35 protein-coding genes and 4 pseudogenes are annotated in these 57,671 nt (G+C 35.8%); 14 read left to right on the forward strand and 25 right to left on the reverse strand.

Translation table 11 applies throughout. The annotated features are described in order from the left end of the window. The first annotated feature begins 641 nt into the window (after positions 1–641). Together ACFIJ0_RS07945 and ACFIJ0_RS07950 are read left to right on the forward strand one after the other, a co-directional pair. A complete protein-coding gene (locus ACFIJ0_RS07945) occupies positions 642–1,856 on the forward strand; it encodes an NADP-dependent isocitrate dehydrogenase (protein WP_375623994.1) in 1,215 nt (404 codons plus the stop codon). A 119-nt stretch (positions 1,857–1,975) separates the two neighbouring features. Beyond that, positions 1,976–3,403, forward strand: coding sequence for an MFS transporter (locus tag ACFIJ0_RS07950; RefSeq protein WP_375644301.1), 1,428 nt, complete (start codon positions 1,976–1,978; stop codon positions 3,401–3,403). 42 nt (positions 3,404–3,445) lie between these two features. Here the strand turns inward: ACFIJ0_RS07950 and ACFIJ0_RS07955 are convergent, their stop codons facing one another. The 7 genes and pseudogenes from ACFIJ0_RS07955 to ssb form a co-directional block, all read right to left on the reverse strand. After that, a complete protein-coding gene (locus ACFIJ0_RS07955) occupies positions 3,446–4,645 on the reverse strand; it encodes an MFS transporter (RefSeq protein WP_375623998.1) in 1,200 nt (399 codons plus the stop codon). A 1,288-nt stretch (positions 4,646–5,933) separates the two neighbouring features. Beyond that, the gene (tgt, locus tag ACFIJ0_RS07960) at positions 5,934–7,052 is read right to left on the reverse strand and encodes a tRNA guanosine(34) transglycosylase Tgt (protein WP_375624000.1); all 1,119 of its coding nucleotides are present in this window, start codon (positions 7,050–7,052) and stop codon (positions 5,934–5,936) included. 1,203 nt (positions 7,053–8,255) lie between these two features. After that, complete coding sequence (locus ACFIJ0_RS07965; RefSeq protein WP_375624002.1) at positions 8,256–8,768, reverse strand: peptidylprolyl isomerase; 513 nt, start codon at positions 8,766–8,768, stop codon at positions 8,256–8,258. Positions 8,769–8,786: 18 nt separating this feature from the next. Beyond that, positions 8,787–9,380: a peptidylprolyl isomerase gene (locus tag ACFIJ0_RS07970; protein WP_375624004.1), complete on the reverse strand. Its 594-nt coding sequence runs from the start codon at positions 9,378–9,380 to the stop codon at positions 8,787–8,789. Further along, positions 9,370–9,889, reverse strand: a pseudogene (gene coaD / locus ACFIJ0_RS07975) (pantetheine-phosphate adenylyltransferase). Before coaD ends, ACFIJ0_RS07970 begins: the two are co-directional and overlap by 11 nt. A gap of 24 nt (positions 9,890–9,913) precedes the next feature. After that, positions 9,914–12,697 (reverse strand): DNA gyrase subunit A, encoded by a 2,784-nt coding sequence (gene gyrA, locus ACFIJ0_RS07980; protein ID WP_375624006.1) that lies wholly within the window; start codon positions 12,695–12,697, stop codon positions 9,914–9,916. Positions 12,698–12,927: 230 nt separating this feature from the next. Continuing rightward, the gene (gene ssb / locus ACFIJ0_RS07985) at positions 12,928–13,434 is read right to left on the reverse strand and encodes a single-stranded DNA-binding protein (RefSeq protein ID WP_015856526.1); all 507 of its coding nucleotides are present in this window, start codon (positions 13,432–13,434) and stop codon (positions 12,928–12,930) included. 331 nt (positions 13,435–13,765) lie between these two features. On the opposite strand from ssb, the gene uvrA reads away from it, so the two are divergent. The 4 genes from uvrA (at position 13,766) to ACFIJ0_RS08005 (ending at position 20,029) form a co-directional block, all read left to right on the forward strand. Next, complete coding sequence (gene uvrA, locus ACFIJ0_RS07990; RefSeq protein WP_375624008.1) at positions 13,766–16,681, forward strand: excinuclease ABC subunit UvrA; 2,916 nt, start codon at positions 13,766–13,768, stop codon at positions 16,679–16,681. Positions 16,682–17,520: 839 nt separating this feature from the next. Next, on the forward strand, positions 17,521–17,859 hold the full coding sequence (locus ACFIJ0_RS07995) for a P-II family nitrogen regulator (RefSeq protein WP_375624010.1): 339 nt from the start codon (positions 17,521–17,523) through the stop codon (positions 17,857–17,859). Between the two features lie 59 nt (positions 17,860–17,918). Further along, positions 17,919–19,328: a type I glutamate--ammonia ligase gene (glnA, locus tag ACFIJ0_RS08000; RefSeq protein ID WP_375624012.1), complete on the forward strand. Its 1,410-nt coding sequence runs from the start codon at positions 17,919–17,921 to the stop codon at positions 19,326–19,328. A gap of 155 nt (positions 19,329–19,483) precedes the next feature. Continuing rightward, positions 19,484–20,029 (forward strand): hypothetical protein, encoded by a 546-nt coding sequence (locus ACFIJ0_RS08005; RefSeq protein WP_375624014.1) that lies wholly within the window; start codon positions 19,484–19,486, stop codon positions 20,027–20,029. A gap of 34 nt (positions 20,030–20,063) precedes the next feature. On the opposite strand, the gene ACFIJ0_RS08010 is transcribed toward ACFIJ0_RS08005, so the two are convergent. The 10 genes and pseudogenes from ACFIJ0_RS08010 to ACFIJ0_RS08060 form a co-directional block, all read right to left on the reverse strand. After that, the gene (locus ACFIJ0_RS08010) at positions 20,064–20,852 is read right to left on the reverse strand and encodes an ATP12 family chaperone protein (protein ID WP_375624016.1); all 789 of its coding nucleotides are present in this window, start codon (positions 20,850–20,852) and stop codon (positions 20,064–20,066) included. A gap of 789 nt (positions 20,853–21,641) precedes the next feature. Further along, entirely contained in the window at positions 21,642–24,395 is a 2,754-nt protein-coding gene (locus ACFIJ0_RS08015) for an autotransporter outer membrane beta-barrel domain-containing protein (protein ID WP_375624017.1), read from the reverse strand. 1,406 nt (positions 24,396–25,801) lie between these two features. Next, complete coding sequence (locus tag ACFIJ0_RS08020; RefSeq protein WP_375624019.1) at positions 25,802–26,203, reverse strand: hypothetical protein; 402 nt, start codon at positions 26,201–26,203, stop codon at positions 25,802–25,804. Positions 26,204–26,566: 363 nt separating this feature from the next. Continuing rightward, positions 26,567–26,971: pseudogene (locus ACFIJ0_RS08025) on the reverse strand (hypothetical protein). Between the two features lie 469 nt (positions 26,972–27,440). Beyond that, positions 27,441–28,392: pseudogene (locus tag ACFIJ0_RS08840) on the reverse strand (hemagglutinin repeat-containing protein); the annotation flags it as partial. Positions 28,393–29,199: 807 nt separating this feature from the next. Then, a complete protein-coding gene (locus ACFIJ0_RS08040; protein WP_375644304.1) occupies positions 29,200–30,573 on the reverse strand; it encodes an amino acid permease in 1,374 nt (457 codons plus the stop codon). A 928-nt stretch (positions 30,574–31,501) separates the two neighbouring features. Beyond that, positions 31,502–31,864 carry a hypothetical protein gene (locus tag ACFIJ0_RS08045; protein ID WP_375624023.1) on the reverse strand — a complete coding sequence of 121 codons (363 nt, stop codon included), beginning with the start codon at positions 31,862–31,864 and terminating at the stop codon, positions 31,502–31,504. 317 nt (positions 31,865–32,181) lie between these two features. Further along, positions 32,182–33,720: a histidine ammonia-lyase gene (hutH, locus tag ACFIJ0_RS08050; RefSeq protein WP_375624025.1), complete on the reverse strand. Its 1,539-nt coding sequence runs from the start codon at positions 33,718–33,720 to the stop codon at positions 32,182–32,184. A gap of 1,310 nt (positions 33,721–35,030) precedes the next feature. Then, positions 35,031–35,644, reverse strand: a pseudogene (locus tag ACFIJ0_RS08055) (class I SAM-dependent methyltransferase). Between the two features lie 12 nt (positions 35,645–35,656). Next, positions 35,657–35,797 carry a hypothetical protein gene (locus ACFIJ0_RS08060; protein ID WP_375624027.1) on the reverse strand — a complete coding sequence of 47 codons (141 nt, stop codon included), beginning with the start codon at positions 35,795–35,797 and terminating at the stop codon, positions 35,657–35,659. Positions 35,798–36,188: 391 nt separating this feature from the next. On the opposite strand from ACFIJ0_RS08060, the gene ACFIJ0_RS08065 reads away from it, so the two are divergent. The 4 genes from ACFIJ0_RS08065 (at position 36,189) to parE (ending at position 40,673) form a co-directional block, all read left to right on the forward strand. Continuing rightward, on the forward strand, positions 36,189–36,815 hold the full coding sequence (locus ACFIJ0_RS08065; RefSeq protein ID WP_375624029.1) for a LemA family protein: 627 nt from the start codon (positions 36,189–36,191) through the stop codon (positions 36,813–36,815). Further along, the gene (locus ACFIJ0_RS08070) at positions 36,815–37,666 is read left to right on the forward strand and encodes a TPM domain-containing protein (protein ID WP_375624031.1); all 852 of its coding nucleotides are present in this window, start codon (positions 36,815–36,817) and stop codon (positions 37,664–37,666) included. The genes ACFIJ0_RS08065 and ACFIJ0_RS08070 overlap by 1 nt, the downstream gene beginning before the upstream one ends. 121 nt (positions 37,667–37,787) lie before the next feature. Further along, on the forward strand, positions 37,788–38,525 hold the full coding sequence (gene lipB, locus ACFIJ0_RS08075; protein WP_375624033.1) for a lipoyl(octanoyl) transferase LipB: 738 nt from the start codon (positions 37,788–37,790) through the stop codon (positions 38,523–38,525). Between the two features lie 81 nt (positions 38,526–38,606). Next, positions 38,607–40,673, forward strand: a complete 2,067-nt coding sequence (gene parE, locus ACFIJ0_RS08080; RefSeq protein WP_375644305.1) for a DNA topoisomerase IV subunit B — start codon at positions 38,607–38,609, stop codon at positions 40,671–40,673. 17 nt (positions 40,674–40,690) lie between these two features. On the opposite strand, the gene recJ is transcribed toward parE, so the two are convergent. Beyond that, complete coding sequence (gene recJ, locus ACFIJ0_RS08085) at positions 40,691–42,475, reverse strand: single-stranded-DNA-specific exonuclease RecJ (protein WP_375644306.1); 1,785 nt, start codon at positions 42,473–42,475, stop codon at positions 40,691–40,693. 295 nt (positions 42,476–42,770) lie between these two features. Between recJ and rplM the strand changes: the two genes are divergently transcribed. Then, complete coding sequence (gene rplM / locus ACFIJ0_RS08090; protein ID WP_375606694.1) at positions 42,771–43,235, forward strand: 50S ribosomal protein L13; 465 nt, start codon at positions 42,771–42,773, stop codon at positions 43,233–43,235. A gap of 2 nt (positions 43,236–43,237) precedes the next feature. After that, on the forward strand, positions 43,238–43,723 hold the full coding sequence (gene rpsI / locus ACFIJ0_RS08095; RefSeq protein ID WP_375624039.1) for a 30S ribosomal protein S9: 486 nt from the start codon (positions 43,238–43,240) through the stop codon (positions 43,721–43,723). Positions 43,724–44,028: 305 nt separating this feature from the next. Here rpsI and ACFIJ0_RS08100 read toward each other — a convergent pair whose 3' ends face one another. Continuing rightward, positions 44,029–44,394, reverse strand: coding sequence for a response regulator (locus ACFIJ0_RS08100; protein WP_015856546.1), 366 nt, complete (start codon positions 44,392–44,394; stop codon positions 44,029–44,031). Between the two features lie 322 nt (positions 44,395–44,716). Continuing rightward, positions 44,717–45,076, reverse strand: a complete 360-nt coding sequence (locus ACFIJ0_RS08105) for a hypothetical protein (RefSeq protein ID WP_375624108.1) — start codon at positions 45,074–45,076, stop codon at positions 44,717–44,719. Between the two features lie 807 nt (positions 45,077–45,883). Here ACFIJ0_RS08105 and ACFIJ0_RS08110 point away from each other — a divergent pair. Next, the gene (locus tag ACFIJ0_RS08110; RefSeq protein WP_375624041.1) at positions 45,884–46,024 is read left to right on the forward strand and encodes a hypothetical protein; all 141 of its coding nucleotides are present in this window, start codon (positions 45,884–45,886) and stop codon (positions 46,022–46,024) included. A gap of 226 nt (positions 46,025–46,250) precedes the next feature. Here the strand turns inward: ACFIJ0_RS08110 and ACFIJ0_RS08115 are convergent, their stop codons facing one another. From ACFIJ0_RS08115 to ACFIJ0_RS08125, 3 genes are all read right to left on the reverse strand, one after another. Beyond that, complete coding sequence (locus ACFIJ0_RS08115; protein ID WP_375644307.1) at positions 46,251–46,817, reverse strand: ABC-2 family transporter protein; 567 nt, start codon at positions 46,815–46,817, stop codon at positions 46,251–46,253. Positions 46,818–47,525: 708 nt separating this feature from the next. Beyond that, a complete protein-coding gene (locus tag ACFIJ0_RS08120) occupies positions 47,526–47,867 on the reverse strand; it encodes an ATP-binding cassette domain-containing protein (protein WP_375624045.1) in 342 nt (113 codons plus the stop codon). A 796-nt stretch (positions 47,868–48,663) separates the two neighbouring features. Beyond that, positions 48,664–49,647: an RluA family pseudouridine synthase gene (locus tag ACFIJ0_RS08125; protein WP_375624047.1), complete on the reverse strand. Its 984-nt coding sequence runs from the start codon at positions 49,645–49,647 to the stop codon at positions 48,664–48,666. 237 nt (positions 49,648–49,884) lie between these two features. Here ACFIJ0_RS08125 and ACFIJ0_RS08130 point away from each other — a divergent pair, with 237 nt between their 5' ends. Further along, the gene (locus ACFIJ0_RS08130) at positions 49,885–51,666 is read left to right on the forward strand and encodes a glucan ABC transporter ATP-binding protein/ permease (RefSeq protein WP_375624049.1); all 1,782 of its coding nucleotides are present in this window, start codon (positions 49,885–49,887) and stop codon (positions 51,664–51,666) included. 1,215 nt (positions 51,667–52,881) lie between these two features. Here the strand turns inward: ACFIJ0_RS08130 and alaS are convergent. After that, on the reverse strand, positions 52,882–55,548 hold the full coding sequence (gene alaS / locus ACFIJ0_RS08135) for an alanine--tRNA ligase (protein ID WP_375624051.1): 2,667 nt from the start codon (positions 55,546–55,548) through the stop codon (positions 52,882–52,884). Positions 55,549–55,752: 204 nt separating this feature from the next. Then, the gene (gene recA, locus ACFIJ0_RS08140) at positions 55,753–56,796 is read right to left on the reverse strand and encodes a recombinase RecA (protein ID WP_375624053.1); all 1,044 of its coding nucleotides are present in this window, start codon (positions 56,794–56,796) and stop codon (positions 55,753–55,755) included. Positions 56,797–57,671 lie beyond the last annotated feature (875 nt).

The raw sequence follows: 57,671 nt of genomic DNA on the forward strand, positions 1-57,671 counted from the left end.
ATTTCGGGAATAGTGCTTTACTGCGTACAGTTAATAACAATAAAAATCGATAAAATATAAAAATTAGAGGGTCCTAGCTCGCGATACAGTAAATTTATAAGCCATATTCTTGCGTATGCTGTTCATTTTTAAATTAAAACCAACTACATCATTTATACGTTTCTTCCAACCTTCAAAACTGAAATTTACCCCAAACGCATTTTATATGAAGCATTTCTAATTATAGTGCCTTTGTATCACATTAAACTTTTCTATAGACAAATAGACCGTAATCTTAGTATTGAAATGGCGATATAAAAATAGATTCTTATTCACCTAACACAACAAATCAAGAAAATATAATTTAGAATACGATCAACTTATTAAATGGAATCTCTGATAACAAAAACGCTTAATCCCTGTTCCCCAGTGATCTAACTACCTTATCTATTAAACAGATTCTTCATCAATCATAGAATAATTATAAATTTGCAAACACATCACTTCTTTTCAAAAATTAAACCTCCCAACAAAATTTTACACTCTATTGATGATAGATTCTAAAAGCTCATATTTGAATGCTTTTTTCCCTTGTTTTTACTTTTCATTATAAACTTGAAAGTACTATAAAGTAATATCACTTAAAAGAAAAAGGACTTCTAATGGTAAAGATCAAAGTGGAAAACCCCGTTGTTGAACTTGATGGGGATGAGATGACCCGTATAATCTGGAAATATATCAAAGATAAATTAATTCATCCCTATCTCGACATTGATCTCAAATATTATGATCTTTCCGTCGAAAATCGTGATGCAACCAATGATCAGGTAACTATCGATTCTGCCAATGCTATCAAAAAATATGGAGTTGGTATAAAATGTGCAACCATCACACCTGATGAGGCACGCGTTAAAGAATTTAACCTAAAAAAAATGTGGAAATCACCTAATGGCACAATCCGCAATATTTTAGGAGGAGTCATTTTTCGCGAACCCATTATCTGTAAAAACGTCCCTCGCCTTGTTCCTAACTGGACAAAGCCAATTATTATCGGACGTCACGCTTTTGGTGATCAATACAAAGCAACAGATTTTAAATTTCCAGGAAAAGGGAAATTAAGTATTAAATTTGTAGGTGATGACAATCAAGTTATTGAACATGATGTTTTTGATGCCCCAAGCGCAGGGGTTGCTATGGCTATGTATAACCTTGATGAGTCAATTCGTGATTTTGCCCGCGCATCCTTTAATTATGGACTACAACGGAATGTTCCTGTTTATCTTTCAACAAAAAATACCATTCTAAAAACTTACGATGGTCGTTTTAAAGATATCTTTCAAGAAATATTCGATACGGAATTTAAAACTGAATTTGAAAACCGTAAATTATATTACGAACACCGTCTTATTGATGATATGGTTGCTTCTGCATTAAAGTGGTCAGGTGGATACGTATGGGCATGTAAAAACTATGATGGTGATGTTCAATCTGATATTGTTGCCCAAGGCTTCGGTTCTCTTGGTCTCATGACTTCTGTTCTCATGACACCTGACGGTAAAATTGTTGAAGCAGAGGCAGCACACGGCACCGTAACACGCCATTATCGTCAGCATCAAAAAAATGAAGAAACATCAACAAATTCTATTGCATCTATTTTCGCATGGACGCGTGGACTGGCACACCGTGCTAAACTAGATAATAATAAGAAATTAAAAAACTTTTCCACGACATTGGAAGAAGTTTGTATCAAAACCGTCGAAGAAGGTTTTATGACTAAAGATCTTGCACTTTTGATTGGTCCTAAACAAAAATGGCTTTCTACAACAGGTTTCCTCGATAAAATTGATGAGAATCTCAAAAAAGCAATGGGCAATTAAGTTATTACTTAAATTAAAATTCAAAGCTCTCAACAGAGCTTTGAATTTCTCTTGGCAAATTCAAAGAAGTACCTTATAAGTAAAAAGAGAATAAATTTTTATTAAATAGCAAAAAAACAGTGAAAAAACAAAGCTGGTCTGCGCTTTTATTGGGCAAAAATGGTCTTTGCTTTTTAACGTTTGCAGGTGGTGTTGTGTTACACGCCACTAACGTTTATATTGTTATTACTATTTTACCCTCCCTTATGAAGCATATTGGCAATGAGATATATTATTCTTGGGTGGCAACTGTCTTTATTACAGCTTCACTCCTTGGTACTTCGCTTTCAACAAAAATATTAGGGAAATTAGGTCCTCGCAACGCTTATGTGATCTCTGGACTTATCTTTACCCTAGGCACTTTCCTGTGCAGCATTTCTTCATCTATGCCATTATTTTTAATAGGACGCTTTATTCAAGGATTGGGAAGTGGTTCTTTGTTGTCTCTATCTTATTCCATGGTACGTATTGTTTTTAGCCCATCTTTATGGTCACACGCATTAAGTGTTATCTCCGGAATGTGGGGAATATCAACCTTGCTAGGACCAGCGATCGGAGGAATTTCTGTATATTATGGTCTATGGAGAGCATCCTTTTGGATCATTGGCGCGTTAGCTATATTCTTCTCACTCATAGCCTTTAAAATTTTACCTAAAAAGAATGAAAACTATGTTCTAACATCCCCCCTCCCTCTTCTCCAGCTTCTCATACTCACCTTATTGATTTTTATCATTTCTGTTGGAGGAGCTATGGACACAACAATGGCAAAAATTTGCGGATTAGTTATCGGACTTAGTCTTCTCTTTGTTCTAGCAAAAATCGAATCATCTAGCTTTCATCCTATGTTGCCACGCAAATCCTTTTCTTTCTCTTCTGAAATTTTTCCTGTTTATGCATTAATACTCGTTATGACAACAGTCGTGTATAGTATAGAACTTTATTTACCACTTTTTCTTCAAGAACTTCATGGACAAGCTCCACTTATTGCCGGTTATATAGCAGCACTTATGAGCCTAGGGTGGACGTGTGGAGCCCTCTCAAGTGCTGCTGTCTCCACAAAAAAAATTCGCAACATCATTGTATACTCGCCCCTATTAAAACTGTTAGGCATAGCGATTCTTTTATGGCTCATCCCAACAGAAGTTTCCACACTTGAATGTATTTTTATTATTTGCTTAGCACTATTTTCTATTGGAATCAGTGCGGGCATAGCATGGCCACATTTGCTCACACGGATCTTAAAATGTACAAATGATGAAGATGCTCTACGTGCCAGTGAATCCCTTACCTCGGTACAACTATTTTCAGCTGCATTGAGTGCAACTCTAACCGGAGTTATCACCAATCTTGCTGGACTCTTTAATCCTGGAGGAACAATAGGAATGATCTTAGCAGCAAAAACTCTTTTTATAGTGCTCATTGGTTTTTTATTTTGTTTTGCTATTCCATTATCGCTGCGCATTTCTTACTGCATATTAAAAAATCCAACAGGACATTCCAATAATTAAATAAACATAAAAATACCTTCTTCATTAAAAAAATGAAAAATATTAAGCATACTTCTCCATATACCATGAGACGCAAAAAACCATTAATCCACACAAAGTTAGAACACTTCCTAAAACAGCTGTATATTCATAACTATAGCCCAATTTTAAAACTAATGCTCCAGATTCTGCACCAAGAGCGTTGGCAATATTAAAAGCAGACTGCATTAATGCTCCTGCCAAAATCTGTCCCTGTAGTGCAACATCCATAATTTTTGTTTGTATAGAAGGCATAGCAGCAAAAGAAGTCCCAACAAAAAAGCATCCTATTGCTGCTGTTAACGGAGCATAGGATAAAAAGAAAAAAAGAAAAAAAACAAATATGCTCCAAAGCATAGAAAAAAATATCATCGGAGAAATACCAATTTTAACAGCTAATTTAGGACCCAAAAGATTTCCTGCCACCATTCCCAATCCAACTAACGGCATGATAAATGGTACCCATTCAAGTGAAACACCAGAAATATGCATTAATGTTGACTTGATATAAGTGAAAACAGAAAATAATCCTGACGCTCCCACCGAAACCATCAACAAAAGAAGCCACACCTGCTTTTGCTTTAATGCACGCATTTCGTGCAAAGGATTCGTTTTTGGAAAACTTGAATCACAAGGCAAAAAATTCCAAATAAGAAAACAACATAATAAAGCAATCATACCCACAAGGACAAAAGCAATCTGCCAACCAATAAGTTGACCAATCCAAGTAGCACTGGGTGCTCCCAAAACGGTTGCAATTGTTAAGCCAAGCATAACATATCCAACAGCTTTAGAACGTTCTTTCATTTCTACCATTGAAGAGGCAACCATAGCCGCAAGCCCAAAATAGATTCCATGGGGAAGTCCACTGAGAAAGCGTAATACTACTAATATGCTAAAATCAGAAACAAAGGCACTAGCAATATTTGCTAAAGCATAAAAAAGCATCAATCCTATCAAAACAGTTTTGCGTGATACCTGAGCTGTTGCCACAGCTAAAAGAGGTGCTCCAATCACAACTCCTAATGCATAAGCAGAAATATATTGACCAGCGGTAGGAATATCAACATATGAACTTCGTGCCATCTCTGGCAGTAGCCCCATTGCAACAAACTCTGCAGTACCAATAGCAAAACTCCCCACTGCAAGAGCTAAAATTATTAAACGCCGTATTCTCGAATCAATTCCCAATGCAAGAACCTTTTGTCTATAAAAATCCTTCATATCACCACTTCTGGATAGGAGTTTTAACTGTAGATATCTGTAATACACACAAACAAAAATTCAAAAAATTGTTATACGCACGCCCAATAGTCCCCAATAAAGTTTTAGAAATATTTTGACATATAAAGCATTTTATGAAATTTTAAGTAAGACTCTTTAACGGAAAATCTTTGAAAACCTCAAAGTTATAGACGTATTTACCTATTTTTATCAGATCTGCCAGATAATAAACTTTGTTTCCTCTTTTCAGCAGTTCCAATTTTACAGTGAAACCTTTATTTTGCAACGATATACTATACCCTATAAATAATTCTAAAATTTGTCGAATAATGCATTTCAAACAAGTGAAAAATACCCCATCATTATCTTGATACAAAGATAAAACTTCTTCCAAAATCATTGTTGCTTTATTTTTGTTACCTGAATGCAGATCCTCCAAATCGGTAAGCTATAATTTCAACTTTACAGCATTCTTATAAACTATTACAGAGTCCTTTAAAAAAATCTCATGCTTGGTTTCTAGATTTATTAAATATCCTCTTTTAGGCATCTTTATCCCTCCCTCATCTAACAGAGGAATCGCCTCAGATATCTAACTCATATCTGTAAATTAAAATATTCACGTAAATATATTATGGTTATTTTAAGATATAATTCTATAAATAGAGCAGAAAACAAATATAATAAGTTTTATCTTAATATATTTATTGATATTTTATAAATATGCTAATTATCATGATTAATATTTAATTTTTTATGCCATAATATCTATAGTTTTTTATTGTATAGATTAATAATATTACATAAATCTATTGTAAATAATAATTATAATAAGATATAAAACTAAAATATAAAATTATAACACTTTAAATGTTGTAATCTTATTTTAGTTTTCTTTTAATTTTCTAAAAATTTATCTATGCGGTTGTATATAACCCATTCTTTACCATTAGTAATAAAAAACATAAAGTAGCTCACAAAAATACAATTTTCATCCTTCTTTAAGAATTCGCTAACGCCTCATTAACATTGTTGCTTTAAACAGTCATCAGAAACAGAAATAAACTGTTTTTCTCCGGATCAGGTAGCGCGTACCGGAGTAACAGTTTCTGTTTTATATAGTAATTAGAAAAAGAATATATGCCCTATAAAACCGTACTTTTATATCTTAGAACAGTGCAATTTTATAATTTTGGAAGGTGTGTCTAATTTCATATTTTTAGCTAAATTTGTAAGTACAAGAATAAATTCAATAAAAAAAATGAAGCGCTATATTACGATTAATATTTTAGCGTCCTTGTGCCCATAGAGCACGTGTTTCAGCGCAAAAATCAGCATAACAGCCTTCTTCAATGGCATCACGAATTCCCTGCATCAATTGTTGGTAATAAAAAAGATTATTCCAAGTCAACAACATACCCCCAAGAGATTCACCAGATTTGATCAAATGATGTAAATAAGCACAACTATAATCGTGTGCTGCTGGACAAAGTGACTGTGGATCAAGAGGATGTGGATCTTCTGCATAACACGCATTACGCAAATTAATTCTACCAAAGCGGGTAAAAGCTAAACCATGACGTCCTGCACGCGTCGGCATAACACAATCAAACATATCAATACCACGAGCAACACTTTGTAAAATATCATCAGGTGTCCCTACTCCCATAAGATACCGTGGTTTATCCTCTGGTAAAATCGGACAAGTAGTATCCAATACTGCTGTCATAACACTCTGCGGCTCACCAACAGCAAGCCCTCCAATAGCGTAACCTTTTAAATCCATTTCTTTTAATGCTTGAGCAGAACGTTCACGCAGTTTCATATTATCACCACCTTGAACAATCCCAAACAATGCTTTATCTGGCTGATCTCCAAAAGCTGTTTTACAACGCTGCGCCCACCGCAATGAAAGTTCCATAGCTTCTTCCATTTCTTTTTCAGTTGCAGGTAATGCAATACATTGATCCAACTGCATCTGGATATCCGCACCAAGAAGTTCTTGAATTTCGATAGAACGCTCTGGACTCATTTCATAGTAAGCTCCATTAATGTAAGAGCGAAAAATCACACCTTGTTCAGTAATTTTACGGATTCCTGCCAATGACATAACCTGAAAGCCACCAGAATCGGTTAAAATAGGCCCGCTCCAGCGTGAAAATTCATGTAATCCTCCCAAACGCGCAACACGTTCAGCTCCTGGACGTAACATTAAATGATAAGTATTCCCCAAAATGATATCTGCACCAAGATCACGTATTTGATCCATATACATAGCCTTAACGGTTCCTGCCGTCCCAACAGGCATGAATGCGGGTGTACGAACACATCCTCGCCCCGTTATAATTTCGCCTCGACGTGCATACCCATCTTGAGCAATTTTTCTATAATGAAATGTCTTTATCATAACTCTTGTCTTTTTGATTCCATCAATGCATATCCCTATAGAAAGAAAAAAGATATCCCCCTTACGAGCATTGTTATAAGCTTTATGAATTAATTTTTGATTTGCTCAATATTGTAACCAGCATAAAAAATTAAAAGAGATAAAAGAACATTTCTTGTTAAGAAATCACCATAATAAAAGTGATAATCTAACTCCAGAAAAATAGTAAAATCCTTATAATATCATACCTCAAAATACCTGCGCTTAACGCACTAAAATCTTAATAGAACTGAAAAATTATTATCACAATAATCTCATCTTAACATACTTCCATAAGCAGTAATTTTGTACGCATAGAAGAAAACTCTAAACGCATTGTACAGTTTACAATATTCTTTACTTTTACAGATAAAAGTTTTTTATCTATTGGGCACATCAATCCTCAAGCTTAATAAAAGCGCAAATGAGCATAATCATTTATCCAATCACAATATTGAGATAGCTCTTGGCACTTGAGATACTTCACAAAAGAAATTAACGTGTAAATAAAAACACTAAAAATGCTTTTTGTAAAGATTCTCAAATACCAAAAGCTCTATCGTAACATTAGAGGCTGAAAAGCGTATGATGGTACCCGCTTGCTTCCTTCACAAGCTTTAAAGATGGTGATGCATAATCAATTTTATACTATTTATAGCTTTAAAAACTATACACGCCATGAATGTCATCGTGGAAGTGAATGTTGATATGTACTGAGAAATGCTTCTTAAAAAAACACGTAAATGTGCAACATAAGTATATTCCGTTTGGAGCGTTCCTCTATTAAAAAACGAAAAAATAAAAGCGTAAAGCTATACATAATCTTCATTATTTAAACGATATTGCTTTAGATATTTTAAAAAAGTCAAGCTGAATAAAAGGAGATGGCAAGACTAGCCATTTGTTTCACCTCTGCGCCTTTATATTCTTCTAAAATTAAACTGTCCTCTTGTTTTAAAGATTACGCCAAGATATATATATATATATATATATATATATATTGGTTACCCACCTTGCTAGGAAAATTGGAGCAGCTAGTAAGGCTCTTATCCGTCTCAATATATTTCAAACATAATGCTGCAATAGAATAAGCGTAATACTACAAAAGAGTTTCGTGTGCCTTTATTGATCAGAAAAGAGTATTTTTTTCTTAGAAACTTACAATTGAAATCAGTATAATTTATACTATTTTGCATCCGCAGCAATAACGGCTTTGGTAATTGCATCTGGATCTGCAACAGGTTCACCACGTTTAATTTTATCAACATTTTCCATACCTTCAACAACTTGTCCCCATATGGAATATTGACGATCAAGCCACGGAGCATCTGCAAAACAAATAAAAAACTGAGAATTAGCAGAATTTGGATTCTGACTACGTGCCATAGAAACTGTACCACGCTTATGAGAAAGATTTGAAAACTCTGCTGTTAAATTTGGTTTTTCTGCTCCCCCCATACCCGCACGTGATAAATTGAATTTTTCACTATCCTTCTTTCCAAATTGCACATCCCCAGTTTGCGCCATAAAACCATCAATAACGCGATGGAAAATAACATTATCATAAGCACCTTCACGTACCAGTTCTTTAATACGTGCAACATGACAAGGCGCTAAATTAGCCAAAAGCTCAATAACAACTCTGCCCTTTGTTGTTTCAAGAATTAAAGTATTCTCTGGATTTTTATTCTCAGCCATATGGAAAGCTCCTTTGATTCATTTCTCAACTTGTAAAGTAGCAGCATTAATAACATCAGGATTTTTTACAGATCCATTATTACTTGTCGTACCTTTTTTTATTTTATCAACAACATCCATCCCCTTTATCACCTCTCCAACAACCGTATACTGACCATTTAAAAAAGCAGCATCATCAAAACAAATGAAGAATTGAGAATTCGCGGAATCCGGATCTTGTGACCGTGCCATCCCAACAGTACCACGCTTAAACGGCTGCTTTGAAAACTCTGCCGGTATATTGGGATAATTTGAGCCACCCATACCAACGCGTTTCAGATCAAAATCTCTACTGCCTTTTTTTCCAAACTTTACATCACCAGTTTGTGCCATGAAATTAGGAATAACGCGATGAAACACAACATTATTATAAGCCCCATCCTCTGTTAATCTTTTGATTTGCGCAACATGTTTTGGCGCCAAATCAGAACGCAGACGAATAATGACATCACCATCTTTGAGAGATAAAACAAGAAGGCTCGCATCACTTTCTGAGCTAGAATTACCGGCGACAGCGAACAGTGAAAAAAAACAAAACACACATATCAAAACAGCAAAAATTCTACGAGACACAATTATTCTCCCCTAAAAGATTTGAATTTCGAGCTTAAAGCTTGTGCAATATTGGGCGGTACAAATGGTGTCACATCACCTCCCATAGAGGCAATTTGGCGTACCAATGTAGAAGTTATCGCACGCCCAGAAATGCTTGCCGGCAAAAAAACAGTTTGCAATTCAGGAGCCATAACGCCATTCATCCCTGCCATTTGCATTTCATAATCAAGATCAGTACCATCACGCAATCCACGAATGAGAAATGAAGCACCAACTTCACGCGCCTTCTCAATTAGAAGGTTGCTAAATGAAAGAACCTGCAATCGATTAGAATCTGCACCAAACAAGTCTTTCCCTACCTGCGTAATGAAATCAACACGCTCTTCAAAGCTAAAGAGTGTTTTTTTGTCAGCCTGTACCCCTATAGCGACAACCACCTTATCAGCTAACACAAAACACCCTTTCAAAACATCAAGATGACCATTTGTAAGAGGATCAAAAGAACCTGCATAAAAAGCAATTTTCATGATTTTACTCCACCCTCTTCAAAATTACTTTTCTTTGCTCATATCAACTGTATCTGAATGCTTCTCACCTTCATCCTCTAATGAACTCGTATCATCTTCAGGTTCAGAAATACGTTCAACCGATACGACTCTTTCACCCTTGGCTGTATTAAAAATTGTGACTCCCTTAGTTGAACGCCCAGCAGTACGAATTCCCTCAACAGGGACACGAATAAGCTGCCCCCCATCTGATACCAACATAATTTGATCTTGCGCCTTCACCGGAAAAGCGGCTACTAATTTACCAATTTCAGCTGTTTTAGATGGATCTGTTGCACGAATCCCTTTTCCGCCACGTCCCGAAATCCGGAATTCATAGGACGAAGAGCGTTTACCATAACCAAACTCACTCACTGTCAAAAGCATTTGTTCACGTGCATGAAGTTCTGCATAACGTTCATCTGTTAACTCTGTTTCAGCACCCCCATCTTCCTCATCAAGAGTTACAATATCTTCAACATCAGCATCTGCACCAGAAGCACGCCGTTCATTCATTACACGTTTAATATAAGCAGAACGCTCAATGGACGTTGCCTCGACATGCTCTAAAATTGTCATCGAAATGACTTTATCGCCTTTAGCTAAATTGATACCACGAACTCCCACAGAATTACGCCCAGCAAAGACACGAACATCAACAACTGGGAAACGGATACATTGTCCATTGGCTGTTGTTAGAACAACATCATCATGTTCTGTACAGGTTTCAACAGAAAGAATTTCATCTTCTTCATCAAGTTTCATTGCAATTTTACCATTACGATTAACCTGAACGAAATCTGATAATTTATTACGACGCACAGTTCCACGTGTTGTCGCAAACATAACATCCAACGCACTCCAGCTCGCTTCATCTTCAGGCAAAGGCATAATCGTCGTAATACGCTCACCTTGTTGTAAGGGAAGCATATTGATCAAAGCCCGCCCACGCGATTGGGGTGTTCCCAGCGGCAGTCGCCAAACTTTTTCCTTATAAACAATCCCACGTGATGAAAAGAAAAGAACCGGAGTATGCGTATTGGCAACAAACAATCGCGTTACAAAATCCTCATCCTTTGTGGACATACCAGAACGCCCCTTACCACCACGTCGCTGTGCACGATAGGTATTAAGAGGCACACGTTTAATATAGCCACTATGGCTCACCGTTACCACCATATCCTCTGGCGCGATTAGATCTTCACTCTCCATCTCAGCGCTACCAAAACCAAATACAGTACGTCGCGGCGTTGCAAATTCCTCACGAAGAACACTCAACTCATCCTTAACAATACACATAATGCGTACGCGTGATGCCAAGATATCAAGATAGTCAGCGATATCCACGCCAATTTTATTCAACTCATCAGCGATTTCATCACGCCCAAGGGCTGTCAATCGTTGCAAACGCAATTCTAAAATAGCACGCGCCTGTTCTTCAGAGAGATTATAAGTACCATCCTCATGAATAATATGACGAGGATCATCAATAAGTTTAATCAAAGGTGCGATATCTATCGCTGGCCAGCGTCGCTCCATTAACTGTGCACGTGCTGTCTGCGGATCAGGAGCCTGGCGAATAAGTGCTATAATTTCATCAATATTGGCAACCGCAAGGGCAAGACCAACCAAAACATGTGCTCGCTCACGCGCTTTACGCAAAAGATATTTTGTTCGCCGACTGACAACTTCTTCCCTAAAAGAAACAAATGCACGAAGCATATCAAGCAACGTCATCTGTTCGGGTTTTCCCCCATTCAAAGCAACCATATTACAACCAAAAGATGTTTGTAGCGGCGTATACCGATATAATTGGTTTAAAACAACTTCCGCAACAACATCTTTCTTCAGCTCAATCACAACCCGATATCCATCACGATCAGATTCGTCACGCAAATCAGAGATTCCCTCAATGCGTTTATCGCGCACCAATTCGGCCATTTTCTCAATCATCGTTGCCTTATTAACTTGATAAGGGATCTCACTCACAATAATTGCTTGTCGACCACTGCGAATTTCTTCGATATCAACTTTAGCGCGCATAATGATTGAGCCACGCCCTGTTTCATAAGCTGCACGGACACCAGAATGGCCGAGGATAATGCCCCCTGTAGGAAAATCCGGACCAGGAATAATTTCAATTATTTTATCGAGTGTGATATTGGGATTATCAATCAAAGCGATACAACCATCAACAACTTCACCAAGATTATGGGGAGGAATATTGGTTGCCATTCCCACAGCAATCCCCCCTGACCCATTAACTAAAAGATTGGGAAAACGCGCTGGTAAGACAACCGGTTCACGCTCACGCCCATCGTAATTATCCTGAAAATCAACAGTATCTTTATCTATATCAGCTAAAAGTTCTTCTGAAACTTTTTGTAAACGACACTCAGTATAGCGCATGGCCGCAGGTGGATCACCATCAACGGAACCAAAATTTCCCTGACCATCAATCAATGGATTTCTTAAAGAAAAGTCCTGCGCCATACGCACTAAAGCATCATAAATTGAAGCATCACCATGGGGATGGAATTTCCCCATAACCTCACCAACAACACCAGCAGATTTACGATACGACTTATTGAAAGAAAGCCCCATCTCATTCATAGCATGAAGGATACGTCGATGAACAGGCTTAAGGCCATCACGAACATCAGGGAGTGCACGTGAAACAATCACGCTCATCGCATAATCGAGATAGGAGCGTTGCATTTCATCAATAATACTGATTGGTTCAATACCGGTTAGCACATCACGTTCTGGGTGTGGAGTAAGATCGGTCACAATTTCAAAACTTTCAAAAAAGAATCATTTCATTTTATTTATATCGAAAAATACACCAAAATACTAATTTCTCCCCCATGACAAAAAAAGAAATTTAACAATATTTTTCAAGATGTTATTAATTTATGTTAAAAATTATCAATAATGATCAACAATTTCCACTTCGCTAAACTTCAAAAATCTGAAACAAACAAATCACAAAGTAATCATAATACTGCAATTAAAGACTCTTAAAAAGGTACGTCATCATCTAATTTATGTGAAAAGCTTTCTCCTAATTGATTATTATTTTGACCAAAAGTATTTCTCTGATTTGAGTTACTATCGGCAAAACCACCACTATAACTCCCCCCTTGACTTGCTCCTTGCTCCCCGCCCGCTGCTCCCCGGCCATCAAGCATTTGTAATTCGCCACGGTACTTTTGCAAAACAACCTCTGTTGTATAACGGTCATTTCCATTTTGATCTTGCCATTTTCGTGTCTGTAACTGCCCCTCAATATAAATTTTGCTGCCTTTTTTTAAATATTGCTCTGCAACTTTAACAAGGTTTTCATTAAAAATAACAATATTATGCCACTCAGTGCGTTCTTTTCGCTCATTTGTATTCCGATCACGCCAACTTTCTGAAGTAGCAATACGCAAATTTGCCACTTGATCACCAGAATTCAAACGGCGGATTTCAGGATCCGCACCAAGATTACCAATCAAAATAACTTTATTAAGGCTACCAGCCATCGCATAAACTCCAAAATTTTAATTCGTAAATACTCTGTTTTATAACAGTTATAACCATCTTGACCTTCAATTTACATGTCTGCAATTGACCTTCAATATGGATATTGCTATCCTTTCCAATATTGTATCCGTTTAATTATAACAAAAGATGATAAAAACGCATAGTTTATTCCACTACGAGAGAATAAAAAGCTGCTCATTTGTATTTTTCTTTTCACAAAACTTGTACCTTCTTTTGGCATTAAAGCAGTTAAACACATTGTAATTCTAAAAAAACAGTTTTATTCCATTTTAGGTGCTCAGTTTTTGTCACATATACCAAGGATAAAATATGACTTATCAAAAATATATCTCCATTCGTGGTGCACGTGAGCATAACCTTAAAAATATTGATCTCGATTTGCCTCGTGACAAACTCATTGTTATAACAGGACTTTCTGGATCAGGGAAATCATCCTTAGCTTTTGATACAATTTACGCTGAAGGACAACGCCGCTATGTCGAAAGCCTTTCAGCCTATGCACGCCAATTTTTGGAAGTCATGCAAAAACCCGATGTCGACCGCATAGATGGTCTCTCTCCAGCTATCTCCATTGAACAAAAAACAACCAGTCGTAATCCTCGTTCAACGGTAGGTACCGTTACTGAAATCCACGATTACATGCGTCTTCTCTTTGCACGTATTGGTATTCCTCATTCTCCTGCAACAGGACTTCCTATTGAAAGCCAGACAGTAAGCCAAATGGTGGATCAAATTATGTCCCTACCAAAAGGAACACGAATTTTTATTATGGCACCCTTTGTGCGAGGACGAAAGGGAGAATATAAAAAAGAGCTAATAGAACTTTTAAAAAGAGGATTTCAACGAGCTAAAGTTGATGGCGAATTTTATGAAATCTCTGACATTCCACCTCTTGATAAAAAGTATAAACATGACATAGATGTCGTGGTGGACCGCATTGTTTTACAAAAGGATATCACCTCTCGCTTGGCTGATAGTATAGAAACCTGTTTACAACTAGCAAATGGACTTGCCATAGCTGAAATGGCAGACCAACCTTTGACACAAAAAGACACGACAAAGGAATCTGCTTATAAATCAAAAAATGATACACACAAACGACTCATTTTTTCAGAAAAGTTTTCCTGCCCTATATCTGGTTTTTCTATTCCTGAAATTGAACCACGCCTTTTTTCGTTCAATAATCCTTTTGGGGCCTGTCCTCTCTGCGATGGATTGGGTATCAAAAAGGTAATGGATCCACTGAAAATTGTGCCAAATAAAAATCTTACCCTAAAGAATGGAGCCATTGCTCCTTGGGCTAAATCGGATTCACTTTATTATAGCCAAACCTTAGAAGCATTAGGAAAAGCTTACAGTTTCAAACTCACAGATCAATGGTGTGAGCTCTCTAATGAAGCACAACATGCTATTCTCTACGGTACAAAAAGAGATGAAATTTCTTTTATCTATAAAAATAATTCTGGTTCGCATAAAACGACTCAACCTTTTGAAGGAATCATCCCCAATATGGAGAGACGCTGGAAAGAAACCGATTCTGCTTGGTCTCGAGAAGAAATCGAACGTTATATGTCTTCTTCGCCTTGTCCAGCTTGTCACGGTTATCGTTTAAAACCAGAGGCACTTGCTGTAAAAATCCACGGAATGCATATAGGGCAAATATCAGATCTTTCTATTCTAAAGGCAGATGATTGGTTTGCCAATATTCATCAATATCTTACAGAAAAACAACGTAATATCGCCATACGTATTTTAAAAGAAATTCGCGAACGCTTAGCTTTTTTAAATCATGTAGGATTGGAATATCTTACCTTGTCTCGAAATTCAGGAACGCTTTCAGGTGGAGAAAGTCAACGCATTCGGTTAGCATCCCAAATTGGTTCTGGTCTTACAGGCGTTCTTTATATTTTAGATGAACCATCTATCGGTTTACACCAACGCGATAATGAACGCCTTTTGGAAATGCTGCACCATTTGCGCAATCTTGGTAATACAGTTATTGTCGTTGAACATGATGAAGATGCTATTCTCACAGCAGATCATGTTGTCGATATGGGCCCTGCCGCGGGCGTTCATGGTGGAGAAATCATAGCGCAAGGGACACCACAGGAAATTATAGAAAATTCAGCCTCTCTCACAGGCCAATACCTTTCAGGAAAAATGGCTATTAAAATACCTGCCGAACGACGCAAAATATCAAAAATGAAAACACTTAAAGTCATCGGCGCCAAAGGAAATAACCTCAAAAATATCAATGCGAATATCCCTCTTGGAACCTTCACATGCGTAACCGGTGTTTCTGGAGGAGGAAAATCAACATTTCTTATTGAAACGCTTTTCAAAGCAGCATCACATCATATCATGGGCACTCATCACAGCCCTGCCAGCTATGACAAAATTGAAGGTTTAGAATTTCTTGATAAAGTCATTGATATCAATCAGTCCCCCATTGGACGCACCCCACGCTCTAATCCCGCAACCTATACAGGCGCTTTTACACCGATTCGTGAATGGTTTGCAGATCTTCCAGAATCAAAAGCCCGTGGTTATAAAGCTGGGCGTTTTTCATTTAATGTTAAAGGAGGACGTTGCGAAGCATGTCAAGGTGATGGAGTCATAAAAATTGAAATGCACTTTTTACCTGATGTCTATGTTACTTGCGACGTCTGTAAAGGAAAACGCTATAATCGAGAAACACTAGAAATAAAATTCAAAGGACAGTCTATAGCCGATATTTTGGATATGACAATTGAAAAGGCAGAGGAATTTTTCCAAGCTATTCCCGCTATTCATAATAAAATGGAAACTCTCATTAAAGTAGGATTGGGTTACATAAAAGTAGGACAGCAAGCAACCACACTTTCTGGTGGGGAAGCACAACGTGTAAAACTTGCGAAAGAGCTTTCACGTAAAACAACGGGACGTACACTCTATATTTTGGATGAACCGACAACAGGTTTACATTTTCACGATATCTCAAAACTTCTTGAAGTACTGCATGAACTAGTCGAGCAAGGCAATACGGTTATAGTCATTGAACATAACCTTGATGTTATAAAGACAGCCGACTGGATTATTGATTTAGGACCAGAAGGTGGAGATCGCGGTGGGGAAATTGTTGCAATTGGACGCCCTGAAGACATCATTAAGGTTCCCGCTTCCTATACGGGAAAATTTCTAAAAGACGTTTTACTGCGCCCATCTCTCTATAATTCCAATTCTTAAAAACGCTTTCCATTGTAAAATACAGCATACTAACAAAGCCTGTACTTTTATTATTACCTGTAAACCAACACCTAATTCCAGTGGTGCAACATGTTTAAAGCAAATACTAAAACAATTTAGCGCTTTATAAGCTGTTTCAGTTTTCGTATTGCCCAATAGGAACGCACGCATAATTGAGTATTTATTCACGGAATATATTTGCGTTGCCAATTCACACATCTGTTTTAAAGAAATATTTCTCAACGCTCTCAAGCCCATTTCACGACGGCATCTATGAATGCTATAATAATAAATCCATTATTGTACACTACCTTTACATTTATGAAGGAGCATAATTGGTATCATCACACCCTTTTCCAATATTTGTCTCCCCTACTCCCTAATATTGTAAAATCTTTAGTTATCGAAAGCTTTCATAAAAAGCATTTTATTTCTTTTTTCAAATCTTTTTATTCACACACTCGTATTATTTATGATATACAAAGGTATCATTTTGATTGATTGACGATAAAAAGATCTGAAATAAAAAAATCTTACGTTATTTAGGTTTTTCATTCAATATCAAAAACGTCTAATTATCCTTATAAATCAACGTATTATCTAACAAAAAAGAAACAAAACTCTTTTATTATATTATTTTAATTCTTGTAAAAGAATTGTAAGATGTTTTCCAAAAAACAGTATTTGAATTTATTCTACAAAAGAAACTCTCCTAAAAGAGCATAGAGTGTCATTATTTTCGACTTTTTGTGTACAAAGTATCTATTGGACATCTTACAGTTGTCAATATAATGTGATGCAGTCTAAAAAGACAAAATAACGTTGGAGATAATTTCAGCATGAAAAAAATTGAAGCCATTATAAAACCTTTCAAACTTGATGAAGTGAAAGAAGCGCTTCAAAAAATTGGATTACATGGTATTACAGTAACAGAAGCGAAAGGTTTTGGTCGTCAAAGGGAACATACAGAACTTTATCGTGGTACGGAATATGTTGTTGACTTTCTACCTAAAGTAAAGATTGAAATTGTTGTGTCCGATGAAAAACTGAAACAAACTGTTGATGCAATACGTAAAGCAGCTCAAACCAAACATATAGGAGATGGAAAGATATTTGTCTTTTCCATTGATGATGCCATTCGTATAGGCACGGACGAAATCGGTATCGATGCCCTTTAATAAATAACAAGAAAATTCACTTTTTTATCCACCTCAACGCCATATTAAGGAAATTGAATATGACAACCGCATCAGATATTATCAAACAAATTACAGACAACGAAATCCGTTTTGTTGATTTACGTTTTACTGATCCACGAGGAAAATTGCATCACATTACAATGGATATCGCAGAGATCAGCGAGGATACTTTTAGTGATGGTGTTATGTTTGATGGTTCTTCAATTACTGGTTGGAAAACAATTAATGAATCTGACATGGTTTTAATGCCAGATCCAGAAACAGCACATATTGATCCTTTTTTTGCTCAATCTACTTTGGTCATATTTTGTAATGTACTTGATCCTGTCTCTGGTGAGTTTTATCGTAGAGATCCTCGTTCTATCGCCAAAAGGGCTGAGGTTTATATGAAATCTTTAGGCATTGGAGATACAATCAATGTAGGTCCAGAAGCAGAGTTTTTTATCTTTGATGATGTACGCTATAAAACGGACCCTTACAACACAGGGTTTAAACTCGATTCAAGTGAACTTCCTTCCAATGATGATACAGAATATGAAACAGGCAATCTAGGACATCGCCCACGAATAAAGGGAGGCTACCTTCCTGTTCCGCCGATTGATTCCTGCCAAGATATGCGTTCTGAAATGCTCACAGCACTCAAAGATATGGGCGTAAAGGTCGAAAAACACCATCACGAAGTAGCAGCAGGCCAACATGAATTGGGTATTCGTTTTGATACACTCGTTCGCGAAGCTGACAAGATGCAAATTTTTAAATATGTTGTACATCAAATAGCAAACAGTTATGGAAAAACAGCAACCTTCATGCCAAAACCAGTTTTTGGTGATAACGGCTCTGGAATGCATGTCCACATCTCCATTTGGAAAAATGGCAAACCCATTTTTGCAGGAAATGAATATGCCGGACTATCAGAAACCTGTTTATTTTTTATCGGTGGTATTATTAAGCACGCAAAAGCAATCAATGCTTTTACCAACCCATCCACAAACTCCTATAAACGTTTGGTTCCTGGTTATGAAGCTCCTGTTCTTCTTGCCTATTCAGCACGTAATCGTTCTGCATCTTGCCGTATTCCAATGAGCTCCTCACCAAATTCAAAACGCGTAGAAGTTCGTTTTCCAGACCCAACAGCAAATCCCTATTTGGCATTTGCAGCCCTTTTAATGGCTGGTCTTGATGGCATCAAAAACAAAATTCATCCCGGACATGCTATGGATAAAGATCTTTATGATCTTCCCTTAAAAGAACTCAAAGAAATCCCTACCGTTTCAGGAAGTCTGCGTGAAGCGCTTGAAGCACTTGACAAAGATCGTGGCTTTCTTAAAGCTGGCGACGTTTTTGATGATGATCAGATTAATTCCTTCATTCAAGTAAAGATGCAAGAAGTCTTGCGCTACGAAACAACACCCCATCCTGTTGAATTTGATATGTACTACTCTGTTTAAACAATCAATACGCATTCTTTTGATTTTAAAAATGGAGGCAAAAACCTCCATTTTTGTGGATATTCTTCTCATACAAAAGCGCAAGAGGCTTTTTGCTCATCCGCTTTTCCTTTATAATGCGTTGAATCTCTTCAAATGAACTAACAAGGTTTCTAATGCCGCGAATTTGTTTTCTCGTTCTCATTCTTTTATGCATTGTCTTTATCAGATCAACAACTCAAGCACATACAATAACCAACCACAAACTCACAGCCCTTGAAAAAGCAACATCTGCTTATAGTAAAGCACTTAAAAATGCCGATGCAAATGTCATCTTAAATGCTATTCCTCCCCAAATCATCAACCGCTTAACTGCCAAAAAAAATCTTAATCAATCACAATTTCGACAAATCATGAAAAGCCAAATAGAACGATTGGCAGAAAGTTACAAGATTGAAACAATCAACATTGACCAAAAACAAAAACGTGAAGGTACACTTGATAATGGGACCCCTTATTTTGTTATCCCCGTAGAACTTGTAACCACAACAAATGCTGGAAAAAAATGCTCTATTCAAACTGAAATTATTGCCCTACTTCACGATAACCAATGGTACTTTATCCGTGGTAATGACGAAGCACTCTTAAATATAACCAATGAACTATTTCCTGGACTTGAAAAAGTAAAAATCAATCCTCAAAAAATCACAAAAATACTCTGAGCGAAAAGAATGCACGTAAATAAAAGATTTACCCCTATAAACAAGTTGTAACAATTGTAGCCGCAGCCTTAAATTCAACTTTTTTATGAGCACGACGCACCATTGTTTCTTTATCTATTCCCCATTGTTCCATCATCCAATCTTCATCTAAATGGGCAATAGACCAAGCATGATCAGCATCAATGTTTCCCGCAGCAACAGCAAGAGCAATGAGAGCAGATCCCGTTAAGGTTGTCATCATATGAAGTGCAGCAAGCATATAAGGAGACTCAACGCTACGTAAATAATGACTCACAGCTTGAAGTGCTTCTGGTGATTGTTCCACATGCATCAGCCCTTCTGTCAAATAAAACCTTGAACCCAGTTTTTTTTCTGCCCAATCTAATAAAGGATCCCATTGTTCAGATTGTTTTTGCACCAGCTCTTTAGGCGTCTGTGCACGATAAAAGATCATATCACACGCAACGAAACGCAATAAATCTTCAAAAACAACCTGCATATCATCAGCGATACCATCAATAACAGTATTAACCAAACGCGTCATCGGCATTTTTGCAGGATCAACAACGTGCTTTTGGCTCTCAAATTCCTGAGCAACGTATTCAGCAAACACTTCTGTTGGCACATGAAAATGACGCCTGGCGGGCGTTTTAACGCGACGTTCATCTAATAAGATAGTAAAGCTCCCTTCCTCACAAGCAATCTTCACTTGTCTATAAAATCGTTTTAGTAGCGGCTGACATGAAAGATTTTGAATCTTTTGAACAGAACTTTTTTTATTCTTATTCAATGGCATATCAAAATGATCCAAAATCTCACGCATATTTGTTTACCTCTGATCTTTTCAAGAAAGCGACTGTTTTATCCAAGCTTTATACACTTTAATAAGATTTAATCCGACCTTCCCATGCTTCAAAGAAGAAGAAAGATCTTAGCGCCCCCACTCTGATTTAAAAGTTATATTTCATATCTATTTCACAAATAAGACACGATCTTGTTCATATATTCAATACAGCTATTAGAACAATTTTTTTAAAGGATTTATCCTTATAAGAACTGAAGATGTTGAATTTGATGGTAAGAGTGTTCACGCTTTACCACTTTTCTCATTATCCACCTGCAATAATGCAATTGATACGAACAGCTTCAAAAACGCTTTTTATAAAATTTTAAAGCATAAAAGTGTGCATCACCCACGAAACGATAGAGCTGTATATTTTACATATCCCCTCCTTTGCTTAACAGCAAAAGCTTTTAATCAACAATCAATACCCTCCCCTGCCTTTCATGATGATATCAGCAACCTCAAACGACAGTACTTGACAGGATAATAATGCTACCTATTTTAAAAAGCTGATGACGAATCCATCCCAAATATTTATAACCAAAATAACACAAATAGATTTATAGTCTCATTATCAATTTTTTTGAAGCATTTAAGCACCCCTATCAACCAGATAAAAAAATAAATCAACGTGATCCTTCCATACTTATTAAAACACATGATGCCATCATTAAAAGAAGCAATTAAAATTCTGCACCATCAATGATTTTAAACCCGACAATAAAACAAAACTTCAAAAATCACATTTATTATTTTTAAAAAGATTTATTAAAAATGATAGCGCAAACCACCAGAAAAATGAACTCCAGAAAAACCAGCCTTGGTTAACCTATGCTGATAGCTAAGATCACTGTGAAGTGTAACTTTAGAAGAAAACTGCGCATTGATCCCCAAACCTGTTTCTAAGGAAGAACCAAAAGCACCCAACTGGAAAACATCTTTAAAATGAACAAATTGTTTTTTACCAAAACGATTAGAAAGATGAATATTACCATAAAAACAAATGATACGATCTTTTTCAGATGCTAAAAATATTTTATTTAAACGCCCACCAATACGCACCAACCATTGACCTATTTTTTTCATCTCAACATCAAATCCATCAATATCACGAAACTTATCAAATTGAAGATATTGATAAATAAGCTGAAGTTGCGGATCAAAAATAAGATCTTCATATCCTATCATAAACACTTTACCAGCAGAAAACGAAACGTTCAAAGGATTTGCTTTTAATGTCGCCGTCTTACCCCAAGCATGGGTAAGCACATCCCCTTTAAACAAACCATATGATAAAAGACCATCTACATAAAAACCAGTGTTGTGTTTCACACTACCGTATGTCGTAAATGACCATTTATTAAACGTACTCTTTTGACTTTGTTCCACGTTACGAGGTTGTAAGGAAAGCTTTCCATAGGTTCCCATAACCCCAAAAGATGTCGTACTATATGCGCTCTCTATTGTTTTGAGCAAAATAGCTGTTTTTATAGCGTTATAATCAATATTACCATCGTACCCATATTTAAGTGTAGAAAGATCTGAGACATAACGATAATTCCCACCATAACCGTGGACAGACAAAGCAAAATTCCCTTCAACTTTTAATAGTTTGCGAGGAATAAACTGCGTAACCTGCAATTGCTTTTGTTGATTACTGATATCCATAAGTCCAATATGAAACAAAGCATTTGGTAACAAAAGATAGGTTGGAACTTGTGGAACAACCTCTCTGACCTTTAACGCAGAATGAGGGATAACAGACACTCCAAAAGCAGGCTGAATATACTTACTTTCAAGGCGAAAATCCCAAAAATCTCCATTTCCTTCAACCAATCTTTGAGAAATTTGTGCATTTCCAAGAGTAGAATCTGGACCATAAGCGTGAAGATAATATTGGTAAGGCAACCCCTCTAATGCAATATAAGCACGATTTAACTGAAAAGAATCTTCTGCTGCTTTTCCAGAAACCTGAATAAGTGAAATACTATGAGCATTTTCACCGGTTGCTATCTCTCCCTGATTTTCTGCAACAAATTGCACATAAACTGTCGTTTTCCCAGAAACATCACCATGTATCAAAAGTCGATCAGTCTTTTTATTATCGAGCAAACCATCACTATTGAGATATGTATTGAGATAAATATCAGCCCTTTCTTGCGCACTATAAACTTCTTTCTCTCCCTCCCCAATATAAAGTGTCTGATACTCCTGAAACATTGGAGTTTCAAAAGCAATAAAGCTATCAGAAATTTTTACAAATGAAATAAATGAACTTATGCGGTTTGCAACTTGCGAATCTATCTCTCTTCTTTTTGTCAAAAACCATTTTGATCCCCTTGTCAAATAAAGCTCAGCAATAGAATCATCGGCAACACGAGTCCCTCCTATCAATGAAGAAGAATCAGCCAAAATCGCTACAGTCCCTCCCTTTTCAGCTGTTAATAACAAGTCACCAAAAATTTTTGTACCTTCTGTTACTGCAATATAACTACGACTGTTATTACTATAAATAGCTGTTCCATCTGGAACCTCAAAAATTGTCCTTTTCAAAAAGACAAGCCCCTTTTCATACGCATCATTCCCCTCATCCATCTCAAAATACATACCATGTTTGTTACCTATTGCCTTAATTGTTGAATCTTCAATATTAACCCGCGAAATTAAAATATTTCCTTCCCTGCCGTTATTGGATGGTGTGTTAGAATCTTGTCCAACTGTTAAAACATGAACATCCGTAGAAATAATATTAGTATTTTTTAAATAAACAGAGCCCCGATGTTTTACATTGAGAACTGTATGTGCAATTTTTTTATTTGTATTTTCTTTATCTTCTGTTTTTTGATATTTCGAAGTAATGGTAACACCATCTAAAGTCGCACTCCCCCCTCTCCCCACATAAAGCGCAGCAGCATCATTCACATCAATAAATCCACTTTTCATCTGAATACCCGCATCAGCCCTAACGAAAAGAGCACTCTCTTGACCAATACCCAAACCTTTCACTTTAATTTTTGTATTCGTTAACGTAACAGATGCTCCCCGCTTCTCTGCATAAGCTGCAATCTGAGAAGCCTCTATTGTTCCACGATTAACTTCAATCATTCCACTATCAGCTTTAAGACCTATTGACACATTTTTAAAAGCTGAATCACTCAAAATAATTTTTCCCCCTCGTGATACAAAAACACCATAAATATCTTCTATACTCGCAGTAGCTTCAACCTCTACACGCATTGCCTGAATAACTGTATTTGGCTCCTGTACTACTATAGCAGAAGACAACATAAGAGAATTACCCTCCCCATTCTTTTCTTTAACAGGTGCCGTGAACTTATATACTTTATCACTAATTGTATGCTTTACACCATCACTGCATTTATAAGGCAATTTGTTTTCGTCACATAACAGTGATACAAATGAATGAGAATGCGCCTCAATATTTATATTGAACAAAAAAGAAAAACTAGCTGCTGTAAAAACGCACGAATACAAGTGATTGTTAAATACCTTGATTATCATTGTTTTTCAAAACTTTCCTTTTTTCAACAAAAACAAAAAATTCTAACAAAAATAAACACAATACGAATAAAAAATAAAGTTATTTTATTTTTTTCTGATAAATTACAGTATTTCTAATAATATGTTTTGTATTTTATGTAAAGAAAGAACAAAAAGTTTAAAAATACTATTTAGGATGACAATCTCTTTAAAGTGTGCATCTCAAAAACCGCTGAAAACTGTAATACAAAATGCCCAGAAACTAATCTCAAAAAACGCGAAAAAATGCAAATTTTTAAGAGATATAATATATGAAATTTATAACAGCATCATTTCTTCAACTACAACAAAAAAACAATAAATTGCACACTAATATATAGGCTAATGTACATAATTTTTATATTAAAAATACTAGATATCTAACAAAAAAATTTGAATAAATAAAAAAAATCTTCTAATACTCTATCATCAATGATTTTAATTAATAAAAGTAAGACCTTAGATCTTTTGATAAAATCTAAAATACAGTAAAACACTCATCATCTTGAAATTAAAAAACACCAAAATAAAATTTCATCAAAATCAGTTTTATGAAAGCTATCTGTTTATTATCATTAAAGCAGATATTTTAGCAAAGCTATTATTTGCCATTCTTTATATTGAATAAATTTCTCTAAATAACAACTAACTATCCTCTGCTATCATCATCTGACAACAACACTATTGCTAATCTCGTAGCTAATGAATATAACTATATTTGAGACAAAATAGCCGTTTTCTCTCTCCTCTCGTTTAATATTTTCATTCAATTATTGCTTTAAAAATGAACATTCTGCTGTTGATGATCACTTCTGCAAAGCTTTTTTTATTTACTGGCGTTTTTTATCATTCATCAAGACGTAACATCTGTTTCGTCGAATTGGTTACACCAAAAATATCATTATCTATAACCTGCTGATACCCTACTACCATTAAACTAGCTAAAAATGAATCACTTCGCTATACTAATGAAAAATAGATTCTCTTTGAATCTTGCAGTTTGTATCGATAAGCTGCTTTAGTTATTCATTCATAAATTGCTGCAAACTCACTTGAACGGGAATCCATATTGTCAGGAAAGTAGATTGGCTTCCTGCCACATTTTTACAGTATTTGTGAGATCGTAGATTTATTGACATTGGGCTTTGCTCATAATGCCAAGGTCGATAGGGAAGGTTTTCTAACACATCCAGCAGAGCTTAATAAAATTATAACACTCAATAATTTCAATATTTTTTCATTTCCCTCTCAATATTTACAATAGAAGAGCTTATAAGCTTTCTAGCATTTTTTCGCATGCAAAATGGCTAGTACATTAAAAAAAGAAATCCCATCCCCCCATGCGAGAAAAAGAACATGAGGATTATTGATTACAGAAACATCAATACCTAAGGTTGACATTCAGGTTGTTCTTTATGCTCTTCACAATGAGGACTATTCAAACGCCTCTCTACACTTCGCTGAGGAATAACTGCATCAGGCTGACAAATTGGAAGATTTTCATATTTCTCACACCACTTCACCCTTCCCAATTTATCTTGAAAGCCTGCTTGGATCATACATGCACTCCCTGCCTCCTCAGCATTGAATTTCTCATCAAGACTTGTTTCTGTATCAAGACGACCATCAAGATGCTGCATTCCGCATTCCAACAGAGCTTTTTTGATCTCAAGCTGATCTGCACCGGGCTTTTCCCATGCATCTACGGCTGTTCGAGAAGGCTGCTCTGGGTAACATCCAGCCATAACAAATAAGGTTATCCCGCTTAATAATTTTAAAATATGCTTCATTTTCCTATCCTTGAGTAATTTTTATATTACGAAACCATCTATAAATTATTTTACATGCTGTTTTTTTATTTCCAAAACAATGATGGACATTATCAACCTTTATTATTTTTATCTTTCCGAAAATTATGCCATTATTATTATATCAAAAATACGGTAAAATTATTACTAAAATCATATTCTATCAACGGTATGCTTATAATTATTATCAATATTCTGATTACAACCAAAATATATATTTTTATATTATTGTGCCTACAGTTGTAGTACCCATAAATAAATAGCATTGAAATGGTGAATTAAGTCCCCCCGCGCACAGGCATGAGAAACATGAAGGTAGCGATTGTTAATCATCACCAGCAAAAATTAAGGCTGGCATCCAGGTGCGGTTTTATATTTTTTACAAAACGAGCTGTTCAAACGCTTCTTGACACTTCGTTGTGGGATAACAGCACTAAGACGACAAACAAATGGAGAGGTTTTCATCTTTATTAAGTATAACACCAATATAGTCATCCCATTTGTAGTGGAATTTTTCTTGAATCATGCAAGCATCAATAGAAGCCCTGCATTAATGCTTAACTTTTTATTTTCTAGAAAGACATCATAAGGGGTTAGGATTCCACATTTTAACAGTGCTTTTCCTATCTCAGTAAAGTCTGCTCTAGGCTTCTACTAAGCACTCAAAACTCTTGGGGGAGGCTTGTCGATGTTACATCCAGCGATATTTAACAGAATGAGACCGCTTAATAATTTTAAGATTTGTTTCATTTATTTCCATAAATAACCTAAACCTAAATTATCTAAAATCGAATAAATTGGCATAATATGAGGCGTTCCATAGCGCCTTACACACGCATAACTCGCATGACCATAACGATTCTAGAATCATAGCCGCCTAGCGCTCTCCCTTCCTTTCGTATGAGAATTGCTGATGGAAATAATACATAGGGGAACTCCAAAGGTACCTTATAAAAAGTAGGTGGATTGTGACCAAATCCTATACCAAAGAGGTTAAGTAAATGATTTTTTAGGTAGTCATAATTTTTTTCGCCATCATTTACGACATATAATGCATTCTAATGGATTCGCTATCGATAGAGCCTTATCAGCCGTCTCCAAAAGATAGATATCTGTTTTCTTTGCTATATTGTGGATGCCACGCTTTTTAAAATCACGCAATCCTTTACCTACTGTTATGGCACCTCGGGCTATGTGCACTAACAATCCCTGCTTTATTGCCCTTTAGTCCGCCAATCAAACCATTGCCGATTTTGTGTTTCACATCCCCACGACCAAAACGTTTTGCTACATCTCTTACATCTTTTATGCTACCAAGAATGCCCACATTGATAGATCCTGTCACATCAACAAAAGGCTTTTCAGATATCTCTTGTGTCTTAGAGATATCGCAGCTTTCCGAAAGCGTGATATTATTTCCAGCATCAACGTTGACATTACGCCCTGCCGAAACATTTGTCGGCTTGCATGTTTACATCATGATCAGCAGTAATCTGCAGATCTCTGCGGACTTTGAAATAGGATTGAACGGAGGTATTTTCTACTGATCGCCGTTATCTTTCGCACTCACAACCCCAACACCAACAGAAGCACCGCTTGCTGCTCTTTTCAAACTGAAAGCCAAAGCCTGTGCACTCTTCCTGTGTAGTTGAACTATGATTATTATAACCCACAAACACATTGACATCATGCGCTGCCGGAAGGTTAATATCCTCCCCCCCTGCAAGATCAGAGTCTACTACGCTCACATCTTTTTTCTTGACTGTAATGTTGATATTACAGTCAACATTGAGAGAAGAGCCTTGATGTTCAAAACGCTCTTCATTTTCTGTCTTTAATTCACTCCCGTATATCGAAACAAAATTTTTGCATGAATCCACACCAAAACCTGTTTTATACGTCTGTGAATGGCTACAATGATGGTCTGTCATGCGAACAATCGTCACACTTTCTCCCATTACATTGATATCTTGACCAGAAATCAGATGAGAAGCAGTAATCGTAGCATCTCCTTATACATCCATATCAATTTTACCCGTTGCCTCAAGGATAGAGGAAATCGTTGTGGTGTGCGTTTCAGAACTATGGGAAGATTTCTCGTGTAAAAAGCCACTTTCCGATGATTGTTTTTGCTGGTCGTAGTGTTCTTGAGCGCTTTTTATAGTAATATTGAATAATTTTGCACCAAAATACAGTTTCGGAGTGCATTTTGTCCCTCCTCCACTTGTGATAAAAATTACTCCCGTATCAATATTATAAAAAATAAGTTTGATCCTTGCTCTTTTGATCGCAAGAATAACAAGAATCGTAAAACTGCCACATGTTCATTATTCTCTTTAATTTACTCTTCTATTAAATTTTATTGTGATATCTTGCTGCTCTTTATTGAAGTTTTTGCAAATACAATGATACAATGCCTCCAATGACTTTATTATCCACTATTTTCTACCAACGCCAATCCTCTTTAAGAAAGAAATAATAGAAATGAAAAAACTTTAACCCTTTACCCCATAACAACCCAAATATCCTTTTAAAGGACACAGAGGACTCCAACCCTTCTTTTCAAGAAAAGACATAAAGATTTTATCTGTGCTTCTAAAAGCGATAGTCGTTTCTTAAACAACAAAATTTAAACAACCAATTTTTTAAAGAGCTTGTAAAACAATAAAAACAATTCTTGCGATAACTTCTTTTGTGTAACAGAACTCCATTAATACGTTTAGAAAAAGATATCTGCCTATAATCTTGTATCTAGTAAAATCTATTTGCACTGTTAGGCATTTTAACATGAAAGCCTTATATTTATATGATTTGGCCGTTACTATAAGCAATGGCTCACAAAAACTTCCAAAGCAAAATAATAACGAGCAGATTTTTTCAATCTAGATTGTTCTAATTTTTAGAGAATAACAATAAAACACCTGTTTTCCTGATAACATCAGCTATTTATTTTGAGTTTTATCTCTATTCACATTTTATTACATTTTCTTTTGTTTAAAATTATAAAGTTTAAATGCATAGAAACAAATAACAAGCCAAGCAATCCAACTAAAACCTATAATTAAAAGCGGTCGTGTTTCATCAAAATACCATAAGAGAATAAAAATAAAAACCATAAATAAAATAGAAAAAATTGATCCTATTGGCCAAAATGGAATTGGAAATTTTAAACTATTCTGTTCTTCTTTAGGCATCTTAATCCGCATAAAAATTTGTGAAAGTAGAATCATCATCCAAACAAAAACTGTCGCAAATGTTGCCATTGCAGCAATAAGAAAAAAAAGCTTTTCATGGTAAAAATAATTAAGGACAGCACCAAGAAGAAAAATACCGAAGATCATCAAAATAACAAAAATTGGTATACCATTTTTTGATAAATATTGAAACTTCTTTAAAGCATAACCTTCCTGCGATAAACCATGTATCATACGACAAGCACCATACATTCCACTATTCATTGCAGAAACAGCCGCTGTAACAACAACAATATTTAAGATATTTGCTGCATATGAAATCCCAAGATTTTCAAAAATGGATACAAAAGGGCTATCCATAAGACCAATCTCATCCCAAGGATAAAGTGACATTAAAATAGCCAACGTCATGACATAAAAAAGCAAAATACGAACTGGAGTAGAATTAATTGCCTTTGAAATTGTTTGATAAGGGTTTTGAACTTCCATAACTGCCATTCCAATGATTTCTATACCACCAAAAGCAAACACAACAACACTAAAGCAAGCTAAAAAACCAAACCAACCATTAGGAAAAATACCACCATTCTTCCATAAATTATGAACAGTAACAGTAGAAGAAACTGCACTTTCATTCCAACCACAAAAAATAATTACTATTCCTAAAATAATCATTGCAATGATAGCAATAACTTTAATAGAAGACAGCCAAAACTCTAGTTCACCATATACTTCTACGGCAGCTAAATTAATACCCGTGATAATTAACGTAATACTAAATGCCCATACCCAAGGAGCAACATCAGGATACCAAAAACCCATATAAGTCGCAAAAGCTGTAATATCAGCCAAACCAACAAGAATCATTTCAAATACATATGTCCATCCCGTTAAAAAACCTGCTAATGGCGATATGTAATTTGCCGCATAACGTGCAAAAGAACCAGGCAATGGATTATGAATAATCATCTCTCCTAAAGCCCGCATAACCATAAAAATAGCCAAACCAGCAATACAATAAGCAATCAAAACACTTGGACCCGCAAGCTTAATTGCCTGTGCAGACCCATAAAAAAGACCTGTTCCAATAGCAGAGCCAAGAGCTAAAAAAATAACTTGGCGCTTACTCATACCTCGTTTCAATTCATTTCGTGCCATTACTTTCCTTCTTTATTGAAATGTTGATGAAAATCCACACCACAATAACAGCTTTATGATAAATAAAGCCTCATGTTTCTCTTTCGAAGATATACTTTAAAAGCATTAAACAATAACCTTCCAAATGCTCTATCCTAGGCAATTAAAATACTTTTATTGCGAATGATTCAGCTTTTTATAGGCTAAGTTTTGTATCATTTTATTGAAATTACGTGATAATAAAATTTTTTATAATTGCCATTTAACTCATTTTTATATTTTCTATTTTTCTGCAAAAAATTTGGGGTTGAATGCAAAATAATATAAACATTTTTATTCATAAGGATAATTTATTGTTTTATATATTGAATTGCCCCCTCAATATCATAAGATTCTCTCTTTTCCAAACCTGTTCATATTGAAGTAATCAAAACTTTTCGTTTACACATTATAAGCGAGATTGATGTGTAAATAAAAAACACGTAAGGAAAGGAATAAAATGCCTTTTAATAAACTATCCCAAGTGCAAAAAACTGCCACACCTCAGGAAATGGATTGTCTGATAGTATCAACTCGTATCTTCGTAACATAAAAAATAATGATGCACTATTAATCTTATATTTTTCACGAGAGTTTTTAGATTATACCATTCACGGATGCAACCCTGAAATGTAAGCTTAAGTATTGAGGAAATATTTCCTTAAAACAAACCCGTGAATGCAAAAAATAACACTGTTTTACATGAGGGGCATATGCTTCTATTCATCATATGTATTTTTCAAAGCTATGAATAAAAACCTTAAATTGCTATCATCATATTCAAGAGAAACATGCATTAAACTTTCTATTAATACCGTATAAACCTTCTACACTTTTTAGCTTGTCATTTATCATAAACCGTATTCAACACCACATGCACTCATTTTTAAAACCAATTGATATAGCTTAATCAATGATAAAGTGAAACTCGCCATTCCTCAAAGGCGTAAGAAATTTTAGCCCCAGCCCATCTTTTAAAAACTCCAGCCGCTTTAAATACAAGCTTTCCAAGCAAAAGAGCAACTGCGGCAAATATCATCTTTTCAACCTTTGGTACAACAAGAGAGCGACTATTTTTTCCACTTCTTTGACCTGAAACACTCATGATAACTCCCCTTGTTAGCTGAACAAAAATATCTTTCTCCTGTGCCCATATAGCAATAAAACCCTCCTGTTGAGATCTTCCTCTCCAAAAATTCGCATGAACCTCCACAATTTGCGTAAAACAAACAACGATTGTCATCAAAATACATAGTAGACGATTTTTAGACATTTATTTTCCCTTTTTCGTGATTTAAAAATACAAAAATTATAAACCATCTTTTAAAAAGAGAAATACTCAATAAAAATATTAACTTTAGTGAGTAATAATAAATATAAAACGCTCATTCACAAACTTATCTAACTTAGATTATATCATAAGATAAGCATCTTAAAGAGATAAATTTAAATAAACACAATACATAACAGCCGATAAATGTAAAAATACTTATTAATTATTATAAAGATATATTCATTATCTCTCCAATTTTTTTATAAAGACCCCTCATAATTAGGTCTCTCCTTCTCTTTTAAACTCAAAAATAAATATTATTTAGGTTCTAATGAAGGAAAAATTGTTTCTGGTAAAACAGATAATAAGTGCCCTTCACGCACAAGTATATGTGCTTGATGAATATCTGAAGCCATATAGCGATCTTCCTTAAGAGAAGCAACATTTTTGCGTAAACATTCAATAACAGATTGCAAAAAAGTACTTGTTTTTAAAGGTGTACGATATTCAATTCCTTGTGCTGCAACAAGCGTTTCAATGCCAATAAGTGTAAAAAGATTTTCGCTCATTACCAATAACCGACGAGCTCCATGGCAAGCCATTGAAACATGATCTTCTTGATTAGCTGAAGTCGGTGTTGAATCAACGGAAGCAGGATAGGCCATTTGTTTATTTTCAGACATTAAAGCTGCTGCTGTTACTTCAGCAATCATAAAACCTGAATTAAGACCCGCATTATGAGCTAAAAAAGCTGGAAGTCCATAAGAAACTGCTGGATCAACCATCAAAGCAACACGACGTTGAGAAATAGATCCTATTTCACATAAAGCAAGAGCAATCTGATCAGCAGCAAACGCTACAGGTTCAGCATGAAAATTCCCACCTGATACAACTTCACCATTCCTTAAAATCAATGGATTATCTGTAACAGCATTTGCTTCAATAATCAGTGTTTTTGCTGCTGCTAGCAAAATATCAAAACATGCCCCCATGACCTGTGGCTGGCAACGTATACAATAAGGATCTTGTACACGCTCATCACCACGTAAATGTGCTGCACGAATTTCTGAATCCTCTACAAGCTTTTCTAATGTTTTCGATACAGCAATCTGCCCATAATGTCCTCGTAAAATATGGATATCAGGATGGAATGGCGCTGTTGATCCCATGATGGCATCTGTCGTCAAAGCCCCTGCCAACAATCCACCACACAATGCCCGATAACCTCGAAAAAGACCGGCAAGTGCAAGGGCTGTTGATGTTTGAGTCCCATTAATAAGAGCTAGACCTTCCTTTGCTTCTAAAATAATAGGGGACAATCCCGCTTTCTCTAATGCAACCGCTCCATTCATACGAATATTTTGAAAAAATGCTTCTCCTTCTCCCATCATAACAGCCGCCATGTGAGCAAGTGGAGCTAGATCACCTGAAGCACCAACAGACCCTTTTTCAGGGATGACAGGAATGACGCCCTTTGCAAGCATATTTTCCAGCAAATTTACCAATTCTAGACGAACTCCTGAAGCTCCTCTTCCTAAAGAGATAAGCTTTAAGCTCATTATCAAACGCACAATATTTTCAGCTAAAGGCTCTCCTACCCCACAACAATGGGACAAAATAAGATTTCTCTGTAAAACAGCGACATCGTCCGCATCAATTTTAATGGAAGCCAACTTCCCAAAACCAGTATTAATACCGTACACAGGCTCACTTCCAGCAGCAATTTCAGCAATGCGCTGAGCCCCTTTCTCGATAGCTAAATACGTGTCATTATGAAGTTTACTCACTTCACCATTAAAATAAATAGCTTCAAGTTCACTAAGCGTCACCTCGCTCGGTTTTAGTATAATAGTCATAATTTACTTTCTTTTTTAATCAAAGTATAATGTTTAGCATTATTGATCCTTCTGTAAAACAAAAAAACTATAAGGACTCTTTAAAACGAGAATGCTTTCTTAAAGGCATTCCTTACAATAGAGTCATTATCCAAAAGTAGAATAGTTAACGATAAATGAAAATGAAATATTGACAAGCACAACCAAGATCATGGATTTCAAAAATAGATAACGCATTAATTTATAATCATAATCTAGCATTATTCATATTAAATGTAGAGAGTCGAATATCTTAAGATTCCCTCATTCCAAATCTGTGTATGTTGAATCAATCAAAACTATTCCCTTGCACGTCATAAGCGAGATTGGCGTATGGATAAAACTGTACAAAAAAAGACTAAAAACTCCTCTTATGCACCGTCTCAAGTGTCAAGGGCTGTAGCACAACATTGGGAGATAGCAAAGTGTTTGATGGTGTAGGCTTATTCTTTTATGAAGCGTAAAGATGGAAGACTCAATGGATTTATCATTAAGCTATTCCCGCTAACCTTATAAAAAACTTAAATAGATAGCTGCCACAATCTATCATGATTGCGAAAATTAAACTCTATAGAAAATTAAAAACTTATTCAACACACCATAACGGAGAAGAAATTGAGCTTATTTGTCACTTCTAAAATTGTATTTAAAGCGCCAGATTGAAACCTGAAAAGCACATCTTCAATAAAACCGCACAAAACTCAGACTAACCCGTTATTTAAAATAGAAAATAAAAGAAGTTTTTTATATCAAAAAATTTAATTAACATATTGTTTTTATATTATCTTTAAAAAAGAGAAATGCTTCATATAACATATTTATATTTTACTTTTTTGTTATATTGAATCTGAATTTAGAGATAAGTTCAAAATTAGTTGTTTTTAAAGGTTTTTCAAGCCATTACACTTTTTACCACAAATTTCTGATTATGATAATTTTTGTACTTTTTCAGTTATTTTTGTCAAAATTTATTTAAAAAACTATCATTAATAATAAAAAACAAAGAATTATAACGTATTTCTATTCAATCTACCTCTTCCGATTTTATAAAATAATCCGTTTTTAAACTACAGTAAAGAAAGCGCTTCGATGCTATAATGAAGTTCATAAATTTTCTATTTAAAACTCTCTCATATTAAATGAACAATGAAAATCAGATGTAATAAGATGTCAATTTGAATGCTGAAGAAAAAACTGTCTCCCCCTCAAAATCTGCCTTAATAATGCGTTAATTTCCTGAATACCACCTACTCTGATGTGCTAAAAGAGCAAAAACAATCATCGATATCAGATTATCCTGCATACATATAGAGCTCACTTTGATACAAAAATTCCAAATTACCTAGCACTTCATATCTCTTTATTAATGCAACCAATTGCCGCAAATATTCTTCCCCATAGCAAGCGATAGCGCGTTGCGCTTGCGTTGAAGAGCGGCTCATTTCAATAAAAGCTTCAGATGGGATCATCAGCGTCCAATTGTGCGTATGAAAAAAATCTTTTCTAGATCTACCCCAAAGCCATCACTCATTTCCTGTAAAAAATCAAAATTACGATAATAACAGAAATAGTTCGGACTCATTTTCTCTAACAATGTCTTATAAGCCTCTAGAAATTCGCTATACTTGAAATCGCGATTATTTTGAATAACAGCCATGACACCATTGACTCGAAGTTGATCTGAAACAGAACAAAGCAACTTAGGACGATCCCTCCACTGAAACGCTTGCGCTGCAATGACACGATCGACCTCACCGATTTGAGGCAATAAGTCTTCGACACGGACATGATACCACTGCACCGTAAAAAATTTTCTTCGCCCCCTTCTTAATCATATCTGCCGATACATCGATAGCATGATATTGGTGCTCATTTCCTAAAATTTAACAATTCCCTCTAATGCGATACCTGTCCCAGCTCACACATCCACAATGGACAAATGCTTTTTGTTCTTAAGAGGACGATAACAATCATAATCATTAGCCAATCCATCAAACTTTTCACTTTGCCGTTGAACACTTTTATCACAGGATTTTCCCTCCTTCACAATTACTACCATACATAATTAAAAAGCTCTTTTTAGTCCTATGTATTAAGCATAATTTCTAAAGGAGGAAAAATAAGAACTGCCCTTACCTTCTATCTTTCCATAAGATTGATGCTTACATTTTTTCCTTTTCCAATTGTTATCTGCATGTTATGAAACACAAAAATACTACGAAAATAATATAATTTTCTGTAATAATAAGTGATATGAATATTATTGATCTTTTATAAGATGGCATCTATAGTATCATTATTATTTTAATATCAACAAGTCACTTAAGCGTGCCTAAAACGCATAGAGATATCAATTTATTGATAAATATGCCTGTTTATAAAATTCAAAATACTTTCCACCAAGAAGATAAACCCTATATAATACATAAAATACCTGTGGAGACATCTTTATGTTAAATGTACAAACTTTTTCAATGTTTAAAATATTAAAACAATTTCCAATCGTGATTTTTTTGGCATGGTTAGTGCCATTTTTAAGTGGGTGCGGATTTAATACGATACCAACAAATGAAGAAAAAGCACATGCAGCATGGAGTGAAGTGCTCAATCAATATCAACGTCGTACAGATCTCATCCCCAATCTTGTAGAAACAGTTAAAGCTTACGCAGCTCATGAACAAAGCGTTTTCACAAATGTAATTGAAGCACGTGCCAAAGCAACGCAAGTCAACATTAATGCAGATATGTTGAATAATCCGGAAGTTATGCAGCAATATCTCAAAAATCAAGCAAACTTATCAAGTGCACTTTCGCGGCTTATGGCTGTTGTCGAAAACTATCCAGATCTTAAAGCAAACCAGAACTTTCTTGCTCTTCAATCACAATTAGAAGGAACAGAAAACCGTATTTCCGTTGCACGCCGCGATTATATTGAAACAGTCCGTGCCTACAATACTGCACTCAAAACAATGCCGACGATGATTTGGGCAAAATTATGGTTTCGTGATGCTAAGCCTATGCCTACTTTTACCATCGATACTGATAGCCAACAAACACCAAAGGTTAATTTTAATTAATGAAACTATTTCAACACTCTATACAACGTCGTACTTTTCTACGTTTATGGATTCCTTTGAGTATTCTATATTTGATCATTGCATTGGGGAATGTCACTTACGCATACACTAAATTTCCTCCCTTAACTGGCTATATCAACGATATGGCTCATTTACTTGATCATGCAACACAAAGAAATTTAACGGAAAAGCTAGCTACACTCGAAGAGAAAACAGGAGATCAAATTGTTCTTGTGACGCTCCCTACTCTTTCGGGCAATGATATAGAAACATACAGCAATTCTCTTTTTCGTACATGGAGATTAGGTCAAAAACAAATCAATAACGGCATACTAATCGTCATTGCACCAAATGAACGCAAAGCACGTATTGAAGTAGGCTACGGTCTAGAAGGAGAACTAACAGATGCCATTTCCTCTGTCATTATTAATAGCTTCATGATTCCTAATTTTCGTGAAGGAGATTATCAAAAAGGAATTGTCGAATCCGTTCATGCAATTATCAAAGTGATCACACAAAGTGATGCTGATTTTTCTTTTCGAATCAATCAAAAAGCTAAAGCTGTTGAAGAACAACGTAAACAAGCTGAAAAAGAAGAAATGATTATAAATACAATCATGTTTCTCATTCTCTTTATAGTCGTTGGTTTGCCCATTCTTGCTATGATTTTTGGTAAAAAAATAGGTCCACGAAAGTATCTTTGGATGGGTATTGTCTTCACTCCTTGGTTTTTAAATTTAAATGTGAGCGGTAGAGGTTCTGGTGGAATCTTTGGTGGACATTCAGGGGGAGGAGGATTCAGAGGTGGTGGTGGATCATCAGGTGGTGGCGGAGCAACAGGAAGATGGTAAAAAGAATATAACAATTTTTTTAATAAAATTCATTGCACTTCTTATGAACTATCTCTTAATCTTATTCTTTTTTATTTTTCTGATTATAATACAAACTCAAACATCAGGATCAATATTACCCATGACATTTGAATTGAAACATAAGGATCGTAATCACTTATCACATCATTTTAATGCAGTTTTAGGAAGTCCACCCGTTGAATGGAAGATAAGTGATCATCTAGTTGAGTATCCTGAAGCTCTGCGTTATATGCAAGAACGTGTAGAAAAAATTCTTGCAAAAACCGCGCATGAACAAGTTTGGCTTCTTGAACACCCTTCCCTTTACACAGCGGGGACGAGTGCAAATAAAAAAGATCTTTTGGCGCCTGATTTATTCCCTGTTTATGAAGCAGGACGTGGAGGTGAATTTACATATCACGGTCCAGGACAGCGCATTGCTTATATTATGCTTGATCTTAAACGCCGAAAACAAGACATTCGTGCTTTCATTAGTGCATTAGAAGAATGGATCATACAGATGCTTGCAAACTTTAATATTAAAGGCGAACGCAGAGAAGATCGCGTTGGTGTCTGGGTTCAACAGTCTCATTGCCCATCAAAAAAAAATGATCTTTCTTCCGAAGATAAAATTGCAGCTATTGGCATTCGAGTGCGCAAATGGATAAGTTTTCATGGAGTTTCTATCAATGTTAATCCTAATTTAGCCCATTATTCAGGAATTGTTCCTTGTGGAATTACAAACCACGGTGTAACAAGCTTTCTTGATCTAGGTTGCCCTGTAACAATGCATGATATTGATATTGCTCTCAAACACGCTTTTGAACAAATTTTTGGTCCAACAATTGATGTTTCCTAAGTGCATTGATTTTTAAATAAAAAACAGGCATAAAATTATTTTAATAAATATTTTATTTTATGAGGTAGATAGTTAAACGCTATGAGCGATAACAAAAAGGATCTTTTTAGTGTTTTAGATAAAGCCCAATCTCGGGTAAATACAAAAGAAAACACTCTGCAGTCTCCAATGAAATCAAAAGCGATGATTTCAAAAAAAAGTGCAAAAGATACGCAAGAAGATGACTATAATGCCCTCTCTATTCGAGTGCTTGAGGGTTTAGAGCCCGTACGTTTACGCCCTGGAATGTATATTGGCGGAACAGACAGTAAAGCGCTTCATCATTTATTTGCCGAAATTATTGATAACGCGATGGATGAAGCTGTTGCGGGTTATGCAGATTCCATTGAGGTCTCATTAGATAGGAAGGGTTATATAACCGTTACAGATAATGGACGCGGTATTCCTGTCGAAAATCATCCTCAAATGCCTGAGAAATCTACTCTTGAAGTTATTATGACACAACTCCACTCAGGGGGAAAATTTGATGGAAAGGCTTATCAAACTGCAGGTGGACTTCATGGAGTAGGAATTTCTGTCGTCAATGCTCTTTCTGATGATATGGAAGTTGAAGTTGCACGAGAACGAAAACTTTACCGCCAACGTTTCTCACGCGGTATTCCTCAATCTGGATTGGAAGATCTGGGAGATGTTTATAATCGTCGTGGTACGCGCGTTCATTTTCATCCTGATCGTGAAATTTTTGGTGAAAAAGCAGCTTTTGATCCAGAAAAAATCTATAAGATGACATGCTCAAAAGCTTATCTTTTTGGTGGCGTAAAAATTCGCTGGACTTGTGATCCCGTTATACTTGAAGGCGCAAAAAATATTCCTGAAAAAGCTGTTTTTCATTTCCCCAATGGACTTGAAGACTATTTACTCTCATCACTAAAAGATGAATATCGAGTAACGTCAGAAATTTTTTCTGGCAAAACACAACAAAATAATAGCCATGGCTCCGTTGAATGGGCTATCGCTTGGCATGGTGGTGATTCTTGTGTGCAATCTTACTGCAATACGATTCCTACAGGAGAAGGCGGAACACACGAAATAGGATTACGTCAAGCTCTTTTGCGTGGATTGAAATCCTACGCTGAGTTAATAGGAAACAAGCGCGCAGCAATTATTACGTCTGACGATATTATGATTTCAACAGCCGCGATACTTTCAGTCTTTATCAGTAACCCTGAATTTGTTGGACAAACAAAAGATCGATTAGCAACCATTGAAGCACAGCGTATCGTTGAGAATGCAATCCGTGATCCTTTTGATCATTGGTTAGCAAATTCCCCGCAAGAAGCAACAAAACTTCTTGATTGGGTTATTGAACGTGCTGAAGAACGTGTTAGACGACGCCAAGATAGAGAAATAAGTCGAAAAACTGCTGTCCGTAAATTACGTCTGCCCGGTAAACTTGCAGATTGTAGCCAGAACCATGCGGTGGGTGCTGAACTATTCATTGTTGAAGGGGATTCAGCAGGAGGATCTGCTAAACAAGCAAGAAATAGAGCAAACCAAGCAATTTTACCTCTTCGTGGTAAAATCTTAAATGTCGCCAGTGCTGCACATGAAAAAATGAACTCAAGCCAAACAATTAGCGATCTTATCCTTGCTCTTGGGTGTGGTACACGCTCCAAGTATCGTGAAAAAGATCTCAGATATGAACGTATTATCATCATGACAGATGCTGATGTTGATGGTGCTCATATTGCATCACTGCTCATTACCTTCTTCTTTCAAGAAATGCCCGACCTTATTCATCAGGGACATTTATATCTCGCCGTCCCTCCCCTTTATAGAATATCGCAAGGAGGAAAAGTTGCTTATGCACGCGATGACATCCATAAAGATGAATTGCTCAAAACTGAATTTACTGGAAAAGCTAAAATCGAAATCGGGCGTTTTAAAGGGCTGGGTGAAATGCGCGCGGAACAACTTAAAGAAACGACTATGCATCCTCAAAAACGTACATTGCTTCGTGTTTCTATTGATGCCGTGGAAATGCAAGAAACGAAAAAGACTGTAGAAAGCCTCATGGGAACAAAACCAGAAGCACGATTTCGTTTCATACAAGAAAATTCTACTTTTGCTTCTAATCTAGACATCTAATGTAAAAAATATCCCTTTCAAACAATTGCGGCTGCGTCAATCACGCGCAGTTGCGGATTGGTCGTTCCATTCCAATAATTCAAACTAAGATGACCAGCTAAATGAATCATTTCACCAATATTTTCAAAAAGAAAATCACCAAGTGATGTCCCTACAGCACGAAAAGCTATTCCTTGCAGTTTTTTTCCTTCAACATTAGATACAATGAGGCGAAGATGTCCTTTACCAACTTCAGATAGATTCACCAATCGATGAGAGGGAAGAACAAAAATAGGTGTTGCGTTCCCTGTCCCAAATGGCCCTGCTTTTTCAAGCAACTCAAACAGCGCTTCATTAACACCAGAAGCAGAAAGAGAGCCATCTATACTAAGAGATTTTTTTGCACGCAACTGTGAAACCATTAAAGAAACTTTTTCTTCTAGCCATTTCCGAAAGATTTCAATTTTCGTTGATTGAATTGTAATTCCTGCTGCCATACTATGTCCCCCTCCTTTTTCTAATAAATTTAATGTAACAGCTTCACGAACGAGTGCTCCTAAATCTATACCATTAATTGAGCGTCCCGACCCTACGCCATTTCCATCTTCTTTCAAAGCAATAGCAAAAACAGGACAAAAAAAACGCTCTTTGAGACGAGAAGCAAGAATACCAATAATTCCCGGATGCCATTCTTTATGAAAAATTACAAGCGATAATGGCATTTCTTGATCTTGATAAAGAGAAGTAATGTAAGATTCCGCTTGTGCTAATTGAATGTTCTCCATTTCTTGGCGTTCTTGATTAAGCCGATCTAATTGTTCTGCTATTCTGTCCGCTTCATCTTTATTCTCACAGCTAAGCAAACGTGCTCCCAAAGCTTGATCACCAATGCGCCCTCCTGCATTAATTCTAGGACCTAACAAAAAACCTAAATGAAAACTATTAAGCGGCTCCCCTATTCGTGCAACCTTTGTTAAAGCTGTTATTCCTAGATTATGCATAGAACGAGCAACTTGAAGCCCTTTTATCACAAAAGCACGATTAACCCCCTGTAATGGAACGACATCACATATAGTTGCCAATGCAACAAGATCAAGCATACTTAAGAGATCAGGCAGCTGCCCTGAGAATTGTTTTTTCCGCAGCAAATGATGAACCCAAGCTAATGTAACAAAAACAACGCCCGCTGCACATAAATGCCCCTGTTTAGAAAAATCATCAGGGCGATTAGGATTGACAAGAGCAACGGCTTCTTGATGAATCTCTGACATTTGATGATGATCTAAAATCACAACATCAGCACCAGCAAGCCTCGCTGCTTTTACTGCATCTGGACTGTTTGCGCCACAATCAACAGTGATAATTAACCGAGCGCCTTCTTGCACAAGCATCCTCATTGCTTGTTCATTCGGACCATAGCCTTCAACAATACGATCAGGAATATAAATTTTGACTTCAATACCAAAATAACGAAAAAAACGCGCTATAAGTGCCGAAGAACAAGCACCATCAACATCATAATCACCAAAAACAGCAACCTGTTCTTGATTGAGAAGAGCCTTAACAATACGCTCTGCAGCGCATTGCATATCCCTAAAACTTTCTGGATCAGGCATAAGCGTACGTAATGTTGGATTAATAAAAGCAACAGCCTCAGCCTCATCCACATCTCTTGCTGAAAGTACTCGAGCTAACTGATCTGGAAAACCAAATTTTTGAGAAATAGCGCGCGCATTATTTATCCCTTGAACATCAAGGGCATCTAACCAAGCTTGACCACAAGCAGAAGATTCAACATTGAGAAAATAAGGAGACCGCTGCATTATTGCTTATTTTACAATGAAGAACAATAAAATACAATCATGCGTTAAAGATAAAATAGTCTTTTGCAACATTCATTTTAAGTTTAAATTGTCCGCAAACTTCTTTTAAAGAGGTATTATGGTACCATTCTTATAACATATTGTTTTTAAAGTTTTTATTTTCTCTTGACGTCAATCAAAAGACATTATATCAGAGAAAGTAGTATGCGTTAAATATTTCGCTATGGTAACAATTTTCAACGCAAAACAGTAAAAATTCCCTTATATTAAAAGGGTTCTAATAAAGGATACTTCTATGGCAACTTTTTCACAAAAGCCAACTGAAGTGGTGAAAAAATGGGTTATTATTGACGCAGAAAACCTTGTTTTAGGTCGTCTTGCCACATTTGTTGCTAACCGCTTACGTGGCAAACATAAAGCTACATTTACTCCACATGTTGATGATGGTGACAACGTGATTGTCATTAATGCAGATAAAATAGCTCTCACTGGCAAAAAATATACGGATAAAAAATATTATTGGCATACCGGCTATATTGGTGGAATCAAACAACGTACAGCACGTCAACTTCTTGAGGGGCGTTTTCCCGAACGCGTTATTGAAAAAGCGGTAGAGCGCATGATTCCTCGTGGTCCTCTTGGTCGTCGTCAATTAAAGAATCTACGTGTTTACGCTGGAAACCAACATCCACATGAAGCACAACAGCCTGAATCTCTTGATGTTGGTGCTTTAAACCGCAAAAACAAAAGGATTGCTTGATTATGGCTGAAATTAATTCTCTTTCTGAGCTTAGCATAGTAACAAGTATTACAGAAACACATGAAAATGTTGTTCCTGCCCACGTGCAAAAGCTTGATTCACAAGGACGTGCTTACGCAACAGGAAAGCGTAAAGACGCTGTTGCACGTGTATGGATTAAACCAGGCTCTGGAAAAATCACGATCAACAATAAGGAATTTGACAAATATTTTGCTCGTCCTGTTCTTCGAATGATTCTTCGTCAACCAATTGTTGCAACAAACAGGGATACCCAGTTTGATATTATTGCAACCGTTGCAGGTGGTGGTCTTTCCGGACAAGCCGGTGCAGTGCGCCATGGAATTTCCAAAGCTTTAACCTATTACGAACCAGAACTTCGCTCAATCTTGAAAAAAGGTGGTTTTCTTACCCGTGATAGCCGTGTTGTTGAACGTAAAAAATACGGTAAAGCAAAAGCACGTCGTTCTTTCCAATTCTCAAAGCGTTAATTTCAATTTTTGTACAATGCATAAAGCCTCGGACAAAAACGGGGCTTTTTTTTAACTGCTAAAACAGACGTTTCGTAGAGAAAAATTTATATCTGTTAGAAAAAAAAGAAGGCAAAACAACCGCGTCTCCTTAGACAAGAGCTAAAAAATAGATCAAAAAATGCAAAACCTCAGTTTCAATTTTTTTAAACTTGTATTCTGCTAATAGACATATCCACGTGCTAGAATACAAAAATATCTGTAAATATAACTTTAGTTATCTCATAAGCTTTTCAATGCCTTTTTCTATCATCACTTAACAAGCTTCAGTCCAAAAAATGCTTTACCATTGTGATAAAATGCGGGACAGAAATAGGTTTTGACATATATTCTTCACATCCACTTGCACGAATTCGTTCTTCATCCCCTTTCATAGCAAAAGCTGTTACAGCAACAACGGGAATCGATCTTAGTTCTTCATCTTCTTTTAATTGTTTAATAACATCTATTCCAGAGACCTCTGGCAACTGGATATCCACAAGGATAAGAGACGGCATTGATGAACGCGCCAAATCTAATGCCATAAGACCATTCCGCGTTTCAATGGTTTCATAGCCACTCGCTTCTACGAGATCACGGAATAGCTTCATATTAAGCTCATTATCTTCCACGATCATGACTTTTTTTGACATTAGTATAACTTCCATCCTTCTTAAACAAAATAGAAATGAATCTACATTCTCTTTGCTTAAGATAAAATGATAAAAAAAATATCAACCACAAACTTAGCTCAAATGCGTATTTTGAAGAGGGAAAAATTTAAGTAGCCTTTAAAATAGCTGATTAATTAAATTTAATGTGCCATATATTGCCATCCCCCAAAAACATCTTAAGGATAAACTTATCAATATCATTAAGAATAAGATATAAATAAACCGTGATTAAATATCACGGTTTATTTATATGAAATATTCAACAACAAAACAATTCAAAGTTCATCAAGTAAAGTATCTTTTAATTCAAAGCCCATGCACTATGAGCAAGAGCATCGAACATTCTTCCACCTGTCGTTCTTTCAGGACTCGATGGCGTTCTAGTAAAGAAATATACAAGATATGCGACTAAACCAAAAATTAATGTCTCTATCCCCATTAAAATCGCGACTTTTTGGACATTTTTCTCAGCACCTTGTCCTCCAAATTGGCTAATAATCATATCAACAGCTTTAATAACTCTATTTTCATGTGTCATTACAGAAATGAAACCAGCATTTTGAAATCTACCATTTAAAGAATCGGCATTGGCTCCTAAAATCTGTGAAAAGAAAATAGCTACTGCAACTACACATAATACACAATGCTTAAATATTTTCATCATAACCACCTATTACAATGTTTAATAAAATAAATTTTCTTTACCGTCCCCTCTAAATATAAAACATTACATCATCTATCGATAAAGCATATTTATCTTATGATCATAAAAAATATAATACAAAATTTTAATTAATAATTTTATTTTAATTGTTATTTTTATATTATATTACATTTACAATATATCTGTTACGTGTTCATTTTAAGTTTGTCAATTATTTTATTTGTATTTTACAATTTTATGATTTAATGTTAAAAAAATATTAAAATAAAATTATTTTATTGTTTTTATTATAATTATATATTTATTATCATAAATATTATTAGATATTATATTATATAAAAAATATCACCGTGTTTTTTAGTTGCACATAGTGTCTTTTATTTTTTTGTATAATATGGTAAGATAAATATTTTTAAAATTTACAGAAAACAAAAAAATATCTTATTGAAATATTCTGATAAAATAATTTTGCCTTATTATAGATTGAGAAGAATTAGCTTCCCCAGCAAAAAATTAGCGTAAACACCAGCTTAACTCTTGAATTAAAAAAGCTAAATTAGATAAGATAAGATAAGATAAGATAAGATAAGATAAGATAAGAGATAACTTTGGTGAACGCGCCAAATCTAATGCAATGCCATAAGGCCATTACACATTTCAACGATTTCACAGCCATTCGTTTCTACAAGAACGCAGAATAATTTTAATAAAGTTCATTGTCTTCCACGATTATAACTTTCTGACTTTTATATCATCCCCTAACCTATTAAATTTATGAATTGTTTCTTATAACTTATGAAAGTCATGACAATAAAAAGAAAAGCGCTCAACAGAAAAGATCCAATATTCCATTCATTTTTACCAAATAACAGTGAAACGGGCAAAGAAGCAGAAAAAGCCATGGGAAGCATAAACAAACGCCATTTTACGATTCTTGAAGGATAAATTCCTATTGATACAAATGAAAGCTCGTAAATCATTTCATGAAAATATTCGATAGGCATCTTACAGATAATAATAAATGTTATAAAATTAAACATCATGAAAAAACAAATATTGACGATAAAAACACAAAATATAAGCAAAACTTCTGAAAATAAACTGCTGAAACAACGCTAAATTTTGCGTCGCGAAAAACTCGGCAGGAGCTGATATCATGAAACGATAAGGATTAAATTGCATGAGCGGAATAAGCTACACCGGCCAAAAAGATGGTGGTAAAAGCCCCCCCCAAGAGACGCCGAACTGTGATAATACTGAAAGAGAGTAATATATTGTACTCAATCACCGAAAAGCTTAATAAAGCAATTTCAAAAGAGAGTAAAAAACAAAGCAATTGTGATAGAATAGCAATGAGAAAAAAGAATAGAAAAGCGATAACCAATCCCAGAATATTTTCATAGGATAAAACAAGCTTAACAACAAAAAGAGCCAATAACAGAATGCTATATAATACACTCTTCCCTAAAAAAGTAAAAAGCATTTGTGTCATATAACTGAAGGACTTTGTGAGATATACTTCTAATGGACCTTCTTTAATATGATGAGAGAAAAACTTAATCACATTATAAACATTATTTAAGCGTCCTAGGACTAAAGCAAAAGCATAATAATGCATCATATCATGAAAGCTAAAGCCATTTATGGTGTTGCCCGTATCAAAAGACAGTGCATTCCATAATAAAAGTTGAATAACAAATGGCGAAAGTATCCCAATGATAATATCGGTAAAAAACACTGCTCTATAACTTAGAACAGTGAGTAATCAATTCTTGGCAAAAAGAAACATACCAAAGCAGTGGTTAGATAAATTCTTTCAATTTAACACGGAGCATCTCTTCAAGCGAGGGAGTGGATAATAGAGAACGTACAAGTTCAGTTCGGTTGTAATTTCGCGTACAAAACGCGCAAAATCCTCACGGAACAGCGAAACCTCCAGCGAGCATTCTTCAGCGTTAAAGTGCTTATCTTTTAAAGGAGTAGATAATTTCAACGCAATCTCATCAATTTTTTCTACAACAGCTGAAGGTGCAGCAAAATGTTCACAAAAAGCGTCATTCTCACCAAAGAAGGAATGACATTTTTAAGCGCATGAAGATTGCCATGAAACTGTTTATTTCCCTTATGCTAGAGAATAATATCATCGACGTATTCAGTGCCGCGCTCTTTTTTCAGTTTTTTAAGAAGCTCACTAATTTCATGCTTAGATGTATAATATCAAGACCAATACTTGGCTCATCGAGGAACAACAGTTTAGGTCTAAAAGAGAGATTAAATGCCAATTCGCTTTTCACTCTCCCGCCCAAACTAAGCATCCGCACTGGCTTATCCATAATATGTTCAAGACCCCAGCAACTCAGTGACCTCTTTAAGATCACGGGGAAAAGGCACATTCAAGACCATGTAATGGTTTAACCATATCCAGACTGTAACGTAAGGGTAAATCTCACCATAAACAATTCTTGTGACCAAAGACCACTCCCAAAGACTTGAACAGATCTTTCTTCGCTTTATAAGGATCAACACCAAGAACTTTAACACATCCCTCATCAGCATATTGTATCCCAGAAAATATTTTAATCAGTGTCGATTTACCCGCTCCGTTAGGGCCAAGAATTGCTAATGATTGCCCTGAAAAGAGAGGGTGAAACTCATATCTTTTAACACATGAATGATTTGTATTAAACCGGCTTGAGAGAGAAATCACCTTGTTTTTAAAACCAATTCCTCTGTTAATATTGCGATATATTTTTGAGACGTTATTAACGTCAATCAATAATGATCCCATCCGTCACTCCTAATTTCAACTTATCCCACCTTTAAATATTCCCATAATAAATATCTGTTTTTGTTCACTAGAAAAACAAAAGTGTTCAAGCCCTCCTTGGAGCAATAAAACACACCTGACGTTTTATCTCCAATTTTTTGTATAGATATTTTTTCAATGTGATGAGTTCACTTCAATGAATCATTAAGATACTAAAAACTTATTTCTTCTTTTATGAAAGCTAATCTTTTGGATAAACTAAGTAAGTAGAAAAATAATTGGTCATTGAAAAGAGAACTTTGCTAATAAGCCTTCATTGTATAAGAAAAGATACAAAGCGTAAATCTATACTATAAGTATATCAAAGCACATTGATAACAAAACAAAATTCCTTGACAACAGGAATTTTTTGAGAGGCGACTTTTCCTAAGCATTACTATAAAATCCTTCAATTATCCCCCATGAAAAAATTAAAATCGCCTTCACTATTTTAGTAAATATCCTGCAGATTTTATCTAACTCATCTCCCTCAACAGACACGCCTCCTCAATATATGACCTCTGTAGATAATTCAAAGGAGCAGCTTCATCAGCTCAAATTATTAAATAACATACCATATCCAAAAATAACAACACAATCTATATGGATAAAGAGCTGTAGAAAGAAAATTTATGATATTCGAAAATTTCATCACTTAAAAACACAATTTTCTCATAGCTATTTACTTATCAAAAACTTTCTTCAAATGATGCCCTATTCATCTTATCAAATTTATAGATAAAATTTGTATCAATCAAAAAGAACAAATGAAGTTTCTTTACTCTGTTTCAGCATCACTCTCATTAAAAGACAAAAGATTAAAACTTTGGACCATATGAGGTGGTAAAGGTGCAACAATATCCAATATTCCTCCTGAAGGATGAGGAATACGAATACGACGCGCATGAAGATGCAGACGGTTTTGAATTCCTCCTGGTAATGTCCAATTACTATCAGAAAAAAAATACTTTGTATCGCCAATGATAGGATGATCCATATGGGCAGCATGCACACGAAGCTGATGTGTTCTCCCTGTATAGGGTTCCATTTCAAGCCACGAAAGAGCCCGCCCTCGCGTATCTAAAACGCGATAGTAGGAAACCGCATGATGTGAATCTGGCTCCCCATGTTCACAAACACGCATTTTGTCACCTTGTGCAGTTATTTCCTTAACCATCCACGTTGAAATTTTGTTCTGCTTTTTTTTAGGCACGCCCCGAACTAATGCCCAATAAGTCTTTTTTGTTTCTCTCGCTCTAAAAGCAGCTGTTAAGGACTGAGCAGCTCCCCTTGATCGCGCAACAATAAGCACACCCGACGTCTCACGATCAAGACGATGAACCAAACGCGGCTTTTCACCTTTTTTATTGCGCCATACCTCAAGCATACTATCCATATGACGTGTTAAACCAGAGCCTCCTTGTACAGCCAACCCAGCTGGTTTATTAAAAACAAATACCTTTGGATCTTCATAAAGCAGCATTTTTTTTAAAACGGTTCCATCATCCTGCCCACGAAGTATTTTATCTGTTATTGAAAGATTTACCTTGTCATTAATAGGGAGAGGTGGAATACGAACAGCTTGCCCCATACAAAGACGCGTATCGGCTTTCATACGTCCACCATCAACCCGTATCTGACCAGAACGCAACAATTTTTGTAAAGCTCCAAAACCAAGTCCTGGGTAATGCACTTTAAACCAGCGATCTAAGCGCATTCCATTTTCATCTGCTTCAACTTTTTTTATTTCTATGCCTGCCATGAAAATTCCCTTACCTGATAATTTTCTCTGCCCAATATTTTTTACCTGATAATTTTATTGATCTATTTTTACGCCTTTATAAACACAAAAATTCATATTTTAGTTGGCTTTATCACACCATATTACAGTTAGTATCCAAAATTGCCTTTTCTTAACGTCCAAATTTTATTAGCTAAAAACTAATCGTTATAAAAATCAACAGCCTTTACGCTTAATAGCGAATGGAGATAATTAACCGTGTCCTTATTCAAAACCTATGCACGTGTTCTCACTTACCTAAATAGAGAAAAAAATGCATCCCTTTTAATCTGTACCGCTAATGTTATGTTAGCTATTATCACTATTGCAGAACCTATTTTATTCGGACGCGTTATTGATTCTATTTCAGAAAAATCAGCTATCATTCCTACTCTTACCATTTGGGTTTGTTTTGGACTTTCACATATTATTGCTTATGTCCTTGTTGCTCGTGGTGCTGACCGCTTAGCCCATAGACGCCGTTTAACGGTTTTAACGGAATCTTTCGAACGTATCATTGCCATGCCTTTAATTTGGCATCAACAACGTGGGACTTCCAACGCACTCCATACACTTTTGCGCGCAATAGATTCCATGTCAACCATATGGCTTGATTTTATGCGCCAACACCTCTCAACGCTTGTCGCCTTATTGGTTCTCATCCCTATAGCGTTTAATATGAATTGGCGTCTTTCAATAGTCTTGGTTGTGCTTGCTATCATCTACGTATTAATTGCACGTTTAGTGATGCAAAAAACAAAAGACGGACAAGCCGCTGTAGAATGCTACCATCACAACCTTTTTAAACATGTCAGTGATTCAATCTCTAATGTTTCCATTGTACAAAGTTATAACCGAATAAAAGAAGAAACTTCTATACTGCATCAACATACAAATGCTCTGCTTAAGGCACAAAGTCCTGTTCTCAATTGGTGGGCGCTCGCCAGTGGCTTAAATCGAATGGCTTCAACAATTTCAATCGTTTGTGTTCTTCTCCTTGGAGCTTTTTTTGTTGCAAAAGGTCAATTACGAGTAGGTGAAGTCATTGCTTTTGTTGGATTTGCACAACTCATGATTAGCCGTCTAGACCAAATGAGCAATTTTATTAATTGTGCAATATCCTCACAAGCAAAACTGCAAGAATTTTTTGAAATGGAAGACTCAACTTTTCATATCAACGAACCAAAAAATCTTCCTTCCCTCAAAAATGTTAAAGGCACCATACAATTTCATCACGTGACCTATAAATTTCCAAATTCTTCTCAAGGCGTTTTTGATATTTCCTTTGAGGTTAAAGCAGGACAAACTGTTGCGATTGTAGGACCAACAGGGGCTGGGAAGACAACATTGATTAATCTGTTGCAGCGCGTATACGACCCTATCTTTGGGCATATCTCCATTGATGGAATAAATATATGCTCGATCAATCGCGAATCTTTACGCAAATCTCTAGCAACAGTATTTCAAGACTCAGGTCTTTTCAACCGTACTATTCATGACAATATTTCAATAGGAAAAGCGAGTGCAACGAATGAAGAACTTTATGAAGCAGCAAAAATAGCAGAAGCTCACGATTTTATTCTAAAAAAAGCTGATTGTTATAACACAATGGTGGGCGAACGAGGATCTCAATTATCAGGTGGAGAAAAACAGCGACTAGCAATTGCACGTGCTGTTTTAAAAAATGCCCCTATTCTCATTCTAGATGAAGCAACAAGCGCTCTTGATGTTGAAACAGAAGCACGTGTCAAAGATGCTCTCGATTGCATACGCCATAACCGCACTACTTTTATTATAGCACATCGCCTCTCAACAGTACGCAATGCTGATGTGATACTCTTTCTGGAACATGGTTACTTAATGGAAAAAGGAAACTTTCAAGAATTGATCGATAAGGGGGGACGTTTCTCTAAATTTTTAAAGGCAAGTAGTTTAACAATCAAACCACCAGAAAGAGAAGGAGAAAATGTTATCCCCTTACATGAAGCCATAGCATCATAAAAACGATACTCTTCATAAATCTTATGCAAAAAAATCCGCCTCAATACAACAAGAGTGCTTATATGATACAAGTAAAAAGATTTCTAAAAATGCCACAATCCATTTTAGGTATTTAAGACAGATATTAAAACAATTTAGTATTTTCTCTACTATTGCAATTTTACTAGATTGGGACAAAAATATTGCCCTATATTTGTGCGTATTAACAAGTATACACTCTCATTTAGGGAAAATATAAAGATGTAAAGGTAAAAACAACTTCCAGTTTTACCGTCTTCTTTTAACTCAGCTTTACGAATTTCAAAACGAACTAAAGCAATAGCTTTTAAATAATGAATATTATGTATTGCTTTTCTTTTTGTTTATCACTTTCTTTATAGTCCTCTCATAAAGAACAGAACGTCATTGTTTTGCACATTCATATGGCTTTTTTTTAGAAACATTTCTCAATTCTCCTAAGCCCATATTTCACAACGATATCCGTGAATGGTTTTGATTAATTTAACATACACAGAATTTGAAACGATAAGTTATCATTATAAATCAATGTATTAAGGCAATTGTTTTATAATAAATTAGATGTTAACCTAAATCTTTAGATTTATATAATATTCGTTTGATTTATATAGATAATTCATTACTTTATAACTTAAAATAAAGACTTATAAAGATAGGAGAATATTCTTTTCAAGACCTTTTAATGATAAACTAAAAAACTGTTTGCTTGTACATAACAAGCAAAATGAAAACAATACAATAGCTCTAAGATACAACAACTCTTTTATAAGCATTTTCAAGGAAAGGGATTTTAGTTATTTGAAAGCTAATAGAATAATGACAGCTTATAACTTTATAAGGATAATCGTATGCAGCAAATCTTGTATTATTCCTTTCATAAAAAGAGATGTTTCTTCAAAAAAATCTATAAGAGCAACACAATAACTATTCTTCCTAGTAAAAGAATACACAGCAAAGCAGGAAGTGCTGCATAATCTATCTTATCTTAAAACGGTGATTCCTGAAACGCTTAGAAGCTATAAAGCCAAATGAAAAAGTGATGATAAAGACAAACACTGTTTTTATCTTTACAATTGTATTTTTCCCCAATTATGCTGTATCTTCATTTCAGAAATAAACCATACAGATATTCGTGATACTTATATGCCAACCCAATATAAAAATGTAAAAAACACCTATGTAGAATAATTTCATTCTTTAATTTTTTTCAAGAAAATCTTTTAGTGCCGCAAATGCCTCATCAGCTTTGTTCCCCTCAGGACCACCAGCCTGCGCCATATCAGGACGGCCACCTCCACCTTTACCACCAAGCATAGCTGAAAGAATACGAACGAGTTCAACAGCATTTAACTTATCCGTTAAATCATTCGTAACGCCAACAACAGCACTCCCTTTTCCATCCTCCGAAACACTAATAAAAGCAACCACTCCAGATCCGATTTGTTTTTTCTCAGAATCAACGAGCGCCTTAAGATCCCGTGGTAAAATATTCTTAACAACGCGTCCAGTAAAAGAAAGCCCATTAATAATGATAATATCACCTTGGCTCCTTTCTGTTACTCCACCACTCAACATCATTTTCTTGCGTACATCATTCAATTCTTTTTCAAGTTTACGACGATCATCAAGCAAAATTCGCACCCGTTCTTCCACGCCAGCAGAAGAAGTTTTTAAAAGATCAGCAATTTCATGAATACGTTCATCTTGGCGACTAAGATAAAGACGTGCTTCTTTGCCTGTTAAAGCTTCAATACGCCGAACTCCAGCTGAAACAGAACTTTCAGAAAAAATATGAATCAAACCAATATCACCTGTTCGCTCCACATGTGTGCCTCCACAAAGCTCTATTGACCAATGCTTTTTTAATCTTCGCTGTTCAAGTGGCTCCCCCATAGAAACAACACGAACTTCATCACCATATTTCTCACCAAATAATGCCATTGCACCTTCAGAAATTGCATCATCTACAGCCATGAGGTGCGTTATCACTCTACTATTTTGCAAAATAATCTCATTTACTAAATCTTCTATTTTTTTCAGTTCTTCTGATGAAACGGATTTTGGATGAGAAAAATCAAAACGCAACCGATCTGGCGATACAAGAGAGCCCTTTTGTGTAACATGAGATCCCAAAACTTGTCGTAAAGCTTCGTGTAACAAATGAGTAGCAGAATGATTTCCACGAATTTTTTTACGACGAACAACATCAACGGTTAATTCTACACAATCAGACCTCGATGCCTGACCAGATTTCACCTCCCCAATATGAATAAAAACACCATCACCCTTTCTTTGGGTATCATGCACCTCAAAAATAAAATTTTCACCAGAAATGATACCACTATCACCAATTTGCCCACCAGATTCACCATAAAAAGGTGTCTGATTAACAACAAGCATAGCTTTCTGACCTGAAAAAATATGATCAACAAGTTTACCATCACACACAAGAGCTGTAAGAATGCCTTTAGCCGTTTCTGTTTCATAACCCAAAAATTCTGTAGCCCCTACTTTATCACGAACAGAAAACCAGATCTTTTCTGTTACAGCTTCCCCAGAACCAGACCAATTGGCACGCGCTTCCTCTTTTTGACGTTCCATCGCTTTATCAAAGGTATCAACATCAACAGATATTCCACGACGCCGCAAAACATCCTGCGTTAAATCAAGCGGAAAACCATAGGTATCATAAAGCTTGAAAGCAACTTCACCATTTAAATGATCTCCTTCTTTAAGATCGCTACTTGCTTCATTTAACAAACCCAGTCCTCGTTCAAGCGTTTTACGAAAACGTATTTCTTCTAACCTTAAAGTTTCTGAAATCAAAGATTCAGCACGCACCAATTCAGGATAGGCTTCTCCCATTTCGCAGTTTAAAGCAGGCAAAAGTTTCCACATTAAGGGCTCTTTAGCACCAAGAAGATGCGCATGACGCATAGCACGACGCATAATACGACGTAAAACATATCCTCTTCCTTCATTAGAAGGAAGAACACCATCCGCAATCAAAAATGCAGATGAACGAAGATGATCAGCAATGACACGATGGCTGGCAATAAAATCACCCTTTGCCTCAATCCCTGTAATTTCTTCTGATGCAGCAATTAATACACGAAAAAGATCAATGTCATAATTATCATGAACGCCCTGCAAAACAGCAGCAATACGCTCTAATCCCATACCGGTATCAATAGAAGGATGAGGCAAGTCAACACGCTCTTCCTGAGAAATCTGCTCGTATTGCATAAAAACAAGATTCCAAATCTCAATAAAGCGATCGCCATCTTCTTCCATACTTCCAGGAGGACCGCCCCAGATTTTATCACCATGATCATAAAAAATCTCCGAACAAGGCCCACAAGGGCCTGTTTCTCCCATCGACCAAAAATTATCAGCCGTCGCAATACGGACAATTTTTTCATCTGGAAGACCTGAAATTCTACGCCACAGTTCAGCAGCAACATCATCACTCTGGTAAACTGTCACCAACAATTTATCTTTTGGCAGGCAAAATTCCTTCGTTAACAGATTCCATGATAAAAAAATGGCTTCTTCTTTAAAATAATCACCGAAAGAAAAATTACCTAGCATTTCAAAAAATGTATGATGGCGCGCCGTATAACCAACATTATCAAGATCATTATGCTTTCCACCCGCACGAACACATTTTTGTGCCGTTGTTGCCTGCTTATAAGGAGGTTGTTCAAGTCCAGTAAAAACATTTTTAAACTGCACCATCCCTGCATTTGTAAACATAAGTGTAGGATCATTCCGCGGAACAAGCGGACTAGAAGAAAGAACTTTATGCCCATTACGATGAAAATAATCCAAAAATATTGACCGAATATTATTAACACTATTCATACTGACACCTGCTCAATACAGCACAAAACCATAAAAGAAAAACCCCCTCATCAAACATCCTCTTCGCTACGCATGGAGTCAATTTAATTAAAGAATGGAATATTTGTTTTAAAAAATTGAGAAAAAATAACTGTATATTTAAAAACTCAAACAAAAAACAGAAAAATCTTAAAGGAAAAAATTATAGACGAAAAAAACGCCCCATCAAATAGCTGAATCACTTTCTATATTTTCTGACCCTGCATTTTCTAACAATTCAATCGCAATCAAACCAGCATTTTGGCGCAAAGCTGCTTCAATCTCTGTAGCTATTTCCGCATGTTCACGTAAAAACTGCTTTGCATTCTCACGCCCCTGTCCTAAACGCTGAGAATTATAAGAAAACCATGCACCAGATTTTTCCACAATACCAACCTTGACACCCAAATCAATCAATTCACCTACTTTGGAAATACCTTCACCATAAATAATATCAAACTCAACCTGTTTGAATGGAGGCGCCAGTTTATTCTTCACCACTTTAACGCGCGTCTGATTACCAACGATTGCATCCCTATCTTTTATCGATCCAATGCGGCGAATATCTAAACGAACAGAAGCATAAAACTTTAAAGCGTTTCCACCTGTTGTCGTTTCGGGAGAACCAAACATTACACCGATTTTCATGCGAATTTGATTAATAAAGACAACCATACAGTTAGAGCGAAAAATTGCTGCTGTTAATTTTCGTAACGCTTTACTCATTAACCGAGCTTGCAATCCGGGCAAAGCATCACCCATTTCACCGTCAATTTCTGCTCGCGGTGTTAAAGCTGCGACAGAATCCACAACAAGCACATCAACCGCACCAGAACGCACCAACGTTTCTGTAATTTCCAATGCCTGTTCACCGGTATCTGGCTGAGAAATAAACAAGTTTTCTAGATCAACACCAAGCTTACGCGCATAAATAGGATCAAGTGCATGCTCTGCATCAATAAAAGCACAAATCCCACCCCCTTTCTGTGCTTCAGCAATAGCATGTAGAGCCAATGTTGTTTTCCCAGAACTTTCTGGTCCATAAATCTCAACAATACGCCCCTTCGGTAATCCACCAATCCCTAAAGCAATATCCAAGGATAACGACCCTGTTGGAACTGTTTCAATTTCAACAACCTGCTCTTTTTGCCCAAGACGCATAATCGAGCCTTTACCAAAAGAACGTTCAATTTGTGAGAGAGCAGCATCGAGAGCTTTTGTTTTATCCACGATTATATCCTTGACCGATTCATAATAACCTAAAACTTAAGTGTACACTGTACTTTTAATTTAACTAAAGGCTTGAGTTTAGATTTTCACAGACTATTCCCATTCCTATCTCCACATTATGTCCATAACATTCATGACTATCACAATAAAGAATTGACATGCTTACCTCACGACACAAAATAAACTCCAATAAATAATACCCTATGAGAGCATAGTTAACATATTTATATCTCTCTAGAAAAGGAACAATTTAAATTTAAACACAATGTTCTACAGTCCTTCTGCTTATCCCTTTGATTAAGCATTTAAGAGGCTAAGAGTTCTCCTGCTATTGATCACACAAAAACGCATCATCAATCAACCTCATACCCTATTGCATCGAAGAACAAAACGCCATTGTATTGCATATTCATGCACTTGATTTAAGAAACATCTCTCAATACTCTCAAGCTCACTTCGTGATAACACCCATGAATGTGGTATACTGTAAAGCCCTTTGGGCGCCACCATCTTTACACTAAAGAAGGAGCAAGCCAGGGGCACCAACACTATTTATCATCCCCCAATGTTGCGACAGCTCTCGGCACTTGAGACGATTCATAAGAGGAATTTTTAGTTCTTTCTTGTACAATTTTACGCTAATCCTGCTTGTAACATACAAGCGAATAATTTAATTGATTCAACAAATAACAGGCTTGGAATGAATGAAATTTACGGTATTTGGGACTTGCATTCAACTTACAAAACAGTGAATTATCATTAAAATCAATATATTATTTAATAAAAACCACAAAAATAAAGCAGCTTAAAAGCTGAATGACACATTTAAATTTGATAAAAAAATATGCATTTTTTAAGATCTCAAAAAAAAATCT

Origin of the sequence: Bartonella sp. OC68QHHN (genome assembly GCF_042193875.1) — a bacterium.
Taxonomy (GTDB): Bacteria; Pseudomonadota; Alphaproteobacteria; order Rhizobiales; family Rhizobiaceae; genus Bartonella; species Bartonella grahamii_A.

Bases quoted from the DNA above. Each gene is read 5' to 3' on its own strand.
- ACFIJ0_RS08010 (WP_375624016.1), bottom strand. From the start codon at position 20,852: ATGCGTGAGATTTTGGATCATTTTGATATGCCATTGAATAAGAATAAA.
- lipB (WP_375624033.1), top strand. From the start codon at position 37,788: ATGACATTTGAATTGAAACATAAGGATCGTAATCACTTATCACATCAT.
- rplM (WP_375606694.1), top strand. From the start codon at position 42,771: ATGGCAACTTTTTCACAAAAGCCAACTGAAGTGGTGAAAAAATGGGTT.
- ACFIJ0_RS08020 (WP_375624019.1), bottom strand. From the start codon at position 26,203: ATGAAGCATATTTTAAAATTATTAAGCGGGATAACCTTATTTGTTATG.
- ACFIJ0_RS07955 (WP_375623998.1), bottom strand. From the start codon at position 4,645: ATGAAGGATTTTTATAGACAAAAGGTTCTTGCATTGGGAATTGATTCG.
- hutH (WP_375624025.1), bottom strand. From the start codon at position 33,720: ATGACTATTATACTAAAACCGAGCGAGGTGACGCTTAGTGAACTTGAA.
- ACFIJ0_RS07965 (WP_375624002.1), bottom strand. From the start codon at position 8,768: ATGGCTGAGAATAAAAATCCAGAGAATACTTTAATTCTTGAAACAACA.
- alaS (WP_375624051.1), bottom strand. From the start codon at position 55,548: ATGAATAGTGTTAATAATATTCGGTCAATATTTTTGGATTATTTTCAT.
- tgt (WP_375624000.1), bottom strand. From the start codon at position 7,052: ATGATAAAGACATTTCATTATAGAAAAATTGCTCAAGATGGGTATGCA.
- glnA (WP_375624012.1), top strand. From the start codon at position 17,919: ATGACAACCGCATCAGATATTATCAAACAAATTACAGACAACGAAATC.
- ACFIJ0_RS08060 (WP_375624027.1), bottom strand. From the start codon at position 35,797: ATGGTAGTAATTGTGAAGGAGGGAAAATCCTGTGATAAAAGTGTTCAA.
- uvrA (WP_375624008.1), top strand. From the start codon at position 13,766: ATGACTTATCAAAAATATATCTCCATTCGTGGTGCACGTGAGCATAAC.
- ssb (WP_015856526.1), bottom strand. From the start codon at position 13,434: ATGGCTGGTAGCCTTAATAAAGTTATTTTGATTGGTAATCTTGGTGCG.
- parE (WP_375644305.1), top strand. From the start codon at position 38,607: ATGAGCGATAACAAAAAGGATCTTTTTAGTGTTTTAGATAAAGCCCAA.
- ACFIJ0_RS08110 (WP_375624041.1), top strand. From the start codon at position 45,884: ATGACAATAAAAAGAAAAGCGCTCAACAGAAAAGATCCAATATTCCAT.
- ACFIJ0_RS07995 (WP_375624010.1), top strand. From the start codon at position 17,521: ATGAAAAAAATTGAAGCCATTATAAAACCTTTCAAACTTGATGAAGTG.
- ACFIJ0_RS08040 (WP_375644304.1), bottom strand. From the start codon at position 30,573: ATGGCACGAAATGAATTGAAACGAGGTATGAGTAAGCGCCAAGTTATT.
- ACFIJ0_RS08070 (WP_375624031.1), top strand. From the start codon at position 36,815: ATGAAACTATTTCAACACTCTATACAACGTCGTACTTTTCTACGTTTA.
- ACFIJ0_RS08045 (WP_375624023.1), bottom strand. From the start codon at position 31,864: ATGTCTAAAAATCGTCTACTATGTATTTTGATGACAATCGTTGTTTGT.
- ACFIJ0_RS08125 (WP_375624047.1), bottom strand. From the start codon at position 49,647: ATGGCAGGCATAGAAATAAAAAAAGTTGAAGCAGATGAAAATGGAATG.
- recJ (WP_375644306.1), bottom strand. From the start codon at position 42,475: ATGCAGCGGTCTCCTTATTTTCTCAATGTTGAATCTTCTGCTTGTGGT.
- ACFIJ0_RS07945 (WP_375623994.1), top strand. From the start codon at position 642: ATGGTAAAGATCAAAGTGGAAAACCCCGTTGTTGAACTTGATGGGGAT.
- ACFIJ0_RS08100 (WP_015856546.1), bottom strand. From the start codon at position 44,394: ATGTCAAAAAAAGTCATGATCGTGGAAGATAATGAGCTTAATATGAAG.
- ACFIJ0_RS08015 (WP_375624017.1), bottom strand. From the start codon at position 24,395: ATGATAATCAAGGTATTTAACAATCACTTGTATTCGTGCGTTTTTACA.
- ACFIJ0_RS08105 (WP_375624108.1), bottom strand. From the start codon at position 45,076: ATGAAAATATTTAAGCATTGTGTATTATGTGTAGTTGCAGTAGCTATT.
- rpsI (WP_375624039.1), top strand. From the start codon at position 43,238: ATGGCTGAAATTAATTCTCTTTCTGAGCTTAGCATAGTAACAAGTATT.
- ACFIJ0_RS08120 (WP_375624045.1), bottom strand. From the start codon at position 47,867: ATGGGATCATTATTGATTGACGTTAATAACGTCTCAAAAATATATCGC.
- ACFIJ0_RS08065 (WP_375624029.1), top strand. From the start codon at position 36,189: ATGTTAAATGTACAAACTTTTTCAATGTTTAAAATATTAAAACAATTT.
- ACFIJ0_RS08005 (WP_375624014.1), top strand. From the start codon at position 19,484: ATGCCGCGAATTTGTTTTCTCGTTCTCATTCTTTTATGCATTGTCTTT.